Here is a 57671-nt window from a genome sequence, read left to right as displayed (position 1 = left end):
CCGAGCATTCGTCGAGGCATTTGTTGAGCCGGAGACCGTGGTCAACGAGATGTCGGTGGTTTTGGTGGATGAAAACGGTGATTTCACGCGGCGGAGGATTGGTGGACCGAAGGGGATCGACGCCGTCGCCAAACTCTTGGATGTGCCCGTTTATGACGTGGAGGAGACCGGCTATCCCCAACGCATGCGCGAGAAGATTGAGCGGGACCGATTGCTGAGGAAGCGGGAGGAGCAGCGCTTGCGCCGGGAGAAATTCGAGCGAGGGGAGCTGCCCGATTAGACGGTGACCACCCGCACACCGAGGTCACGGATGTCGGCGAGAATGTCGCGCGGGGCATCGTCGGTGGTGACCAGCACGTCCAAGTCGGCGACGTCGGCGAAGCGGAAGGTGGACACTCTTCCGAGTTTCCGCGGGGTCACCACCAAAATGCTTCTCGACGCCGCAGCCATCCCCGCCCGCTTGTTCTCAGAGTCGGGGTAGGTGACGGTGGCTAAGCCTCGTTCCAGGGATGTGGAGCAGCTTCCCAGCACGATGACGTCGGCCGAAAAATCGCGGATTGTTGAGAGGGCGGCGCTGCCGTGGAGGGCAAGGGTGTCGTTTTCGACCTCGCCCCCGGGGATGATGACGCGGGCCCCGGGGCGCTTGCCGATGGCTGCGGCCGAGTAGAGCGAAAGGCAGAGGGCGGTGATGGGGCGGCCGGACAGACGCCGAGCGACGGCTTGGCAGGTGGTGCCGTTGTCGATGATCACTGACTCCTCATCGTTGATCATGTCGGCCACGGCTATCGCGAGGGCTTGTTTCTCTTCTCGGTCCTCGGATTGGCGGAGGGAAAACGGTTGGGGTGCACCGCGGGTGGCCACTTTGGTTGCCCCGCCGTGCACCCTGTCAACTGCGCCGATGGCTTCCAGCTCCGCTAGGTCCCGGCGGATGGTGACCCCGGATGCACCGGTGAGGGACACCAGGGAGGCGACGGTGGTTACTCCCGGTCTATCGACGGCCCGAATGATCGCTTTGAGGCGTTGTTCCCGATCCATACCCCAACTGTACTGATCAAAGGGCTACAAAATGATCAGTGAAGGTGATCGAATGATCTTCTAGGGTGAGGCCCATGGAACTCATCAATCACCTTGTCACCAATCTCCTCCCTGCCTTCCAACGAGCCGGGCTGAAGGCCACCCGCCGATTCCTCGACGAGATGGGATATCCCGCTTAACGCTCCTGGGCGATCTCCTGCAGTAGGGCGAGGAAGGTCCGCACCGGCACACCGGTAGCGCGCTTGCCCGTGTATCCGTAGGCGCCGCCACTGTTAAAGGACGGCCCCGCGATGTCCACGTGAGCCCACTCGAGGCCCTCGGGGACGAACTTCGACAGGTACAGCGCCGCGAATTCCATCCCGCCGAAGCGAGAATTGTGCGAATTGCGGATGTCAGCGGCGGGGGACTTCAACTCGTCCTCCTGCTCTTCCAGGATCGGCATGGCCCACGCCGGCTCGCCGACGGCGCGACCCACGGCAGCGATGCGGTCACGCAGATCGTCGGAGCCCATGACGCCGGAGGTCCGGGTGCCCAAGGCAACGAGCTGTGCGCCGGTGAGGGTGGCTGTCTCGATGAGGTACTCGGGCTTGTCCTCACTGGCGCGGACGATGGCATCGGCCAGCACGAGGCGGCCCTCAGCGTCAGTATTAATGATCTCGGAGGTGATCCCGCCGTAGTGGGTGATCACGTCTCCGGGGCGCTGGGCCTCACCGTCGGGCATGTTTTCCGCCAGCGGCAACGTGGCGGTGATAGTGACGGGCAACCCCAGCTTGGCGGCGGCGATGATCGTCGCAGCGACGGCTGCCGAGCCGCCCATGTCGGAGATCATGTCCTCCATCTTCGCGCCGGGCTTGAGCGAGATGCCGCCGGTATCGAAAGTGATGCCCTTGCCCACCAGCGCCACTGACTTCTTCGCCTTCTTCGGAGACCAGGTCAAGCGAACCAGGCGTGGGCCGCGGGCCGAGCCTTGCCCGACGGCGAGGATGCCACCGAATCCCTGCTTCTTCAGCGCCTTCTCATCGAGGACCTCCACGTCCAGGCCTACCTCGGATGCCGCGGCAGAGAGGATCGCGGCATAAGACTCCGGGTACAGGTGAGAGGAGGGGGTGTTCACGAGATCCCGGGCAAAGGCAACGGCCTCAGCGGTGGTGACGGCGGTGTCGAATTCCGCAGAGTCCTTTTTAGGGTCGCCCAAGAACACCACGGTGCCCACGGGAGCAGACGATGCCTTTTCTTCCTCGCTGCGCACACCGCGGTAGTGGTACGCGCCCAGAATCAGGCCCTCGACGGCCGGTGCCAAGCCGAAAATGCCGAGGGTCGTGGCGACCGTACCCAGTCCCTTGAGCGAGCGGGCGGCGGTGCCAGCGGCGCGGCGTACGTCCTCGTCGGTGAGATCTTCCGGATCGCCCAGGCCCACGGCGATGACGCTGTCTGCTGCCACGCTCTTCGGAGCGGGAACCCGGGTGACTTCGCCGGAGCGACCTGTCGCTCCGACGACGGTGAGGGAGGTGAGGACGGTGCGCAGGGCGGCGTCGTCAAGCATGGTGGAAGCCGGGAGTTCTAAGCCGTCGTCCCCGCGAAGGACGGGGACGAGGATGGCGTCGGTGGACTTGGGGGCTTTCTTGGCCAGCTTGAGCTGCGGGGTGGTGCCGCGGGCGGGCAGGGCGAAAGTGGCATCAGCCATGAATCGAGTACCTCCTAGGGTGGTTAAGGTGTGGGTCCAGCTTATAGATCGGCCCCGTTTAGTGCGGGTGTAGCGTTGTCGCCATGACGTCTCTCAACTTCACCGTGGAACGCACGGACTCCCCGACGTCCGATCAGGCACTGCGGGAGATCCTGGCGAACCCACGGTTCGGCAAGAATTTCACCGACCACATGGTCACCATCGAGTGGGATGAGGACCAGGGCTGGCACGACGCGCGCGTCCGCCCCTACGCCCCCCTGCCCATGGACCCGGCAACCACCGTGTTCCATTACGGCCAGGCAATTTTTGAGGGAATTAAGGCCTACCGGCAGCCCGACGGCTCCGTCGCCGCCTTCCGTCCCACCGCCAACGCCGAGCGCATGCAGCGTTCCGCTGTCCGCATGGCCATGCCGGAGCTGCCGACCGAAGACTTCGTCGAGGCGTTGCGCCTGCTTGTCGACGTCGATGAGCGCTGGGTCCCCGCCGCCGGCGGCGAAGCCAGCCTCTACCTGCGCCCCTTCATGATCTCCACCGAAGTCTCCCTCGGCGTCAGCCCCGCCAACAAGTACACCTTCTTGGTCATCGCCTCGCCCGTCGGGGCCTACTTCACCGGCGGCGTCAAGCCCGTGTCCGTCTGGCTCTCCGAGGACTACGTCCGCGCCGCCCCCGGTGGCACCGGCGCCGCCAAGTTCGCCGGCAACTATGCTGCCTCGCTGCTCGCCCAGGCCCAAGCCGAAGAGAAGGGGTGCGACCAAGTGGTGTGGCTCGACGCCATCGAGCACAACTACATCGAAGAGATGGGCGGCATGAACCTCATGTTCGTCTACGGCTCAGGGGATCAGGCGCGCGTGGTCACCCCAGAACTGTCGGGCTCCCTGCTGCCCGGCATCACTCGCGACTCTTTGTTGCAGGTGGCCCGGGATCTCGGCCACGAGACGGAAGAACGGCGAATTTCTAAGACCGAATGGCGCGATGATGCCGAATCAGGTGCCATGAGCGAAACCCTGGCGTGCGGCACTGCGGCCGTGATCACCCCCGTCGGCCGGGTGCTCTCCGAACACGGCGAGTTCGAGATCAACCACAACGAGCCAGGCCCGATCACGATGGAGCTGCGCGAGCGCCTCACCGGCATCCAGCGCGGCCTCGTGCCCGACACCCACGGGTGGCTGCACACTCTCGTCCCGGCGAACTAAGCCAGCTCGGCCGCCATCTCCGCTGCGGCCTTGACCAGCGGAAGCGCACTCAGCGCCCCGGTGGCTTGGCCCGCGGTCATGTCGAGCGCCAACAGGGGAGTGAGGTCCATCGCCTGCAGGGCGATGAGGTGGGCGGGTTCGGGCGTGAGCTGCCCGGCCCACAGCCACCCACGCACTCCCGGGGCGAGCATTTCGGCGACGTAGGCGGCGGCGGACACCAGGGCGCCGTCGAGAAGCACGGGGGTGCGACGGGCCGCAGCCTGCGCAATGAACGCCACGAGAGCCACGAAATCCGGCGAAGAAATCATCCGCAGAGTCTCCAACGGAGTGGCCACCTGACCGCGGACCCGGAACATCGCATCGCGAATCGCGGCGACTTTGATCTTCCACATCTCATCGCTGACACCCACGCCCGGGCCGACGATCGCGACGGGCTCGGTGCGAGTCAACGCCCCCATGACGGCCGCCGCAACAGTCGTCGTCGCGACCCCTAAATCACCCGGAATAAGCAGGTCAGCCGCGGCATCGATCTCTTCGTCGGCGACCCGCCTACCAATTTCCAGGGCCCGCCCGAACTGCTCCGGCGACATCGCATCCTCGCGATCAATTGACCCAGACGATCGCGAAACCCGCTCTTCGCCCCATGCCTCGTGGTCCAACGACACATCGACCACGCGTATCGACGCCCCCGCCTCCCGCGCCAGGACATTCGCCAGACCATCGCCCACCTGCAAGGCCTGCGCACGCTTCACCGAAAGCTCAAGTGGCAAGGCGGAAACACCCAGCTTGGCGACGCCGTGATCCCCCGCGAACACCACCACCCGGCACCGCTGCAGCGGCGCGGCTGGCACCTGCCCCTGGCAGGCCGCCAACCACGCGGCCACCTCCGCCAAGCGGCCCATTCCCGCCGCTGGTTGCAGATTCCCGAGCGCCTGAACAACAGCCTGCCTGGCCTGCTCGTCGGGGGCGCTGACTGATTCAAACATCGCGTCATCCATCACGGTGAAGCCTCCATCACACGAGTAGACAGATCAAGGACTACTAAGGACTACGGCTGATCGCCGACCGACAAACGCGGCTTCGGCGTCCGCCACTTACGCGGCTGCGTCGCGCGGGAATAAGCGTAGAACCCGAGCCCCAAACCCGCAGCAGACGTGCCAGGGAACTTCGCCCGGACCGCACGATTAACCTTCGAACCCAACCAAATGCCCTCGATGAAGAAGAAGACCATCAGCACCATCGCGAACATGGACATGATGTTGGCAAACTGCGGCAACCACGTACCAACGAACAAGATCACCAACAAGCCAATTGCCACCGGCATGACGTAGTTGTTGAGGAAGCGGCGGGAATCAATCCAGTCACGCACAAAACGACGCTCCTCGCCCCGGTCGCGCGCCATGAGGTAACGCTCGTCGCCTCGATCCATAGCGGCCTGCATATCCCGCTGGTGTTTACGAGACTCCTCCCGCTCCTTCGCCTTGTATGCCTTCCACTCCTCCTTCGACATCGACTTCTTTAGCTCTTTTCGCTGAGCATTGCGCTGAGCAGGGGAACGAGGAGTCGAAGGATCGCGGATCACACCCCGCTCGATCTCCACCTCCCGCCGCTTGGGAGTCGGCCGCCCCTTCGGCGGTGTGTAGCCCTTAGGGCGCTGCTCCGACTCCGCAGAGGACTGCTCAGCGCTCGTCGGAGAGTTGACGTCAGTAGAAGAAGGATTCTCGGATTTTTGCCACGGGAGTTTCACGAATCCCAGGCTACAAGGCTCGGCCCACGAATCGGGAATATGGGTCCACAGATGAGCGTTGACGATAAGTAAGCGGACCGCCGTCCACACTTAGGATGCCCTGAAACCCAGGTGGCCCCTCCCCCGGGATCCAGGGTATGGTGGTCGGCTATACGCCGCACACCGGCAGCACAACAATCTCAAGGAGAACCCCATGACCGCCCCTACCTCCAGCACCGGCGTTATCCTCACCGACGCTGCGGCCGTCAAGGCCAAAGCCCTCCTGGATCAGGAAGGCCGTGACGACCTCGCCCTCCGCATCGCCGTCCAGCCCGGTGGCTGCGCCGGCCTTCGTTACCAGCTCTACTTCGACGACCGCACCCTCGATGGCGACAAGGCCGACGAGGTCGGTGGCGTCCGCCTCGTCGTAGACAAGATGTCCGTTCCCTACCTCACCGGTGCTCGCATCGATTTCGCTGACACCATCGAGTCCCAGGGCTTCACCATCGATAACCCCAATGCCGGCGGTTCCTGCGCCTGCGGCGATTCCTTCAACTGATGTTTTTATGACGGCAGATACTTAACGGCAGTGGCCGGTTCCCCCTTTTGGGTAGGGGGAGCCGGCCACTGTTGGTTTGAGGGTGGTTTTGAGGGGCGCCAGCGTGGTCGGGGGTCGTCGCGATGTCCTGGTCGCGACGTGAGCGGCGCGGTGGCGGTGAATCCCCAGGTCGCGTTGAGCTGATGGTGCTGGGGGAGGGCTTCCGGTCGCGAGGACGGCTGATTGCGACGTCCTGATTGCGACGTGAGCGGCGAGGCGGCGGTGAATCCCCAGGTCGCGTCGCGCCGATGGTGCTCGGGGAGGGCTTCCGGTCGCGAGGACGGCTGATCGCGACGTCCTGATCGCGACCTGAGCGGCGCTGTGGCGGTGAATCCCCAGGTCGCGTTGCGCTGATGGCGTCAAAATGCCCTAAAAGTCGCGAGGAGCCCGTCGCGATCACATCCGGACAGGCAGCTTAAGCCAGCGAAACCACCAAATTGATGGTCGTGGCCATGATGGCGGTGCCAAAGATGAAGGCGTAGAAGCTGTGGATAAGGATCGTCGTCCTGATCTTGGAGGTCGTGATCGACGTGTCCGAAACCTGGTACGTCATGCCTGTCGAGAACGCCATGTAGGCGAAGTCGAGGTAGCGGGGCGGATCGTCTTGGTTGAAGTCGATGCCCTTTGGTGGGTCGTTTTCGAAGTACTCTGCGGCGTAACGCAGGGTGAAGACGGTGTGAATGAGCAGCCAGCTGGCCACGATGACCGTCAGGGCTGTTCCTGCGCTGATGGCGCGTTGGAGGTCGGCAGCACGGGAGGTGTCAATGAGGAGGAGAATGACCGTGGCAAAGGAGAGGACCGTGGCCAGGTTGAGCAACAGGCGGCGTGCGCGGCTGGACGGGACTTCGCCTCCGGCGTGGGCGGCGGTTCCGGCCGCGTCGAGATGCGCGAATGAGCGCCACGCAGAGATATTGAATGCCACGGCTGCCGCGCCCCAGGCGTAGGCCGGGGCGCGCAACCAGTTCCCGGTGAACCCGGCGATGAGGAAAACTACCAGGCCAACGCCGAGCATGAGCCACGCTCGGCGGGTGGCCTGGGTGCGAGCGGTGGGGCCGTGATGAGGGGATCCAGAAGGCATGCGTCTCACTCTAGAGGGAGCACACTAGAGAGAAACAGGGTAGTCCTTCTCCTCGATCTGCGGATCGATGCGGTTCTCGACAAAGATGCCGTGCCAGATCATGAACGCCAGGACGGTCCACAGGCGGCGGGAATGATCAGAGACGCCGTCGCGGTGTTCCTTGAGCATTTCCAACACGGCGGGACGGTTGAAGATGTCGTCGGTCTGGGATTCGTTGATGGTGTCGAGCGCCCAGCCGAAGAGTTCGTCACCGGCGAGCCAGTGGCGCATCGGCACCGGGAATCCGAGTTTCTTGCGGTGCAGCACGTGCGGGGGAACGATCTGCTCCATGGCCTTGCGCAGCGCATACTTGGTCGTCCCGTTGGAGATTTTCAAGTCGTAAGGGATGGTTTGGGCCACCGCAAAGACTTCTTTGTCCAAGAAAGGAACGCGCAGTTCGAGGGAGTTGGCCATGTTGATTTTGTCGGCCTTGACCAGGATGTCCCCGCGCATCCACGTGAACAGGTCCAGGTGCTGCATCCGGGCGACGGGGTCCATGTCGCGGGATTGAGCGTAGATCGGAGCGGTGACTTCTTTGTGGTCCCACTCTTCTTTTGCCCACGGGATGACTCGTTGCAACTGTTCGAAGTTGAATGATCGAGCGTTGCCGTAATAGCGCTCTTCCATGGTTTGGGAGCCGCGCTCGAGCAGTGACTTTCCCTTCACCCCGTCAGGTAGCACGCGGGAGAGGTGTCGCAGTCCCTTGCGCAGTGGAGTGGGGATCTTTTCAAATGGCGCGAGCGAGAGAGGCTCTTTATAGATGGTGTAGCCACCGAAGAGCTCATCGGCGCCTTCGCCGGAAAGAACAACCTTGACGTGTTTGCGTGCTTCCTGTGCCACGAAGAACAGCGGTACCAGGGACGGGTCGGCTACCGGGTCGTCGAGGTACCACATGATCTTCGGGATGGCGTTGGCGTACTCCTCAGGTGAAACGACTTTCACGATGTGTTCGACGCCGATGGCTGCCGCCGATTCTGCCGCCACGTCCACCTCGGAGTAGCCCTCGCGCTCGAAGCCGGTGGTGAAGGTCAACAAGTTCGGGTTGTGGCGCTTCGCCAGCGTCGCAATGGCGGTTGAATCGATACCACCGGATAGGAAGGACCCGACCGTGACATCGGCGCGCATATGCTTCTCGACGCTATCTTCCAACACCCGCGCAATCCGGTCGAACAGGTCCTGTTCTCGTCCCTTCGGGACTTCCTGTACTGGGAAGGAGGGCTTAAAATACCGCTTATCGACGACCGCCCCTCCCGGGCGTAGCGTCACCGTGCAGCCGGACTCCACACGCCTAATCGCGGTGTGGAGAGATTCCGGCTCGGGCACATACTGCAGGTCGACGTAGTGCTCGATACCCCGCTGGTCAAGGCTGAGATCCAGACCCAACTCCGGGGCCATTTCGAGAATGGACTTCTTCTCCGAGGCGAAGACCGTGCCAGCGTCCGCAGTCGCGTAATACAGCGGCTTAATGCCGAATTGGTCCCGCGCGCAGAACATCACCTGCTCCTGGCTATCCCAGATGGTGAAGGCAAACATGCCGCGCAGATGCTCCACAACGTCCTCGCCCCAATGGTGGTAGCCCACAACGATGGTTTCTGAGTCACCATTGGTGTTGAACTGCCAGCCAGCGGCGCCGAGCTCCTCGTGCAGCTCAAGATAGTTGTAGATCTCGCCGTTAAAGATGAGGGCGTAACGCTCGGGAGACTCCGGTGGTCCCCAAACCAATGGCTGATGGGAGTGCTCCAAGTCCACGATGGACAAGCGGTTAAACCCGAACACGGCGTGCTCGTCATTCCACGTGCCCGCTTCATCGGGGCCGCGATGGCGCATACACGGCAACGCGCGAGTGACCGCCTCGACATAGTCAGGGGCGTTGCCGCGGCTAGTGAGCAAGCCTATAAAGCCACACATCTAAGAATTTCTCCTCTATATAGCGGGATGCATCCGGGGGAGCGGACCATGAGAAGTGGATGGCCCTACGATACGGCCGAAGGGGGAGTTAGCGCTAAATCACGGCGTTGTGGGCCTTCGGGCTCCGGGGGTGCAGGGCTGGGGAAACGAGCAAAGGGGTGAACTCGCACCCTAACGGAGGGATACTTTCGGATGATGGAGGCAACTAGTCAATGTGAGTTGGGTTACATGGCACTGCGTGCTTGTCCAGCACCTTTCGGAGGTTATCCCACATGGGCTGTAACATCCTGGGGGAATTATGTGGCGTTGGTGGGCAATTACCCTGCGCGGGGGAAGTGAAACCACTCGGATGAGGTCCGTGGATGAACTATCCTCCTGAGATAGGAATGCTTCACCAGTGTTCAAGGGATTTAGTGTGGACAGGAAGGCAGACACACGTGGAACAGCGTAAAAAACGCGGTCTCGCTCGCAAGGCGGGTCTCGGCGGTGTGATGGCTCTCGGCGGCATGATGCTTGCTGGTTGCGACGTCGCACCCCCAGAGGGCGTCGGCAAGATTCTAGGCATGGGCTGGCCGACGGGTATCACCCCGGAAGCTACCGCCATGTACAACTTCTGGGTGTGGGTCTGGGTTACCGCCTGGATTATCGGCATCATCATGTGGATTCTCATGCTGGTGGCCATCTTCAGCTGGGGTGCCAAGAAGGCGGAAAAGAAGGGCAAGGGCGAGTTCCCGAAGCAGCTTCAGTACAACATTCCGCTTGAGCTGGTGCTGACCATCATGCCGATCGTGATCGTCATGGTCCTGTTCTTCTTCACCATCCAGACCCAACACAAGGTTGTTGCCCTGGATAAGGACCCGCAGGTTACGGTCGACGTCACCGCATTCCAGTGGAACTGGAAGTTCGGCTACCAGAACGTGGCCGCTGAACTGAGCCCCACTGGTTCTGACTACGACGGTGCGGACGCCGAGCGTCAAGCATTGGCTGACCTGTCCAAGGTGGATGACCCGGAGACGGTGAAGAACCCGAACCCGATCCATGGCATGTCCAAGGGTGATCAGTCCTACCTCCACTTCAACAAGATCGAGACTCTTGGCACCACCGAAGAGGTTCCGGTCTTGGTCCTCCCGACCAACACTGCAATTGAGTTCCAACTCGCCTCCGGCGACGTTGCTCACTCTTTCTGGATCCCGGAGTTCCTGTTCAAGCGCGACGCTTACGCCCACCCGGAAGCCAACCAGCAGCAGCGAGCTTTCCAGATTGAAGCAATCGAAGAAGAAGGTGCCTTCGTCGGTCGCTGTGCCGAGATGTGTGGCACCTACCACTCGATGATGAACTTCGAGCTGCGTGCTGTCTCCCCGGAGGACTTCCGCGCCTACATGCAATACCGCATCGACAACCCCGATGCCCCGAATTCCGCGGCACTCGAGTCGATCGGACAGGCGCCTTACGCAGTCTCTACCCACCCGTTCAACTCGTCCCGTCAGACCTGGGACGGCGACAACGTCGTCGACAACAACGCCAACACCTAAGCGGGGAGAAAAGCAATGAATCCTAGCTCAAAACTGCTGTACGGAATCTCCGCGTTCCTCGGCCTCATGGCGTTGATCTACATCTTCGCCACGGTCAACGTTCAGGATGACGCGTACCTCTACGGCGCGGAGTGGGTCGGCATCGTCGCCCTCGTCCTGTCCTTCGGTCTCGCAATCATGCTCGCTGGCTACATCAATTTCACCGAGCGGCGCACCGATATTGTTCCTGAGGATTGGGAAGAGGCTGAGGTCGCTGACAAGGCCGGTATTCTCGGTTTCTTCTCTCCGAGCTCTATCTGGCCCGCAGCTATGGCCGGTTCCATCGCGGTCCTCGGACTCGGCATCGCCTTCTGGCACTTCTGGATGATTGGCCTCGGTGCAGTACTTCTCGTATGGTCCGGCACCATGTTGAATCTCCAGTACGGGCTGCCTAAGGAAAAGCACTAGTTTCCTTAGTGGTCTGAACGAACTCCACGCAATCCTGGCGGCGCCTCCCCTTGAGAAGGGGGAGGCGCCGTTTTGCTCGCTGTGGTTCAGGCTGGCGACCATCGTCCGGGAGGGGGTGCCTACTGCTTCGCCTACCGGGAAGCGAAGTGTCATCGGCACCACACCTCAGTCAGCCACGGATATCTGCATTTTGTGGTGCTCGAAGCGGGGGTTGGTGCAGTTCAGAGGGGGTCAACCGAAAGTTTGAAAGCAGGGGAAAGCGCGCCGCTTGCATGTGATTTAGATCTCTTTGGGTGATTGTGTGGTTCTCGAGACCGTGGGTGAATCATCGGGTATCGTTGCGCGAAACAAGTGTCCTTGGGGGGTCGAGGACACTAATGGGGGAGATGACCTGCACGAATGCCTCGTCGTTCAATGTGGTGGAAAAGTTCCCGGGGGTAAGGGGAAAAGTTCAGGAACTTGGGGTGCCTCCAAAACCGCAGGTCGCGTTCCTAAAGGCCCATTCTTGGCGGGGGGATATGAAGTGACTTCCCCCTCTCAACCCGTCATACTTACATACGTGACGAGCGCAGTTTCAAACCCAGGTATGGCAGCACCACAGCGTGTTCCGGCACTGAACCGACCCAACATGGTCAGTGTCGGCACCATTGTGTTCCTGTCGCAGGAATTGATGTTCTTCGCCGGACTGTTCGCGATGTACTTCACATCGCGTGCGAATGGCCTAGCAGGAGACTGGGAGTATCAGACTTCCCACCTCAACGTGACTTATGGATTCATCATTACGACGATCCTTGTGGTCTCCTCCTTCACCGCACAGTTGGGCGTCTTCGCAGCTGAAAGGGGTGACGTATACGGTCTTCGACGCTGGTTTGGCATCACCGTGGCATTGGCAGTGGCCTTCCTTGGCTTCCTGTCCTTCGAGTACTACGAGATGATCCATCACGGTGTGACTATTCAGTCCAGCGTCTTTGGTTCCGTTTTCTACATCATTACGGGCTTCCACGCAGCCCACGTGACGGCCGGTGTGATCGCGTTTGTCGTGATCCTCCTCCGTCTCCAAAAGTCCAAGTTCACGCCGGCACAGGCCACCGCGGCCATGGTCGTGTCGTACTACTGGCACTTCGTCGACGTTATTTGGATCGGCGTCTTCATCACTTTGTACCTAGTCCAGTAGGCCGTAGCCAGCCGAGCTACTCGGCCTACAGCCCTTCACTTTCCGTTCACGATTTTCAAAAGGGAAACTGATGGAAAATACTCCGAACAACGCCGCGGGCGACACTTCGTCGAACACCCCGGCTAAGAAGGTCCGCAGTCGGCGCAAGGCGCGTCGGCTCATCGCGGGCGCCTTCGCATTGACCCTCGGCCTCACCGGCGCGGGTCTTCTCGCAACGGCGCTGACTCCGGACGCACAGGTAGCCACCGCGCAGCGTGATGATCAGGCTCTGATCCAAGAGGGCAAGGACCTCTACAATCTGGCCTGCATCACCTGCCACGGTGCCAACCTCCAAGGCGTCCCGGATCGCGGACCGTCGCTCATCGGCACCGGCGAAGGTGCCGTTTACTTCCAGGTTCACTCCGGCCGTATGCCGATGATGTCGAATGACGCTCAGGCTGAGCGTAAGACTCCTCGCTACACCGAGCAGCAGACTCTCGCTATGGCCGCTTACGTGGCAGCCAATGGTGGCGGTCCGGAGCTCGTGTACAACGAGGACGGCACCATCGCTATGGAGGATCTCCGTGGTGCTAACTACAACGGCCAGATCGACGCCCAAGACATCGCCCGCGGTGGCGAGCTCTTCCGTCTGAACTGCGCCTCCTGCCACAACTTCACCGGTCGTGGTGGCGCACTCTCCTCCGGAAAGTACGCCCCGACCCTGGATCCTGCGAACGAGCAGGAAATCTACCAGGCCATGCTGACCGGGCCGCAGAACATGCCTAAGTTCTCTGATCGTCAGCTGTCTGCCGACGAGAAGAAGGACATCATCGCCTTCATCAAGGCTTCCAAGGAGACTCCGTCTCCCGGCGGATGGAGCCTCGGTGGCCTCGGCCCCGTCTCTGAAGGTATGGCTATGTGGTTCATTGGCATCACCCTAGTTGGTGCAGCCGCAATGTGGATTGGATCGCGCTCATGAGCAACGACAAGAAGAAGTACACCAAGCAGGAACTCAACGCTATGAGCAACGATGAGCTCGCCCGCCTGGGCACTGAGCTTGACGATGTCACCGTTGCGTACCGCAAGGCACGCTTCCCGGTTCCCAATGACCCCGCTGAGAAGCGGGCGTCTCGCAGCGTCGCAATCTGGTTGATCATCGCCATCGTGACGGCGATTGCCTTCCTGGGCGTCTACATCTTCTGGCCGTGGGAGTTTAAGAACTTGGGCGAAGAGGGACACCTCTTCCACACCTTCTACACACCGCTGCTGGGCCTTACCGCCGGTCTTTCCATCATCTCGCTGGGAATGGCTGTCGTCTTGTACGTGAAGAAGATTGTGCCCGAGGAGATCTCGGTCCAGCGTCGTCACGACGGCCCCTCGGAAGAGGTCGACCGTCGCACGATCACGGCATTGCTGAACGACTCCTGGGAGACTTCCACCCTCGGTCGTCGTAAGGCTCTCCAGGGGCTCTTCGGCGGCGCGGCGGTTCTTTTCGGTCTGGTTGTTGTAGCCCCGCTGGGCGGCATGATCAAGAACCCGTGGAAGAAGGGCGAGCTCGGCATCATGGGTGACGGCACGCTGTGGACCTCCGGATGGACCCTGCAGAACGAGGGCGTCAAGCTGTACCTCGCTCGCGACACGGGTGCTGTCGCCGAGGAGCACAAGGGGCAGGCCGGTACCCACTGGACCACCGCTGGTGTTTCCCGCTTGGTCCGAGTCCGTCCTGAGGATCTCGCCGCTGGCGGAATGGAGACCGTCTACCCGTTGACTGAGGAAGACTGCAACGATGGCGACCTCTACGATCCCACCCGCGATGTGTACGAGAACCAGATGCACTCCATCCATGGCCCTCGTAACTCTGTCATGCTTATTCGCCTTCGTTCTGCTGACGCGGAGCGCGCAATTGAGCGTGAGGGTCAGGAATCCTTCCACTACGGCGACTACTACGCCTACTCGAAGATCTGCACCCACATTGGTTGCCCGACCTCGCTCTACGAGGCTCAGACCAACCGAATCCTGTGCCCTTGCCACCAGTCGCAGTTCGACGCACTGCAGTACGGAAAGCCCGTCTTCGGTCCCGCCGCCCGTGCACTTCCGCAGCTGCCGATCACTGTGGATGAAGACGGTTACCTGGTAGCAAACGGTAACTTCATTGAGCCCGTCGGCCCGGCATTCTGGGAGCGTAAGTCATAATGAGCAAAAAACTTGCCCAAGCTGGCAACAATATCGATTCCCGCTACACCATCGCGGGCCTCATTCGCCCGCAGTTGAACAAGGTCTTCCCGACCCACTGGTCCTTCATGCTGGGAGAGATGGCGCTCTACAGCTTCATCATCCTGCTGCTGACCGGTGTGTACCTGGCACTGTTCTTCGACCCGTCGATTACCAAGGTGATTTACGACGGTGCGTACCTTCCGCTCAACGGCGTCGAAATGTCACGTGCCTACGCAACGGCCCTGGATATTTCCTTCGAAGTCCGCGGAGGCCTTTTCGTCCGGCAGATGCACCACTGGGCCGCACTGATGTTCATGATGGCCATGGTCGTGCACATGCTGCGCGTCTTCTTCACCGGTGCGTTCCGTCGCCCGCGTGAAGCCAACTGGATCATCGGTTGTACCCTCATCATCCTCGGCATGGCCGAAGGCTTCATGGGCTACTCCCTCCCGGATGACCTGCTCTCCGGCGTCGGCCTGCGCATCATGTCTGCCATCATTGTTGGTCTGCCGATCATCGGTACCTGGCTGCACTGGCTCATCTTCGGTGGCGACTTCCCGTCCGATCTGATGCTGGACCGTTTCTACATCGCGCACGTCCTCATCATTCCGGGCATTATCCTCGGTTTGATTGCGGCTCACCTGGCCCTGGTTTGGTACCAGAAGCACACTCAGTTCCCGGGCGCTGGCCGCACCGAGAACAACGTGGTTGGTATTCGCATCATGCCGCTGTTCGCCACCAAGGCAATCGGCTTCGGCCTCTTGACCGCCGGTGTGCTCGCGCTGATGTCCGGCCTCACCACGATCAATGCTATTTGGACGATCGGCCCCTACAATCCTTCGCAGGTCTCCGCAGGCTCCCAGCCTGACGTCTACATGCTGTGGACTGACGGTGTTGCCCGAGTCATGCCGGCGTGGGAGCTCTACCTTGGCAACTACACCATTCCCTCCGCCTTCTGGGTTGCCCTGGTCTGTGGTCTGATGGTCGTGGCTCTGTTCGCTTACCCGTGGATTGAGAAGAAGGCCACTGGCGACGATGCTCACCACAACTTGCTGCAGCGTCCGCGCGATGTTCCGGTTCGTACCGGCATCGGCGTTATGTCCATCGTGTTCTTCATGCTGGTTACCATCTCTGGTGGTAACGACCACGTGGCCCACTTCTTCCAGATCTCGCTGAATGCTATGACCTGGGTGGGACGCATCGGCATCATCATCTTGCCGCCGCTGGCCTACTACGTCACTCACCGCATCTGTGTTGGTCTGCAGCGCTCTGACCGCGAGGTCCTGGAGCACGGTATCGAAACCGGCGTCATCAAGCAGATGCCGAATGGTGCCTTCGTCGAGATCCACCAGCCGCTAGGCCCGGTCGACTCTCATGGGCACCCGGTGCCGTTGGCGTACGCAGGCGCACGAGTCCCGAAGCAGATGAACGAGCTCGGCTTCGCCGATGTCGTCAGCCGCGGCGGCGCGTTCAGCCCGGATCCGCAGGATGTCACCGATCGCCTCGACTCCATTCACCACGAGAATGAGGCAGAAGAGAAGGCCATGTTCGAGAAGCTGCAAGAGGCTAATCGTCAGGCTGATCGCGACAAGGGCCTGCTCGACTAGTAGGTTCTGAAAGACTGCGCTCACCAATTAGGAGCCCGGCACCCAATACCTGGGGGTGCCGGGCTCCTTCTTTATATATAGGAGAAGCGCTGTCGCGTTCGTCTAGTGCAGAAGGCTCAACACGAGGAAGGCATCTCGAACCGTTACATTTGTGACTCGCGGTGCGGATGGGACATTATCCTTAAGGGTGTGAGCGGGATCACAAAAAACGTTTGTCGCCGAAGCTGGGAGTCTCCGGAGAGCATTCTTGGAACGTTTTCTGACTCAAAAGGGGATGGCATCGTTGCAGGTAGTCGCAGATATCTCGTGTCCTTATTGGAGGTCATGTCCCAATCGTCTTGCCTGTCAGTCGGAGGTCGCCTCTGCCGCGACGGGTTGATAACGGCTTCATAACAACGCCTGATTGACGTGTGGGTTGGACAAGTTTCGTTGTTGTTTCGTAACCTGATTGAGACATTGAGGTGCTTCACCATGAAGCAGCCACATGATGTGAACTGAAAATACCAAGCCTAATCCGAACCGAGGGTATTCCACTAGGGGTGCCAGTGGGGAGGGGCCGGGGAACCACCAGCATTCATCTGGGGTGAATTCCCGCAAGAGCGGCGATTTGATCGCCGTGGAGTGGGGTAGGGAAGCTTCCGTCTCCCAACCCGACAGCTAACCCGGTAGGCGCACAGGAAGATTTGGAGAAATATCCATGGCAAAGCACCGCCGTATCAGCAAGACCGCTACCCGTCGCGCAGCGACTGCCTCCGCCGTCGTTATGGGTGCAACCCTTCTGGCCCCCGGCGCTGCTAACGCAGTCGAGGTCGCAGTCCCGAACACGGACATTCGTTTCAACGTTCAGGGCCTCGACGCGGTACCCGGCATTCAGTCCAACCCCGTTGCTCAGCAGTTCATCCCGAACCTGCAGGCCGAGGTTAACAACTTCACCTCCAACGTCCCCAACCCAATTGCTGCATCCTCGTCGAACTCTACGGGCGAGGCTATCGTCGCAGCTGCCCGCTCCAAGATTGGCGCTCCCTACAGCTGGGGTGCTGTGGGGCCGAACGCTTTCGACTGCTCCGGTCTGACCTCCTGGGCATACCAGCAGGTGGGCAAGTCGATCCCGCGCACCTCTCAGGCGCAGGCATCTGCTGGCCAGCAGGTTTCTCTTGATTCCTTGCAGCCCGGCGACGTCATCGCTTACTACGGCGGCGCATCGCACGTTGGCATCTACGCTGGCAACGGCATGATCATCGACGCACTCGGCTCCGGCACTCCGGTCGCTGAGCGTCCCCTGAACTACATGCCGATCCACTCGGCAGTGCGCTTCTAGGCTGCACTCTTCCGCGCCGCCCCGCACCAGTTGTGTTGGGCGGCGTTGGTGATTCCATCCTTGGTCCGGTTAGGCACTTTGGTCACACTCGTCGCTTAAGTCACGACTTTCTAGGCGGCTAGCAACTCTTCCTCAGGAGGGGCTTATAGTTGGAACGTCCTTTGTGTTTCACCCAGTTGTAGAGAGCGTTCCCTTGTCTTTTCGTCTGCACCTCAATCGTCGATACCGAACCATTGCTGCCAGCATTGTGGCAGCTGTGCTGTTGACCTCGAATGAGGCGATGGTGCGCGCTGATGATGTCGATACGCTCATCGCGGCGATGGACGAGATTTCTCATGAGGCAACCAGCCAGAGCGAAGAAGTCAAGCAACTCGAGGTTGATATCGAGGAAAGCCAGCAACACCTCGATTCGCTGCGGGTGGAGGCTGAAGGCGCACGCGAGCGGGCACAGGTTGCCCAGGAGGCTGAGCGGGCATTCCAGGGGCAGGTTAATGACATTGCGGGGGCGAAATACCGCGGTACCATGATTGACCCCATCACCAATGCCATAGCGGCCCGCAGCCCCCAAAACGCCATCGATCGCTCGGCGTATCTAGCGACGCTGACGCGGAACACGGAGAGGGCCGTCGAAAAGCTTTCCGACGCCACTGCGGAGGCAGGTAAGGCGCATACCGACGCCTCCCGTGCTTTGGCGGAGGCTGGGTTCCAGCAGTCACTGCTGGAGCAACAAAAGCGCACGCTCGAGGAGCAGCAGGATGAACTCAAAGCACGGGTGAAGGATATCGAGGAGAAGGTCAACGGGCTCAGTCCCGAAGACCGAGCTAGGTGGATGGCAAAGAATAACCCTCTCACCGGGTTGGACATCGCCTCCTTTGCCGGGAGTGGCGCGGTGTCGGCAGCATTGAGCAAGCTGGGTTCGCCATATGGCTGGGGTGCAAGCGGTCCGAACCAATTTGACTGCTCTGGCCTGATGTACTGGGCTTACCAGCAGCAGGGGAAGTCCATTCCGCGCACTTCTCAGGCACAGCTCGCCGGAGGTACTCCGGTTTCTCGGGCGGAGCTCCAGCCGGGAGACATCGTCGGATACTACCCGGGTGTGACCCACGTGGGGATGTATATCGGGAACGGGCAGCTCGTCCATGCCTCGGACTACGGCATTCCGGTTCAGGTGGTCTCGGTCGACTCCATGCCGTGGGCCGGCGCTGCGCGCTTCTAGCCCTATGGCGCGCACTCTTCTCGTCACCAACGACTTTCCCCCGACAGTCGGGGGCATCCAATCCTATGTACGGGACTTCGTTGCCACGCTTGACCCATCAGAGGTCATCGTGTTCGCCTCCACACAGGATGCTGCCCTGGCGGCTGAATACGACCGGCAGGCGGAGTACAAGGTTGTCCGGTGGCCTCGGAGGGTCATGCTGCCTACTCCGGCGACGTCGCGGCGCATGGCGGAGATCATCGCGCAGGAGAAAATTGACACTGTGTGGTTTGGGGCAGCGGCGCCTCTGGCGCTCATGGCCCACAATGCTCGCCGCGCGGGAGCCCGGAAGATCATTGCGTCTACTCACGGGCATGAAGTCGGATGGTCGATGATTCCGGGAGCTCGCCAGGTGCTGCGGAGGATCGGCAACACGGTGGATGTGGTCACCTTCATCTCTGAATACACATTGCGGCGATTTCGTTCGGCTTTCGGTCCGCACCCTGAATTTGTTCACTTGCCTTCGGGCGTCGACGTGGACCTGTTTACCCCGGCGACAGCTCAAGAACGCGTCGATACTCGGTCTGGGATGAATCTCGGGCCCGATCAACCGGTGGTGGCCTGCATTTCGCGCCTAGTGCCTCGCAAAGGTCAGGATCAGCTGATTCGGGCACTTCCCCAGCTGAGGCGAGAATTCCCGTCGGTACGATTGCTCATCATCGGTCGGGGTCGCGACGAACGCCGCTTGCGGCGCCTGGCCACGGCTAGCGGGGTAGACGACCTCGTGGTCTTCGCTGGCTCGTTGCCGTTCGACCAGATGCGAGCGGTCCTGTCCGCGGCGGATGTTTTTGCCATGCCGGCGCGCACTCGTGGGAAAGGCCTCGATGTCGAGGGCCTCGGTATCGTCTACCTGGAAGCCCAAGCCAGCGGAGTGCCGGTTGTGGCGGGCACCTCCGGTGGGGCACCGGAGACCGTGACGGAGGAGACCGGTGTCGTCGTCGACGGACGCGACCTTTCGGCTTTGACGGAGGCACTTCGTGGCCTCCTGGGGGACGTCGATCGCCGGAGGGCGATGGGGGCGGCGGGCCGCGCGAACGTCGAAAAGCACTGGACGTGGCAGATTATGGGCCAGAGGCTGCGGAGCCTGGTCTAACCAATGTGACTGGGTTCCACGGGCCTCGATATACTTTTCTGATTACACAATTACGCTCAAGACCAGCTTCCAGTTTGATGAAGGTGCCCTGATGACTTCCACTCCGCCCCGTGTAACGGTCGGCTTCGACATCGGCGGCACCAACATTCGAGCGGGAGTGGTGGATGAGCAGGGAAGAATTACTGACATCCGGGTTGCCGCCACACCGTCGACCGCCGTGGAATTGGAAGACACGATCGTGGAGATCGTGTCGGATCTAAGCGGGCACCATGACATTGCTGCGGTCGGATTGGCCGTGGCGGGATTCCTTGATCCGCAGTGCGAAGTCGTGAGATTCGCTCCCCACCTGCCATGGCGGGATGCTCCCGTACGGCGCATTCTCGCGGAGCGCCTTGGGCTACCCGTGCGGCTTGAGCACGACGCCAACTCTGCCGCCTGGGGCGAATACCGGTTCGGTGCGGCGCAAGGCGCTGGCATCTGGGTGTTCTTTGCTCTCGGTACGGGTATCGGCGCGGCATTGATGGTTAACGGCACTCTATTTCGCGGGGCTTTTGGTACCGCCCCCGAATTCGGCCATCTGACGGTTGTTCACGGCGGGCGTGAATGCTCCTGCGGGAAGCGCGGGTGCTTGGAACGCTACGCCTCGGGGACGGCCTTGGTCGACACTGCCTGGGATTTGGCTCCAACGGTTAAGGCTGAGGAAAGCCCCCTCTATCGGGCGATTCTTATGGATCGCGACAAGGTGAGTGGCCACATGGTCATGGAGGCCGCTCGCCTGGGTGATCCGCTGGGAGTGCGCACGGTAGAGAGCTTTGCCCGGTGGGTCGGTGAGGGGCTGGCGATCGTGCAGGACGTGCTCGATCCAGAGATGATCATCGTGGGTGGGGGAGTGTCGCGCGATGCGGACCTTTTCCTCGATGCGGCTTCAGCGAACATGGCGGACAAAATTGTCGGGGCGGGTCACCGACCGCTGCCAACCGTTTCGCGGGCAGAACTAGGTGCGGATGCAGGTATGATTGGCGTGGCTGATCTGGCCCGCCAGCAGGAAAAATTCTAACAACTAGGCGATTGTTCCGGGAGAAGATATGAGCAACAAGTGGTACTGGATGTTTCGAAATGTGTTGATCGGCCCGGTGCTGAAGGTCTGGAACCGAGTGGAGGTCACCGGCCTCGAGAACATCCCTGCCACGGGCCCGGTCGTCATTGCTTCTAATCACCAATCCGTGATGGACTCGTTCTACTTCCCGGCGGTGTGCCCCCGCGAGGTAACTTTCCCGGCCAAGTCGGAGTACTTCACTAACACCGGCGTCGTTGGCGCGATCCAGCGGTGGTTCTTTAAGGCCACGGCCCAGGTGCCGGTTGATCGTAAGGCCTCCAATGCTGGTGACGCGACGTTGGAGGCGGCCACGCGAATTTTGGATAAGGGCGAGATCTTTGCCATCTATCCGGAAGGGACGCGTTCGCCGGATGGCCGGATTTATAAGGGGCGCACGGGGATGGCCCGGATTGCGCTGGCCAACCACGTCGACATCGTTCCCGTCGCCATGATCGGTGCCCGCAACGCAAATCCCATCGGTACGTGGGTCCCGCGTCCGGCCAAGGTGCGGATGAAGGTCGGGGAGCCTATCGACGCCCGCGGCTATGTCACGTCCCTGGGCATCGACCCGGATTCGCGGGAAGCGAGCCGCCCCCTGACGGATCACATCATGGCGATTTTGTCTGACATGACGGGTGAACCCTATGTCGATGTGTATGCCTCGGAGGTGAAGGAATCCTTGGCAGCAGGCCATGGGTACCCCTATGGAGCCGAGCCTAACTTGCACTGACCCGCTTGTATCCTGCTAAATCCCCGGATAGAGTACTTGAGTGAATTGTTGAGTACAGGTCTATTGAATAGCATTATCAGCTTGGGGTGAAGGGTATGACATTGAGCGCCCAGCAACGCCTCGACTGGCCGGACATTGCCAAAGGGCTTTCCATTCTTGGCGTGGTTGTTTTGCACGTAAGTTTGGCGGTTCCAGGCGGCATGGACACGATGCTGGCACACGCCAATCGCCTCCTCGACCCGCTGCGCATGCCGTTGTTCTTCCTCGTCAGTGGTTTCTTCTCCGCCAAGGTTTTGCGGCTATCCTTCGCTGACCTCTTTCTCAAGCGTCTCTGGTTTTTCATCGTCCCATATGTTTTTTGGGGCCCTATTGAGCTGTGGTTGAAGTTCCGCGAGTACCACTTGTTTGACGGCTCACCGATGCCGGTGGCGGGAAAGTATGTTGAATACCTCGCAGAAGGCCGAACCATGTATTGGTTCCTGCTGACGCTCATTGTGTTTAATCTCATCCTGTGGGCAGTTCGAAAACTCAACCCAGGTTTAGTTTTTCTAGTGGCGCTAGTGCCGCTGGTGTTCCTACCCTTCCAATCAGAGCACCTGATGTTCGGCCGTCTGGTTTTGTATTTGCCGCCATTTCTCATTGGTGCCTACCTCCGGGACAGGATTGCCGCGTTTGCGGCTGAGGGGGCGTCGGTACGCAACGTCGTGGGCAGCTCTGCGCTCTACGTGGCGGCCTTCGTTGCATCCCTGTGGTTTTCCATCTATCACGCCAACAACGATGTTGATCTGCCGTGGTTCCTGCCAGGTGCGGAGTACCTCACTCTCAGCGAGGCCCGGGTCGTCGTCATTTCCCTGGTGCAGATGGCCATGATCCCCATGGCGCTGGTGGTGGCGGTGCTGCTGGCTAAGATCAAGGTCGTCGCCCGGGTGCTGAAGTTCCTGGGACACCACACCCTCGTTATCTATTTGGGTCATCCGATGGCGCTGACGGTGTTGTTCCACTACAACGTGCGAAACACTGACCTCGCTATTGCTCGGGACGCTCCGATGCTGTGGGAACATACCGCGTTCTGGATGGTGGTTGGCCTCATCATCTCGGCGATCGGTTCCTACACCATGTGGCTGATTTCGAACATCCCGGTCATCGGCTGGACGATCAAGCCCCCGGCCCTGGCTGGGCGCGTTAACAACGCGGCGACAAGGGCATCTCTCGCGGAACCGTTGGTTGAGGAGCCGGCCCATTCCGCGGGTCAAAAGCCCCGGCATTCCTAATTCGGGAACGCGAGGGTTAGAGTCTCTGTTGGAAACTGAGATATTGACGGTGAGGGGATCGAAATGAAGAGTCTCTGGCTGTGGAAGATCGTGGCGGTCACCGCACTCATCATTGCCTATTTGGTGGTGGCCGCACTTGAGCTCAAAGTGTCCATCATTGCGCCGGTCATCGTCGTCGCCATCGCGCTGATCTTGTTCCTTCCCTTCCGCCCGGCGCACAAGCAGCACCACGACGTCGAAAGATGACTATCGACGTCCGCGTGGTACAAACGCCCGCGGTTGCGTCACCGCCAGCACTGCGAGAACGCAACCCATCGCCACGTAGGAATTGCCCAGGGGCGCCCAACCCGGTCCAATGACCCCGATGGCCGCAATGCATCCCGCCATGAGTATCCAGCGGCCGCTGCGGTAGAGGCCAACTGCGGCGAAGAGGACCGCGAAAGGCACCAACCAGGTCCAATGGTGCGACCAGGACACAGGTGAACACAACAGCGCCGCTAGGGAAGCCAAGAGGACGACGCCCAACTCGCCGCCCGGTAGGCGGTGCACCCGCATCATGCCGCCAACGATGAGGAGGAGGGTAGCGGCGACCAGCCCCACCCAGAGCAGAGACCCTTCTGCGGTGTGCGGGACTCCGAGTCGGGTGAGGAGCCCTTGGATAGATTGGTTCTTGGCGTAACCCAGGTCCCCAATGCGGTCGGTGTGAAACAGCGTCGAGGTCCAATAGGTCCAGGAGTTGTGTGGGCTAATCACCGCGGCGAAGAGGCTGAACCCGAGGCCAGCGGCGATACTGGTCAGGGCCTCTTTCCATTGGCGGCGCACTAAGAATACGAGTCCGAAGACCGCCGGGGTGAGCTTGATGGCTGCGGCTAAGCCGACGAGGACTCCGCGGGGAACCGGGCCTCGTCGCCCGAGCAGATCACTGATGACTAGGGCCATGAGCACAACATTGATTTGCCCGAAGTCGATGGTGGAGCGGATCGGTTCCATGAGCAGGGCGAGAGGCAGGAGCCACAGCGCTAGGAGACGGCGATTGCGACCTGGATACTCGGGGAAGCAGTGGCGCAGCACGATGGTCAGACACCACCAGAGCGCCGCCACCGTCGCAGCGGTGAGGGCCAGGGCCGAAAAATCGAGGGACAGCCAGGTCAAGGGCACGAACAGTATCGCGGCCAGCGGCGGGTAAGTAAACGGCAGGGCCCCACTGTCAACCTCGTAGGAGCGGGTGTAGAGGTTGTCTCCCGCCAAGAAGGCGGCGGCGCCCGAGCGGTAGACATCGGTGTCCACGTGGTACATCCATGTCGGCCCGGGTCGTACCAGCAGGAAGAACAGAATGACAATGAGCGCGAGGATTGCACCCATGGTGGCGGCCCGGCGGGCGCGGGGTGATAGCGAAAGTCCAACCATGTGCGGGAGTACTAAGCGATCAACGCCGGGACGACTATTGGGACGACTATTCCGAGATAGCCCAAGATGATCACAAGTATCCAGGCCCGCAGGAGCACGCTCGGAATCATCGGCTGGGTGCCGGGCACGGATGAGGGAGCCTGAGGCAGCAGGACGTGCGGAATGAGGATCACAGTGATGAGCACAAGGGTGGCCACCAGCAGGTAAGAGTTGCCCGTTGCCTGCGACCACCAGGGCCAGAGGTATTCCATGTCACGCGGAACTTGAATACGCCAGTGTGCTCCCAGTAGTCCAACGAGGGTGACCACCACTGCGAGCAAGCCGGCGATCGAACGAGGCGTGCCGGGGGCCATGCGGTAGGCGTTGACTCCAAGCGTGACTGCGAGTGGGACCAACCACGTCCAGTGATGCGACCACGACACCGGGGAACACAGCAGGGACACGAAAGAGGTCACCAGGACGAGGGCGAGCGTCGGGTCAACTCCCCGTGTCGCCGCGTTGCGCTCGATCCGCACGAGGGCCACGATGATCGTGAACAAAGCGAGCGCAACAAGCGCCACCCACCACTGACGAGGTGCCTCCTGCCCAGCTTCAGCGAAGCGGGAAAGCATCCCCTGAATTGACTGGTTGGCAGCAAACTTCAGGTTGCCGATCCGGGTGGGATCCGACAGCGTGTGCAGCCAATACGTCACGGAGTTGTGCGGGCTAATGATCGCCGCAAGGGCCGTGAATCCGATCCCAGAGGCGGTGGTGACGGCAGCGTCTTTCCATTGCCGGCGCACCAAGAAGACGAGGCCGAAAACCGCGGGGGTAAGTTTGATCGCGGCAGCCAGCCCGATGAGAACACCGCGAGGTAGCCACTTTCGGCGGGTGAGAGTATCCGCCAGGACGAGGGCCATGAGGAAAACGTTGATTTGGCCGAAGTAGAGGGTCTCGCTCAGCGGTTCCAGGAGCAGGGCTAGCGGGAGGATGAAAAGAGCCAGGAGCCGAACGTCTGAGGTGGCGAAGGTGGGCAGACATTGGCGCAGCACAATGACGATGCACCACCACAACACGATGGCCGACGCCACCGTCATGGCCGCCGAGCCGATCGAGTATGGAATGAGGGCTAGGGGAGAAAAGAGGATCGCCGCGAGCGGGGGATAGGTGAAGGGAAGATCAATGCCCACGACCGAATACACCTGCGTATACAGGTTCTCCCCGTTAAGGAAGGCCTGACCACCAGCCCGGTAGACGTCGTAGTCAGTGTGGTAGAACCAACGGGGCCCGAAATCAATGACCCACCTCCCGGTGGCGCCGATGCTGAAGACCAACGCAACGATTGCGAGGATCGTGAAAGGACGCCCCCTTAGCCGCGGGGGAGCGAGGGCGGGGTCACCCCCCTGGTTGTTGTCACGCACACGAAGACTATAGCCCTTAGTTGCACTGGACCCCACGCCCAGGCGCAGCATGTGACGGGTTACTCTGAATCCGATCCCGCGATGCCCGCGGGGCAGCTTTAAAGAAGGGACCGTCGGTGCGTTACTTCTACGACACTGAGTTCATTGAAGATGGATGCACCATTGATCTCGTCTCCATCGGGATCGTCGCTGAGGACGGTCGCGAATTTTATGCAGTCTCCACCGAATTCAATTCGGCGCGAGCGAACTCCTGGGTCCGGGAGAATGTCCTCAACCAGCTTCCCAGTCCCTCCTCCGACGTGTGGCGCAATCGAGCCCAGATCCGGAGGGAAGTCCTCGAATTCCTCACCTCCGGGAAGGGTCGTCCTGAGTTGTGGGCGTGGGTCGGCGCGTATGATCACGTGGTATTGGCCCAGCTCTGGGGTGATATGACGGGCCTGCCGAGGGAACTACCGCGCTACACCCGCGAGCTGCGCCAGTACTGGGAATTCGCCGGAAGACCCACCCTGCCGGAGATCCCGAACGGCAACCACGACGCGCTTGTCGACGCCCGCCACAACCTCGCCAAGTACCGCGCCTGCGCCGCGGTCCTTCCCCTCAGCCGACACAACCAGGTCCTGCGGACGGCGACCAGCCTATAGGTCCTGGGCTTTCGCATGCTATGAATAGGGGGTGAGTTGGACTGTTGACATCCCCAAAGAAGCCCTCCCCGATTTGCCGCCATTGCCGGCTGGCCTGCAGGAGCGATTCCAGGACGTAGTGTCCCGGGACGCCCACCAGCAGCCAGGCTGGGACCGCGCCCAGGCGGAGAATGTTCGCAAAATTCTCGAGTCGGTGCCGCCAATCATCGTCGCGCCCGAGGTTTCCACTCTGAAGAAGCAGCTGGCGGATGTCGCCAATGGCAGAGCTTTCCTCCTGCAGGGCGGTGACTGCGCCGAGACCTTCGAGTCGAATACTGAGCCGCACATCCGCGCCAATGTGAAGACATTGCTGCAGATGGCCGTGGTGTTGACATATGGCGCATCAACCCCGGTGGTCAAGCTCGCCCGCATTGCCGGACAGTACGCCAAGCCGCGTTCGCAGGACCTCGACGAAAACGGTTTGCCGAATTACCGCGGCGACATCGTCAACGGGGTCGAGCCGACACCAGAGGCTCGCCGCCATGATCCAGCCCGCATGGTGCGCGCCTACGCCAACTCTTCTGCCGCAATGAACCTGGTGCGCGCCCTCGTTTCCTCCGGCACGGCAGACCTCAAGCGGGTCCACGAGTGGAACCGTGAGTTCGTCGCCAACTCTTCCGCCGGTGCCCGCTACCAGGCGCTCGCCGATGAGATCGAGCGGGGCTTAAGCTTCATGGATGCCTGTGGCGTCCACGATGATTCCCTCCGCACGTCGGATATCTACTGCTCGCATGAGGCCCTGCTCGTGGACTACGAGCGCGCGATGCTGCGCCTGCACGAAGATGAGGACGGGGAGACCCGCCTGTACGACTTGTCCGCCCATCAGCTGTGGATCGGCGAGCGCACCCGCGGCATCGATGACTTCCACGTCAATTTCGCTGCCCTGATTGCCAATCCCGTTGGCATCAAGATTGGCCCCAGCATCACCCCGGAGGAGGCCGTGGCCTACGCCGGAAAGCTTGATCCGAATCGCGAGCCGGGTCGTCTCACCATGGTCGCCCGCATGGGTTACGACAAGGTCCGCACCGTGCTGCCCGCCGTCATTCAAGCTGTCGAGGCCGCAGGTCACAAGGTCATCTGGCAGTCCGATCCGATGCACGGCAACACTTTCACTGCCTCCACTGGGTACAAGACCCGCCACTTCGACAAGGTCATCGACGAGGTTCAGGGCTTCTTCGAGGTTCACCGAGAGCTGGGGACCCACCCAGGCGGCATCCACATCGAGCTCACCGGTGAAAATGTCACCGAGTGTCTCGGTGGTGCTGAGGACATCACTGATCTGGATCTGCCCGGCCGCTACGAGTCCGCCTGCGACCCGCGCCTGAATACCCAGCAGTCACTGGAGCTGGCCTTCCTCGTCGCGGAGATGCTGCGCAACTAGTAGGTGACCCGGACTGTTGAGTCGACGCGGGCGTCATCCCCGGCGGCGGGGCGCTGACGGGACACGACGCGGGCGTCGTCACGCTCTGTGGCGTTGACCTTCAATCCAGAGGCGAGCAGTATCGCCCGGGCGTCGCGCACCGTTTGTCCCGTGACGTCGGGGACGGTGACGCGTCCGGGCAAGATGATGTCGATCGTCGCATCGTCGGGCTTGACCGTCGTTCCGGCCGCCGGGGACGTGCCAATCACGGCGGAGGGCGAGGAACGGACCTCGGAGTTGGTGCGGCGAGTGCCATCGACGCTGAAGCCCGCCTGCTCGAGGGCCGCAGTGGCGGCGTCGAGATCCATGCCCGAGACATCGGGGACGGAAAGCGCACTTGAAACGTGCAAGGTGACCTCGCCTCCCCGGTTAACGGTCACTCCAACGTCGGGGGTGACCCCGAGAACTTCATCCACCTTCGCGCCGGCGCGGTACTCGCGCTCGACCTTGGACACGGTGAGGTCGAGGGCTGCAAGCTTGGCTTCGGCTTCTGGCAGGCTCAGTCCCACCACGTCGGGTACCTGGACGGGCTCCGGCCCGCGAGACATGTGCACGGTCACCGTGGAGCCGATGGGGACGGCCTCCCCTGCAGCAGGGTCAGTTTTCGCGATGCGACCCTCGTCGACATCGCTGGAGTAGATGGGATCGCCCGTCGAGATCTTCAAGGTTCGCTCGGACGCCACCTGCTGGAATTCGAGGATGTCCATGCCCTGCGCAGCCGGAATAGTCGGACGGCCCTGGGAGACGAGCACGGTGACTTCGTTCCCACGCACCAACCGTTCGCCTTCGGAGGGCTCGGTGCCCGCGATGGAATCTGCCGGAATGTCGTCGCTGTAGACGATACGGGTGGCGGCGGCAAAACCAGCTTGCTCGACGGTGGAGACCGCCTGCATCCGATCCATGCCCAACACCTGGGGGATTTCGCCGTAGCGGCCGGAACCGAACCACCAGGCACCCAAAGCGACGGCGATGGTAATGATGACCACGACCGTCAGCCACACGATGAGCCCGACGCGGGAGCGGTTGCTCACCGGAGCAGGGGCATCGGGTTCGGTTTGGGCTGGAAGCTGAGGAGAATGATCAACGACCTCGGGAATGGCCGCAGGTCCTGCCACGGGAGCGATGGGAATGGCGGGAGGCTCGGTGGGCAAGACTCGCGGGGTATCCATCCGCGTTTCAGTTCCCAAAACTGCTGTTTCTTCGACGCGGGAATTGTCAATGATTCCCGTCGCGGGCCCCATGAGATCCGTGATGTCGGTAGGCACGGCCGCCGCGCGGTTGGCCGCCGAGTTGGTAGGCACGGGGACAGTGAACGCTGGCAGGGCGAGTTCGGAGGCGACATCATCCAGCGCGGCGAGGAACTCTCCAGCGTCGGCAAAGCGATCCGCAGGGTCGGGGGAGGTGGCGGTGGCGACGAGGGCGTCGATCAGCGGTGGTACTCCTGCGATCCGGGAGCTGGGGGCGGGCACGACCTCGTCGAGACGCTGGTAGGCGTGAGCCAGCGGCGATTCCCCCTCGAAGGGAGTGGTGCCGGTGAGCAGCTCGAAGAGAACAATGCCAGCCGAATACACGTCGGAGGCAGTGGTGATCTCGGAGCCGTCGACTTGCTCCGGGGACAGGTACGCGACGGTGCCCACGATCTGCGCGTTCGTAGCAGTGGCGGCGTTGACCGCCCGGACCAGGCCGAAGTCTGCGAGCTTAACCCGGTGATCAGCACTGATGAGGACGTTGTCGGGCTTGATGTCGCGGTGCACCAACCCAGCGGTATGGGCGACCGACAATCCCGTGAGGACCGAACGCATCACCGCCGCCGCGGCGTGCGGGGGCATCGGGCCGCGCTCGGCGATCAATTCCCGGAGGGTGCCGCCGGTGATCAGCTCCATGACCAAAAATAGGTGCTCGCCATCTGAGCCAAAGTCGTAAACGTTGACCAAATTGGGGTGCGTCAGCTGCGCCATGGCGCGAGCTTCGCGGCGGAAACGCTGGCGGAAAACGGGGTCAGACAGGTACTTTTCATCGAGCACCTTGGCGGCGACTGCCCGGCCGAGCCGGAGGTCAACGCAGCGATACACCGTCGACATACCGCCCCGCGCGATCGGATGATCGATACGGTAGCGGTCGTCGAAAACGTCTCCTACTGCCAGTTGAGCCATGTCAACAGTATGGAGTACCGAACGCTCCTCATGCCAACGCAGCGCAGGGATAGCAGTAGAGTGGGGGCCGTGAATTCGAATAATGACCTGGAAACTCTGCTCGCCGATGAGACTTTGCTGAGCCTGCCTGAGGTATCCGAAAAGCTCGGCGTGGTGATCACCCGAGTGCACGATCTGCTCAACGATAACAAGCTTGTCGCCTACGTTCGGGACGGCAAGCGCGTCGTCCCGGCTGCCCTGTTTGGCCCCGATGGCACGACGGGGAAGTTCGTTCCCGGTGTGATCACCCTCCTGACGGATGGCGGCTACACCGATGAAGAAATCCTGACCTACCTATTCACTCCGGACGAGACCCTGCCGGGGCGTCCCGTTGAGGCTCTTCACGGCCATCTCGCGCGTGAGGTGCTGCGTCGGGCACAGGCGATGGCTCTGTAGCGCGCAGTCGGCGCCCAATCGCCCCGTCGCGGTAAATGAAGTCGGTGAGCAGCCAGGCGAGGACGGTCATCGGTACCATCCACCAGGGGTTGAACAGCACGTGGTTGCCGCTGCCCGTAAACGCCACGGTGATGATGATCGACGCCCCGGTACCCAGCCGCAGTACCCACCCTGGGGGCCGGAACGTCCCCAACAGGGAGATGACGGAGGCGTAGTACCACGGCAGCGTCACCGAGTTGAAGACGAAGGCCACTTGGTAGGCGGCCGCGGTGCCCATGATGTTGCGGCGGGCATTTTGCCGAAACAGCCACCACACGATGACCAGCCCGGCGAGCATGACCAACATCGATGCCGGGCGAAGCACGGCGAGCAAAGTGTTGTACTCGATGTCCTCATCGATCACCTGCAGGTACGGGGTGAGCAGGCTGGCCATCAGCGAAGGGAAGGCCAGCGGGTTAATCACCTTGGAGTTGCCGGAAATCTCCGAGAGCCAGCCCCATGACGACCCGGAGGCCCACGTCACCGCCGCGACTACCGCGAGGGTTTCCATGACGGCCACGGCGCCCGTGGCGACGAAGATGAGGAATCGGCGCACCATCGAGGCTTTCTCGACGGCGAAATGGTTGAGCATGAGCCACACAACGAAAGGCAGGGCGATCGCCGCCGTAGCCTTGAGCGACACCGCCACCGCGATGAGCGCGATGCCGATTACAAAGCGGTGGTTCAGGCAGGCGAGCAGACCGATGCTGACGAGACCCACCATGACAGTTTCATTGTGCATCCCGCCGATCATGTGGAGGATCATCACCGGATTGGCCACGCCCAGCCACAGAGCCAGGGCCGGGTCGCCGCCGAGGCGCCGGGCAATCTTGGGAATGGCCCAGGCAATGCCCGCGAAACCGACCACGGAGACCACCTTGTAGACGATAACCCCGGCGGTTACGTTGTCGCCTACCAATCGCGTGATGCCCTCCCCGAGCCACAGGTGCAAAGGCCCATAGGGTGTCGTGGTGTTGCGCCAGTCATGGGAGACTTCCAGCAGGTAGGGGCCCGGGTTGACCGCCGCACCTTGGGTGTAAGGATCGAAGCCGTCGCGCAGCATCGCCCCCTGCATGAGGTAGGAATAGACGTCACGAGACATCAACGGTGCCGCGAGGAGTAACGGCACGATCCACATCCACAACGCTCTGCGCACCGTTCCGGTTCGCTTATCGACGTCCCCGTCTGCGCCGTAAGGCCGTCCTTCACGGTTGATCACCGTGCGATAGCCCAGCAGCACCCATGCCGCCAGCAGACTAAGCAACCCGACCCACAGGGTCGCATTGGAGATGGCCTGCCCATGCCCGAAAGCAAAAAAGTTCAACCCCAACGCATCGAGGACTCCGCCACGGTTTCGGGTCGCCCCACCACCAAAAGAGGCGATGGCGAGGACGACGGTGCCAAAGGCCCCGAGGGGGATCGCGCCGGGCAGTTTAGAGACAGTCAGGCGCATGTCAGCTCCGCCGGGCAGTGGCTCGGATAGCCAGGCTACGTAGGGTGTCAGTGACCTCAGGGGACGTGCCTACCGCGTCCAAGTACGCCAAACCGGAGGCCGTGAGGGCGTCGATACGCTCCTCAATCGCTTCGACGGCACCGGTGGAGGAGATGATCTCCGCCAACCGCTGGAGTTCCGCGGGGTCTGAGGTAGTGCCGATCTTGGCACGAAGTTCTGCGGCAGCCACTGGGTCTCGTTCATCGGCCCGCTGCAAGGCCGTGGCAAGCAACACCGTGCGCTTGCCTTCCCGCAGGTCGTCGCCAGCCGGCTTACCCGTGATGGCCGGATCGCCGTAGACGCCGAGGTAGTCATCCCGGAGCTGGAAAGCGATCCCGATGTCTCGGCCATAGCCGCGGAAAGCTTCAATGGTGGATTCGTCCGCACCAGCAACCGCTGCGCCCAGGTGGAGGGGGCGTTCGATGGTGTACGCGGCAGTCTTGTACCGGTTGACGGCGTCGGCCTCCGCGATACTTTCACTCCCGGATGCCTCCAGGTAGATATCGAGGAGCTGGCCGCCAATGACCTCGGTGCGCATCGCCCGCCACGGTTCCCGGGCCCGAGCAAGGGCAGCTACCGACAGTCCCGAATCCTGCAGCATGTCTTCCGCCCACACTAAAGCCAAATCTCCGACCAGGATGGCGACGGATTCGCCAAAGTGCGCGGAATCCTTCACCCAGGCGGCGGCGTCGTGGCGAGCTTCGACTGCGCGATGCACGGTCGGCTGGCCGCGCCGGGTGTCAGAGGAATCGATGATGTCATCGTGGATGAGCGCGCAGGCCTGAATAAACTCCAACGATGCGGCAGCCCTGAGCATGGCCGCGGGATCTTCGGCGTGGCTGTCCAGCCCGCCTGCTCCCACAAAGCCCGCCCAGGCATATAGGGGCCTAATGCGCTTGCCCCCGCCCAGGACGAATGCCTCCACATGAGAAACAGCCTCCGTAACGGGCCGCCCAATGGTGGCGATGGTCTTGCGGCGCGAACGAAGGAACTCCTCAAGGATGTCCTGGGTGGCGCCAGGAATCTGATCGAGCGTGAGCGATCGGGGATCGGGGAAGTTCAACGCGGCGGGCCCTTCAAAGAAGTGAATATGATGCTCCCACGATACCCAGTCCCAAGCCCGGGTAGTCCGCGGCAAGGGGTGTTAGGGGATTTGAGAATCAGCCGCGGGCTTTTCCACCATCCCGGGCAGGGGGAGCGGAGCAGCGAGAACCGCAAAGGGCCGGGCGTCGCCTTCAAAGGTGAAGTAGCGCAGAACGTCATGGAAACCCATCGAACGATAAAGCCTAAAAGCATGGTTGTCTTCGTTGTCCACTTCTGGAGTGGACAGGAGGGCGTGGCGGCCCGGCGCGTTCCACAACAGCTGTGAGAGAAGAAGGCGACCGAGGCCGCGTCCCTGGCTATCCGGGTCGACGTGGATCTCAGCGACCTCAAAATAGTCGCGCATGAGAAGGACTTGCTCAGTGCTGGGGCCACCGGCCTCGCGCAGTCCCCGCCGCACTTGACGGTCCCACCACAAATCTTGCGATCCCAAATAGCCATAAGCGACGCCCAGAGCACGATCCCCATCAAAGGCAGCGAGGGCGGTGAACCCGGGCTGGATGATTTCTCGTCGCCACGAATCCGTGCGGCGGTGAAAAATCGAATCGTCGTAGCCCATCGCCTTGATGTAGATCTCAACGAGTTGCGGGGCCAGCACGGAGAACTCTGGCCCGCTCAGGCGGCGTATTTCTGCAGTCACATGTCCACTGAACCACGAACTGCCGTGGACTGAGGTGAACGCCACGACCCTTGCTTAGTGGATGGCCGCTAGGCCTTGTGGAGTTCGAAAAGCTGTTCTATAATCTAGTTAACGTGTTCGGTACAGCCTCTATGGTGAGGCCAAGAGAAAAACGATAGGAAAGGAGTTGGTCCCGATGGCACCTATCGTCTCTGCAACCACCAGGTTCACCCGCACTGGTCGAGGAACCCGTCGGGCAGACTTCCTCAGCAAGGCCAGCGCCTTGCTGTCGCAGTCGGTGGCCTATCGCGAGGAGGGGAACTGGGAGCAGGCGCTCGAATCCGCCTACCAGGCCGCTCTGCGCACTGCGGGTGCGTGGATCTCCGAGTCCTCGGTAGCTGGGCGCCGTCGCCGTCCCACCAGCGCGTGGGACCAGCTTCGCCTTGTTGGCGGCGGGGGAGAGGAGTGGGCGGATACCTTCAGTCAATATTCTCGTCTGCGCTCCCGGGTGGTCTCTGGGCTCGAGCGAGACTTGGACCATGACACCGTAGATCACATCATTGCCCTGGCGTCCGAGTTCCTGGCCATGGTGGAAGGTGATGCGAGCGGCTTCCCCGCTGCCGCCTAGCTGGGGCGGGGCGATAGTTTTGTAGGCATTGGCACTCTTGGGAACAATCCCGTTAGGCTGGACGTTAGCCCTATATAGAGCTCCACCCACGAAGTATGAGAACCCAGCCAATCCGGGAGGAACCAGTGTCTCTTTCAGAGCAGGAACAGCGAGCGTTGCGTGAAATTGAGCAATCGCTTCTCGCTGAAGACCCTAAGTTTGGGGCGTCCGTGTCTGGTGACAGCCTATTTGGCGGTGGCAACGGCGGATTGACTCTGCGTGGAGTCGCTATCGCAGTGGTCGGGCTCCTCATGCTCATCGGCGGGGTTGCCCTCGCCGCCCAGAGTCTTTGGTTCATCGCCCTGAGCGTCGTTGGCTTCCTAGTCATGTTTGGCGCCGGAGTCTGGATGCTGCGGGGGAACGGATCCAGCACCCGGAAGGAATCATCCCCGAAGCGTGCGAAGAAAGCTGCCGCGGCTAATAGTTCTTCGCTAGGTAACAAGATGGAAGAGAATTTCCGCCGCCGCTTCGAAGATCAGTAGCCACTGGTTGCATAGCCCGTCTCACCGTTGTGGTGAGGCGGGCTTTGTTGATTCAGCGGTGCCGAAACTCGACGGCGTGGGTAGGTAAGGCGTGTCACGGGCGGCCAGCGGCGTTGCTTGGCCCCACTTTGCCCCACTCTTTTGATCGACCGTCAAGGCAGTCGTAACTGCGAAGCTTTCCGAGCGGCATTTCTTAGAGTTTTCCCAGGAAGGGATCAACGGGAGTGTCGATTTGACTCCACTGGGGTGAAAGGAGGCAAATTGGCAAATGGGGCCATTGGTGCTGATGTGACACATGAGGCGAATGGATCTTGCCTCGATGGGTACGTGCCCCACTAGATTTTTGTCCATTTAACGTGCAGAAATAAGCTCTCTTTCGGCGTGGCTGGAGTAAATTGGTGTTGGTTGTGGGGCAAAGTGGGGTATTGTGGGGCGCAGCGGTGGAGAAGAGGTGCCCCTAGGGGCACATCGGATCCATGGCGAGAACCCATCCGATCGGCGACATTGAGACAAGGAAGGTGGCCCCGGGATGTTTCTCGGTACCTACACTCCGAAGCTCGATGACAAAGGTCGACTGACGCTGCCGGCCAAGTTCCGTGAGGATCTTGCTGGTGGGTTGATGATCACGAAGGGGCAAGACCACAGCCTTGCGGTCTATCCCCGGGAAGAGTTCGCGGCACGTGCCCGAAAGGCCGCTGCCGTGTCCCGCACTAACCCGGAGGCTCGCGCCTTCATCCGTAACCTGGCTGCCAGCGCGGATGAACAGCGACCCGATGGAAATGGGCGCATCACGTTGTCAGCGGGGCATCGGGAGTACGCAAACCTCTCAAAGGAATGCGTGGTCATTGGCTCGGTGGACTTTCTCGAAATCTGGGATGCCGAATCCTGGGCCGCGTATCAGAAGGAAACGGAGGCCGCTTTCTCGGCGGCTGACACAGATGACGTCCTCGGCGGACTGCTCTGACCTGTTGACAGGGTCGGGCGGAGCGCGTGTACGGACTCTGCCCGAGGTGATGCTCTGGTGTACTTCCCCGACATCAGATGAACACATCGGGCAGGGCCCTATACGCACCCCGCGCGGTCCGCGACGTCGGGCACACATCGGGACACGATGAGCACTCGAAGGGGGCGGACAACCGTGGCAGATCACTTCAGCGACATGGACTTTGATATCGCGGCTAACCACGGTCACGTCCCCGTCTTGCGCGACCGCGTGACCGAACTTCTGGCCCCGGCCGTCGAAGCGATGGGCGACAAGGCTGTCCTTGTCGACGGAACCCTCGGCGCTGGCGGGCACACCGAGCATTTCCTGCGGACATTTCCTCATGTCAAAGTCGTTGGTGTGGACCGGGATCCGGTTTCTTTGGGCGAGGCCCGGGAAAGGCTCGCGCCCTTCGGTTCGCGTTTCGTCGGCGTCCAGGTCCGATTCGATGGTATTGGAGAGGCGATTGCCAGCGAGCAGGATGCAGGCGGAGTGTTCGACACCGCCCGTCAAAATGGCATCGCTGGGGCTCTGTTCGACCTGGGAGTCTCATCGATGCAGCTCGACCAGCCGGAGCGAGGATTCGCCTACCGGGTGGATGCTCCCTTGGATATGCGAATGGATCCCACTCAGGGGATCACAGCCGCCGATGTTCTCAATACCTACTCCCACGGCGATTTAGCGCGCATCCTCAAAAACTATGGGGATGAACGTTTCGCCGGGAAGATCGCGTCGGCGGTGCTCAAGGAGCGGGACAAGGAACCGTTCGTCAGCTCAGAGCGTCTCGTGGAGTTGCTGTACGCCACTATTCCGGCGGCGACCAGGCGCACCGGCGGGCACCCCGCCAAGCGCACCTTCCAGGCCTTGCGCATTGAAGTGAACAAGGAACTTGAGGCGTTGGAAAACGTCATCCCGATCATCACTGAGGCACTAGCCGTGGGAGGACGGGCGGTGTTCATGAGCTATCAATCGCTGGAAGACCGCATCGTCAAACTGGCCTTCACTGAACTAACTGCATCCAAAACCCCGCCCGGCCTGCCGATGGATTTGCCGGGCACCGCCCCCCGTTTCGCCACCGTGACCCGCGGGGCGGAGAAAGCCACTGAAGCCGAGATCGAGGAGAACCAGCGGGCCGCACCCGTTAGAGTGCGCGCCCTGGAAAAGCTCCCTGACCCCGAGGAGAAGCGATCGTGAGCAGCACCGACAGGTACGACCGCCGGAAGGATCGATACACTATGGGCGCCAGCCGTGACTTCAGTACGGGAAACGCCTCCACGGCGGTCCTCGAACGCGACATCCGTGACCAGCGGGTGAGGGGATATGCTCAACCAGGCGGACAGCCGGTTGCTCCGACCTACCAACCCGGTCGGGACCCGCGGGCGCCGCTGCCGCAGCGTCGTCGTCCGTATCAGACTCGCCTGGGTTCCCAGCAGGTTGTGTCGGTTCGCGGTCGACGGGTGGTGTCTTCGAAGCAGACGACGTTGCTGGCCAAGTTGTCAGTGTTGGCGATCATCCTCTTCGTCGGGGGAGTAGCGGCGGCGATGGCTTTGTCGGGCATGTCTACTCAACAGACGTTTCAGATGCAGCAGCTTGTCTCTCAGGAAAAGCAGCTGAATAACCAAATTGAGACCCTCAACCGCGACTTGGCTAACGCCAGTTCCTCCGCCGAGCTGGCTCGCCGGGCAGGGGAGTTGGGCATGGCTGTCCCCACGCAACCGGGAATTCTGGCTGTGGCAGAAAATGGCGACATCGTTGAGCAGCGCCCGGCAGATCCAGCTACCCGGCCTATTATGAACATCAATGGAGCACCGGTTCGCCCAGGCCAGGCATCGACAGATCCGCAGGCTATCAGCGAATTGGGTAACAACCTCCAGGCTGTGCCGCAGGGGCATCAGCTTGCTAGCACCCCCAATGGTGCTGCCTCGGCTGGAGCTACTCGTTCCGAACCGGGCGTGGCACCGTACATGCCAAATGTTCCGGCCACGGTAACTGACAACAACTAAGCAGGTGAAGACGGGTAGTGAAACCACCGAACGCTGGAGGCGGAAGGCGTGACGCGGGGCGAGGCGACTCGTCCCGTCGTTCGTCGTCTCGCGCGTATGCCGGCGCACGTCCGGCAGCGGGGCGTCGAGAAGCAACTTCTCGGCCTCAGTCGGAGGCCGCCAGTCCTCGTCCCGGAAGGGTCGAGCCCCTGCGTGGACGAAAGCTGACTGAACGGCGCGTCACCATCGTCATGTCGCTATTCGTGGTGATGTCGCTACTACTCGTCGGGCGACTCGCCTGGGTGCAAGGAGTATGGGGCCCGGAACTCGCTGCTCAGGCGCAGGAACAGCGAGCGCGAGTATATGTTGATCCGGCGCGTCGGGGAGAAATTTCGGACCGTGACGGCAACAAACTCGCCTACACCATGCAGGCCCGAAGCCTCACTGTTTCGCCGAAGCTGTTGCGCAATGAGCTGCGGGAACAGCAGGACCTGCAGATGCGTATCGACGGGGAGAATGTCGGAAAAACTGAGGAGCAGATCAACGAAGAGCTGAACAAGCGCGTTGACGACATTCTCGAGCGCATGTCGCGAGAAATCCCCGCCATGATTAAGCGGACCGGTGCCTCCGGTGACGAGTTGAAGGAAAAGGAGATCCTCAACAAGCTGAAGGCCGATACCACCTACGAGGTCTTGGTCCGCAATGTTGATCCCGATGTGGCAGCGGAGATCGCCGCGACCTATCATGGCGTCGCCGCTGATCACCAAGACATTCGCCAGTACCCGAACGGGGCGATCGGAGAAAACATTATCGGCAAAGTGTCGATGGACGGGCAGGGACAGTTCGGTTTCGAAGCCTCCGGCGACGCTAACCTCTCGGGCATCAATGGGCGCTCCACCGAAGACGTGTCGACTGATGGCCAGGTCATTCCCGGCACGCTGCGCGACGTGGTCCCGGCTGTCAATGGCTCCAGCGTGGAGTTGACCCTCGACCTTGACTTGCAGACCTACGTCCAGCAGTTGTTAGAGCAGGCCAAGGCCAATTCCATGGCTAAGTCAGCGGAGGCGGTCGTGCTCGACGTGGCCACCGGCCATGTGCTGGCGATGGCGAATACGGACACCATCGATCCCAACGGTGATATTGGCAAGCAGCTGGAGCAGGGTAAAGACTTCGAGAACCAGACCATCTCCTACCCGTTCGAGCCGGGCTCGGTGGCCAAAGCCATTACGGCAGCCGCCACACTCGAAGAGGGCCTCACCACTCCCGACGAGGTTCACCAGGTGCCAGGCTCGATTCACATGGCCGGCGTCACCGTCAAGGACGCCTGGGAGCACGGGGTCGTTCCATACACCACCACTGGCATCTTCGGTAAGTCCTCGAACGTTGGCACGCTGATGCTCGCTGACCGTCTCGGCGAGGAACGCTATGCCGACTATCTTCAGCGATTTGGTGTCGGCCAGCCGACCGGCGTGGAACTGCCCAATGAGTCGGCCGGTCTCCTTCCCCCGCTGGAGCAATGGTCGGGTGGTACCTTCGCCAACCTGCCCATTGGGCAGGGCATGTCACTGACCACGCTGCAGATGGCTGGCATCTACCAAACGCTGGCCAATGGCGGCGAGCGCATCCAGCCCCGCATTATTGACAGCATTACCGGACCTGACGGCGAGACCCAAGACCTGCCGGAGCCGCAGCGCGTTCAGGTGGTGAGCCCCGAGACGGCCAAAACTACCGTCGATATGTTCCAGGCAGTGACCCAGTCCGATCCGACCGGTGTTCAATCGGGTACCGGCGTTGGCGGTGCCATTCCGGGATACCAAACATCTGGCAAGACCGGTACCGCTCAGAAGGTTAACCCAGAGACCGGCGCCTATTCTTCGAGCGCCTACTGGATCACCTTTGCAGGTATCGCACCCGCGGATGATCCTCGTTTCGTCGTGGCCATTATGGTGGATGAGCCGGGACGCGGCGTGGAGCCTGGGGGAGCGGGCGGACAATCAGCCGCCCCCATCTTCCGGGACATCGCCTCGTGGTTGCTCAATCGCGACAATATTCCCACGTCCCCGCCGAAAGAGGACCTTCTCATCCTTCAGGCCCCTTAGCCCGACCTACACCAAGGAGGAAAAACCATGGCACCGCAGGCACCCACCCTGTCTCACCTGCTCAACCTGGCGAATCAAGCCTCATCCACCGTGGAGGCAATGCTGGTGAATACGGGTGATAGTGACCCCGCCATCACCTCCATCAGCCTCGATTCCGCCGCGGTGGAACCCTCTGGCGCCCTGTTCGCCGCGTTGCCCGGTACCCGGCGCCACGGTGCCGAATTTGCGGACCACACTCTGGCAACCGCGATCCTCACCGATGACCCGGGCCGGGAACTTCTCCTCGAGGCCGGTGAGAGTCGGCCGATCCTCGTCGTCGATGACGTGCGTGAGGTCCTGGGCGCCCTCGCTGCGGAGGTCTACGGCCACCCCTCCCGCGATCTCACGATCATCGGAGTGACGGGTACCTCGGGCAAGACCACCACCAGCTATTTGCTGGAGGTGGGGCTCATCGCTGCGGGCCACAAGGTGGGTCTCATCGGCACGACCGGAACGCGTATCGACGGCGTGCCCGTCCCCACGAAGCTCACCACCCCGGAGGCCCCCACGCTGCAGGCGCTGTTCGCCCGCATGCGCCGCGAAGGGGTCACCCATGTGGTGATGGAAGTGTCCTCTCACGCCCTATCCTTAGGGCGGGTGGACGGAACGCAGTTCGACGTGGCGGGCTTTACTAACCTCTCCCAGGATCACCTGGACTTCCATCCCACGATGGAGGACTACTTTGCCACCAAGGCAAAATTCTTCGACCCCGGCTCCCCGCTGGCCGCGCGCCACTCCGTCGTCTGTATTGATGATCACTGGGGCAAGCGCATGGCCGAGCTTGCTGCCGACCCGATGACCGTGAGCACCAGCGGCGAGGTGGCCGACGTTCAGGCCCGTCAGGTTGAGCTCGCCCCTAGTGGGGCTCAGACCATCGAGCTCACCCTCCCGCAGTGCGACCCGATCACCTTCGAACTGCCTCTGCCCGGTGACTTCAACATCGCCAACGCCGCTCTGGCTACCGCCTGTGCGCTGGCCGCAGGCGTAGACCCTGAGAGGTTCACCGCGGGCCTTAATACCGTCGCCGTCCCCGGCCGTATGGAACGCATCGATGCCGGGCAAGATTTCCTCGCCGTCGTCGACTACGCCCACAAGCCGGCCGCTGTCGCCGCGGTGCTGGACACTCTGCGGGGTCAGATCACCGGACGACTCGGAGTAGTTGTCGGCGCCGGTGGGGACCGCGATCCTTCCAAACGGCCCATCATGGGGGCTGAGGCGGCGCGCCGCGCTGACCTGGTAATCATCACCGATGACAATCCCCGCAGCGAGGAACCCGCCACGATCCGCGCCGCCGTGCTTGCGGGCGCCCAGGGGGCCGGTGCGACCTCCGAGATCCGGGAGATCGGTGATCGCGCCCGAGCCATCGACGCCCTCATTCAGTGGGCGCAGCCGGGCGACGGGGTCGTCGTCGCCGGTAAAGGCCACGAGGTCGGCCAGCTGATCGCCGGGGTCGACCACCATTTTGATGATCGGGAAGAGGTCCGCCGCGCCCTCGAGGAGAGGCTCCAATGATCGATTTTTCCCTCGCAGAGATCGCCGAGATCGTCGGCGGCGAGCTGCACGATGTTTCCGACCCGCAGGCGCGGGTCACCGGATTCGTTGAGTTCGATTCCCGCAAGGTCACCCCGGGTGGGCTTTTCCTCGCCCTGCCCGGCGCCCGCGTCGACGGGCACGACTACGCCGAGACCGCGATCGCGGCCGGCGCGGTGGCGGTGCTGGCGGCGCGCCCGGTGGGGGTACCGGCGATCGTCGTCACGCCTCGGGGCCGGACTGAGTCCAACGCGGATGTCTACGCCAATGATGTCGACGGCTCCGCCGCGGCAGTAGTGGGTGCCTTGTCGGCGCTGGCACGCGCGGTGGTCACCCGGCTCGAAGATGAGCACGAGCTTATCGTCGTGGGTATCACCGGCTCCGCAGGCAAGACCTCGACGAAGGACCTCGTGGCTTCCGTGCTGCGCGGTGCGGGCGAGACTGTCGCCCCACCTGGCTCCTTTAACAACGAGATCGGCCACCCGTATACCGCCTTCCGATGTGATGCCGACACTCGTTTTCTCGTCGCGGAGATGTCCGCGCGGGGGATCGGCCAAATCCGGCACTTGGCGGATATTGCCCCGCCCCTGGTGGGCGCCGTCCTCAATGTTGGTTCCGCGCATCTCGGGGAGTTCGGCTCGCGGGAGAATATCGCGCAGGCCAAGGGTGAACTCGTCGAGGCGCTGCCCGTGAACGGCACCGCCATCCTCAACGCCGACGATCCTTTTGTCGCGGCGATGGCCGACCGCACCGAGGCGCAGGTGGTGTTCTACTCCGCCGCGGAGCCCCCGGCCCCGGGCGCCGACCTCTGGGCGGAGGACATCGAGCTCGATGATGTCGCCCGCCCCAGCTTTACCCTGCGCACCGCCGAGGGATCCATCCGCATCAAACTCAAGGTGTTTGGAGAGCACCAAGTCTCCAACGCCTTGGCCGCTGCCGCCGTCGGCCTGGCCGTGGGGCTGAGCCTGGAGCAGATCGCCGCCGGGCTGAGCCACCACAAGAATGCCTCCGCTCACCGGATGGATGTGCAGACCCGCGACGACGGCGTCACAGTCATCAATGATTCCTACAACGCCAACCCGGACTCCATGAAGGCCGGAATCGCTGCGTTGGCATACACCGCCGCGGCCCGACCCCACGCCCGTGCCGTTGCGGTGCTGGGCGAGATGGGCGAGTTGGGCCCCGATGCGGAGCAGTCCCACCGTGAGTTAGGTGAGGAGCTGGACCGGTATCGCATCAGTCACCTCATTGCGGTTGGGTCGAGCGCGAACAGTCGCGCCATGGCCACCGAGGCTGAGAACCGGGGTATAACTACGTCAGTTGCTAAGACCATTGATGAGGCCATTACGCTTGTCGATGCCGTGTTGCGGACCCGTCCGAGCGACTACAGCGGACCTGGGGGAACTAACCCCGGGGATGTTGTCCTCGTGAAGGCGTCAAATTCCCAGGGTTTGTGGCGCGTCGCCGAGGGGCTGCTCCACAGCAGTGCCAGCACTGAGAAAACATTGAGACAGATAAGTAGGGACAAGTAGCCGTGACACAGATCATCATTGCAGGAGTCCTCAGCTTCTTGATCGCAATTTTCCTTACCCCGGTGCTCATCCGCCGGTTCTCCGCCGAGGGCCTGGGGCAGGAAATCCGCGAGGATGGTCCCAAGTCTCACCTGCGCAAGCGCGGCACTCCGACAATGGGTGGCATCGCCATCCTTGCGGGCATTGCCATTTCCTACCTGGTGGTCGGTTTCTACGGAATGATCACCAAAACCGGTGGATTCACTGTCTCTGGCCTGCTCATCTTGGGCCTCACCCTCGGGTTAGGTGGTTTGGGCTTCGCCGACGACTTCATCAAGCTTTATCGCGCCCGCAACTTGGGTCTGAACAAGACCGCCAAGCTCGTTGGCCAGCTTGTACTCGCCATCGGATTCGGCCTGCTCATCCTGCAATTCCCCGACGATCAGGGTCTGACGCCGGGGTCGACGCACCTGTCCTTCTTCCGCGACATCAACACCTTCGATATTGCCCTGGGCGGCGGGATCCTCGGCACGATCGTCTTCCTCGTCTTCATCTACATCCTCATCGCAGCGTGGTCCAATGCCGTCAACCTCACGGATGGTCTGGATGGCCTCGCGGCCGGGTCCACGGCGTTTGTCATGGGCGCCTACTCGCTGATTACCTTCTGGCAGTTCCGTAACTCTTGCTCTGTCTCCGTGGAGCCGGGCTGCTACTCGGTCCGCGACCCGCTCGATTTGGCCATCCTCGCCGCCGCTGGTCTCGGCGCGAGCCTCGGTTTCTTGTGGTGGAACGCCGCCCCCGCCAAGATCTTCATGGGCGATACCGGTTCCCTGGCCCTCGGTGGACTCGTCGCGGGCCTGTCCGTCGCCTCGCGCACGGAATTGCTCATGATCATCGTCGGCGCGCTCTTCGTCATGGAGGCCGCTTCGGTGGTGATCCAGATCGTTGTCTTCCGCACCACTGGGCGTCGTTTCTTCCGCATGGCGCCGTTCCACCATCACTTCGAAAACGGCGGCTGGGCCGAAACCACCGTCGTCATCCGCTTCTGGCTCATCGCCGCGATGGCTGTGATGCTGGGAGTGTCCCTCTTCTACGCTGAGTGGCTGGCAGCCACAGGAGTGAGCTTGCGATGATCCCCGCCGAACTGACCGATGGTCGCGTCCTCGTTGCTGGAGCCGGAGTCTCCGGCCGGGGTTGCGCGCGGTTGCTCGCAGATCTCGGGGTGGACACCGTCGTCGCCGACGACAATACGGAGGCGTTAGCGCTTATCGACGTCCCCGGGATCAGCGTCGCCGACGCCCGTCGGCGTCTATCGGAGTTCTCGCTGGTGGTCACCTCTCCGGGGTGGCGGCCCACCTCGCCACTGCTTATCGACGCCGCCACGGCAGGCATCGAAGTCATCGGCGATGTCGAGCTGGCGTACCGTCTCGACCGGGCAGGGGTGTTCGGTGCTCCGCGTACCTGGCTCGTGGTCACCGGTACCAATGGGAAAACCACCACCACCGCGATGCTGGCGGCGATGATGGACCAAGCGGCGGCCCGCACGGGCCGCCGGGCGGCGGCCGTCGGGAACATTGGGGTGTCGGTGGCTGACGCGATCGTCGATAAGCACAGGATCGACGTGCTCGTCGCCGAACTGTCCAGCTTCCAACTCCATTGGTCGCGGCAGTTCACCCCGGATGCCGGAGTGTTGCTCAACTTGGCCGAAGACCACATTGACTGGCACGGCAGCTTCGAGGGTTACGCCAACGACAAGGCGCGGGCGCTGGCCGGACCTATCGCCGTGGCTGGGATCGATGACCCCCGCGTTAGCTACCTCACCGGTGGCATCAGCGGGCTCATCGGGTTCACCCTGGGTGAGCCGGCCGCCGGGCAGTTTGGCGTGATCGACGGCTACCTCGTCGACAACACCGGAGCCGAACCCGTCAACCTGGCTCCCGTCGAAGGTATAGAACCCGCCGGACCGGCGGGGATTCTCGATGCCCTCGCCGCCGCCGCCCTGGCCCGCAGCCAGGGGGTCACCCCTTCGGAAATTGCCGCCGCCCTGGCCGAGTTCCGGGTGGCCGGGCACCGCGGCCAGGTCGTAGCTACTGGGGCAGGGGTGCGATGGATCGACAATTCCAAAGCCACCAACCCGCACGCCGCCGATGCCGCCCTCGGCGGATTGGACAACGTTATCTGGATTGCGGGCGGGCAGCTCAAAGGTGCCGACGTCACTGATCTTGTGCTCACCCACCGGGGCCGCCTCAAGGCCGCCGGATTACTGGGCATTGATGCCGAGCACATTGCTGCTGCACTCGCGGCCCACGCACCACAGGTCGAAGTTTTTACTAGCCGCTCCACCGACCCCGTCGTGGCCATGGATGACCTCGTCGACTGGGCCGCGGCCCGGGCCACCCCGGGTGACACGGTGCTCCTCGCTCCGGCGGCGGCGTCCCTGGACATGTACACCGGCATGGGCCACCGCGGCGACCTCTTCGCCGCGGCTGCCAACCGGTACGCTCACGCAGCCCCGAAGGAGACCTCATGAGTACTCCCACCAAGCCCCGGCCTGCTTCCTCCAGCGGTGGAGGCCGACTCGGACAGGCGTGGGCCGCCATGCAGCGCTGGCTCGACGCACATCCGGGCGCCGATTACCTCATCCTTCGTTCCGTCATCTTCCTACTCACCGGCATCGGCGTGGTCATGGTTATGTCCTCGTCGATGACGTGGTCAGTTATCGAGGGCTCCACCGTGTGGGGTCAGTCGATCAAGCAGGGCGTGATGGTTGTCCTCGGACTCGTGGCCTTCTGGATGGCGCTGCGGGTGCGCCCGCGGACGGTGCGGCGCCTCGCGCCATGGCTCATCGTCATCGCCGTGGTCTTGCTCATCGCCGTGCTCATTCCCGGAATCGGTACCGGCCGCGAATCGGTTGGCTCCCAGTCGTGGATCATCCTCGGGCCCGTCACGCTGCAGCCCTCTGAATTTGCCAAGGTCGCCGTGGCGGTCTGGGGTGCGCAGCTGCTGTCGGAGCCTCCGGCGACCCGAGCCTTCCACAACTATCGTTTCCAATTTTTCGCGGGCGTCGCGGCAGCCATGACGATCCTCATTGCCCTGCAGGGTGACCTGGGCATGGCCGTGTCCTTCAGCATCGTGTGGGTCTTCCTCATCTTCTTCGCTGGGGTGGACTACCGCTGGATCGCCGCCGCCGGAGTCGCAGCCCTCGCTGGGCTCATCGCGATCTTCCTCTCTGGAGGATTCCGTTCCCACCGCTTCCACGTCTACTTTGACGCCCTCTTCGGACGTTTCGAGGACACCCGCGGCACCGCCTTCCAGTCTTATCAGGGCTTCTTGTCCCTCGCGGACGGCTCTGCCACCGGCGTGGGGCTGGGGCAATCCCGCGCCAAGTGGTTCTACCTGCCGGAAGCTAAAAACGACTTCATCTTCGCCGTCATCGGTGAGGAGCTGGGGTGGTTTGGCGGCGCGCTCGTCATCATCCTGTTCGCCCTTCTCGGAGTCTTCGGACTGCGGGCTGCGGTCCGAGCGCAGGATCGCTTCCAGTCACTCATGGCCGCCACCCTCACCGCCGGAGTCGTCTCCCAGGCGTTCATCAACATCGGCTACGTGGTCGGCCTCTTGCCCGTCACGGGTATCCAGCTGCCGATGATCTCCGCCGGTGGTACCTCGGCCATCATCACACTGGGTTCCATGGGGCTCCTCGCCTCGGTGGCGAGGCACGAGCCGGAGGCGGTCTCCGCGATGCAGTCCTACGGCCGCCCGCTGTTCGACCGCGCTCTGTTCCTCCCAGAACCGACCGTCTTGAGTGGCGCTGATGGGTCGACGGCCCGCTCCCGCCGGGCCGCCAGCCGCCCGTCGCCGGAGCAGCGCGAGAGGTTCGGTAACCCCGTGACTGGTAGCGTCAAGGGGAGAAATCCCGCCCCGCCGCGTCGTTCAACGGGGTCACAGGCTTCCGAGCGCGATATCCGCAGCTCCCACCACGACAGGAGACGCTAAGAAATGTCCGCAGGCAACCAGGGCCTCACCATTGTCGTCGCCGGGGGCGGCACGGCCGGGCACATCGAGCCCGCGCTGGCCGTCGCCGAGGCACTCGTGGAAAAACATGGTGCACGAGTCAGTGCCATTGGCACCCGCCGCGGCCTCGAGGCCGATCTCGTCCCCGCCCGAGGCTTCGAGCTGGACTTCATTGATCCCGTTCCAGTGCCCCGCCGCCCCAATCTCGACTTGGCCAAGCTGCCGTGGCGTCTGGTGACGGCCGTGCGCCAGGCACGCAAAGTCCTGAAGGACCGGAATGCAGACGCCCTCGTCGGATTCGGTGGCTACGTCTCCGCTCCGGCGTACCTGGCGGCGCGCTCGCTGCGCATTCCCTTCTTCGTGCATGAGGCCAACGCGCGGGCAGGCATGGCGAACAAGCTGGGCCAGCGCCTCGGTGGCACCGGCTTCAATGCCTTCGCGGGGTCCGGCATGCCGGGCCGAATCGTTGGCATTCCCGTTCGTGCGGAACTGCGCACGGGGGATACCGCTGTAGCCGCCGAGCGCGCCCGCGAGCAGTGGGGGCTCGACCCTGCCAAGAAGACCCTGTTGGTCACGGGTGGTTCGCAGGGCGCGGTAAACATCAACAAGGCGGTGGCCGGAGCAGTGGACACGTTGACTGCGGCGGCCGGTTTCCAGGTGCTGCATGCCTACGGGCGGCGAAACACCGCTCCCGCTGAGTTCGACAACTACGTCGCCGTTCCCTACATCGATGACATGGCCGCCGCGTACGCTGTGGCCGACCTCATCGTGTGCCGCTCCGGGGCCATGACGGTCGCGGAGGTCACCGCCTCCGGGCTGCCCGCCATCTACGTTCCGCTGCCACATGGCAATGGCGAGCAGGCACTCAATGCCCTCGACGTCGTCGCCGCCGGGGCCGCCCGGATGATCGATGATGCAGACTTAAACTCCGACCGACTAGTCAGCGAAGTCACCGAGATCCTCGGTGATGATGCCAAGCTGGCAGCCATGCGGGCAGAGGCTCGCGGCCATGCCGCGGGTGATGCCGCGGGACTGCTGGCCGATTCAGTCGTCGAGGGCGTGCGCAGCGCGGGCTCAGATAAGCACAACGACTAGTCAGAACTTCCAACCACGTAGCTCCCTTCAGGAGGCCCCTCATGACCGACGGCACCGTCGACCTCTCCCGTGTCCATCTCGTCGGAATTGGTGGGGCCGGCATGTCCGGGGTCGCCCGCATTCTGCTCTCCCGCGGCTCTACCGTCACCGGTTCGGATGTCAAAGGTTCGCGCCCGGTTCGCGCGCTGACCTCCATGGGGGCGTACATTGCCGTCGGGCATGCTGCGGAAAACCTCATGCTTGCTGGCCAACTGCCCACCGTGGTCGTTGTCTCCTTCGCGGCTATTCCGCAGGACAACCCCGAGCTGGTCGCCGCCCAGGAGCATGGCATCCCGGTGATTCGACGTTCTGATCTGCTGGGCGAGCTCATGGATGGCTACCGCCAGGTCCTCATCGCCGGCACCCACGGTAAAACGTCCACCACGTCGATGGCCGTCGCGGCGCTGCAGGCGGCGGGACTCGACCCGAGCTTTGCCATTGGCGGCCAGCTCAATCGTTCGGGCACCAACGCCCATCACGGTACTGGCGATGCCTTCGTCGCCGAGGCCGATGAGTCCGATGCTTCGCTGTTGCGCTATCGCCCCGATGTCGCCGTGGTGACCAACATTGAGCCCGATCACCTCGATTACTTCGGTACTGCCAAGGCCTACTATCAGGTCTTTGATGATTTCGTGGATCGCATGACGCCGACCGGAACCCTCGTCGTTTGCCTGGATGATATCCACGCCGCCGCCCTCGGCGAGCGCAGCCTGGACAAGGGCATCCAGGTTCTCGGCTACGGCACGACCGAGGCTGCCGCCCTGCACCCCGACATCCCGCTCGGCGCGGAGATTGTGTCCACCAGCTTCCAAGAAGCTGGCACGGTCGCGCACTTGCGTATCGACGACCGCGAGATCACCGTCACCTTGCAAATTCCGGGTCAGCACATGGTGCTCAACGGCGCCGGCGCGCTGCTTGCAGGTCTGCTCGTCGGGGGAGACCTCGACGAGTTGGCTGAGGGGCTGAGCGATTTCAATGGGGTGCGCCGACGCTTCGAGTACCGAGGAACCGTTAGCGCTGGTGAGTTCGCCGGCGTGCGGGTGTACGACGACTACGCTCACCACCCGACCGAGGTCACCGCCGTGCTGCAGGCGGCCCGCCAAAAAGTCGAGGCAGAAAGCGAGGGCGCCCGCGTAGTCGTGGTCTTCCAGCCGCACTTGTACTCTCGGACGATTGAGTTCTCGGAGGAGTTCGCTGCGGCGCTTTCGCTGGCGGATTCCGTCATCGTGTTGGAGATCTTCGGGGCTCGGGAAAAGCCCGTGGAGGGCGTGACCTCCCGCATCATTACCGATTCCATTACCTGCGATGTCGCCTATGAGCCGGACTTCTCCGACACCGTGGACACCCTCCGATCCCGCGTACGCCCGGGTGACCTCGTGCTCACGATGGGCGCGGGCAACGTCACGCTGTTGGCCGGCGAAATCCTCTCCCAGCTGGAAGAGCCCGCCCACCCATGACGCGCAAGAGGATCCTCGCCGCCATCGCCGCCGTCGTGCTGGTAGTGGTCGTTGCCATTGGTGCCGTGTGGGCCTTCCCGGTGTTCACCGTTAAAGGCTACGAGGTGACGGGCAACGTGCACACCTCCCAGGAAGACATCGTTTCGGTTACTGGAGTCGGCCAGGGCCAGAATCTAGCGCGGATCGACGCGGGAGCGGCCGCCGCCAAAGTGGTCACCCTACCGTGGGTGAAATCCGCCACCGTGAGCCAGCAGTGGCCCTCGACTTTGGGCGTGGAAGTAGTCGAACGCCAGGCGGTGCTGTATTCCGTTGAGGGCGACGGCGACCACCTCATCGACGAGGCCGGCCTGCCCTTTGTGATCGATGTTCCCCCGGAAGAGGCCGTCGAGGTCACCGGAGCCGAACGCCAGGAGCCGGAGGTGTTGAAGTCCGTGGCTTCCGTGGTGGCGCAGCTGCCCGAGCCGGTGCGCTTGGCCGTGGCGCGGGTGGATGTTCCCGCCCGCCATGATTTGACCTTCTACTTGCATGATGGCCGCACCGTGTATTGGGGTTCTACGGAAAGTGCCCACGATAAGGCGTTGGCGATGGAGGATGTCCTCGGCCGCGAGGGTCAGGCTTGGAATGTATCCAACCCTTCGTTAGTGACGGTGCGCTAAAACCGCACGTCAGCAACCCTAAAGTAGAGGTTGAGGGTACCGACACGCCGCCGAAATGAGCGGGATAATTTCCTTGCCGTCGCTCATGATGGAAATACAACTCGTTCCATGTACACCCTCACCTTAGAAAGGCGAGACCAGATCCCATGACCTCACCTAATAACTACCTCGCCGTCATCAAGGTCGTAGGCGTCGGCGGCGGCGGCGTCAACGCCGTTAACCGCATGATCGAAGAGGGCCTCAAGGGTGTCGAGTTCGTCGCGATCAACACCGATTCCCAGGCACTGCTTTTCTCCGATGCCGACACCAAGCTCGACATTGGCCGCGAGGCCACCCGTGGTTTGGGCGCCGGGGCGAACCCGGAAGTGGGCCGCACCTCTGCCGAGGATCACAAGAACGAGATCGAGGAAACCCTCAAGGGTGCCGACATGGTCTTCGTCACCGCCGGTGAGGGCGGCGGCACCGGAACCGGCGCGGCCCCCGTGGTCGCTGGCGTGGCCAAGAAGCTGGGCGCCTTGACTGTTGGTGTCGTGACCAAGCCCTTCAAGTTTGAGGGCCCGGCGCGTAACCGCAAGGCAGAAGAAGGAATCGAGGAGCTGCGCGCAGTCTGCGACACCCTCATCGTCATCCCGAATGATCGCCTTCTGCAGCTCGGTGACGCCACCTTGTCCATGATGGATGCCTTCCGCGCCGCGGACGAGGTTCTCCACAACGGCGTGCAGGGCATCACCAACCTCATCGTCACTCCCGGCGTGATCAACGTCGACTTCGCCGATGTCCGCTCCGTTATGTCTGACGCCGGCTCCGCGCTCATGGGCGTGGGTTCCGCGCGTGGCGATGACCGCGTTATGAACGCCACCCTTCAGGCCATCAACTCCCCGCTGCTTGAATCCACCATGGAAGGCGCGAAGGGACTGCTGCTCTCCGTCGCCGGCGCTTCCGACTTGGGCCTCATGGAGGTCAACGAAGCGATGACGACCGTCCAGGAGCAGTCGGACGAAGACGCCAACATCATCTTCGGCACCATCATCGACGACAACCTCGGCGATGAGGTTCGCGTCACCATCGTGGCCACCGGCTTCGACGCCAATCGCAACAGCCCGCCCGCCGCCGTTACCCGCGACGAGGCAGCCGAGTCCGTCACCCCGGCACCCTCCACGGAGGAGCGCGGGCGCCTGTTCGGCGGCGCCGAGCGCGAGCGCAGCGCAGAGACCGTCGACGATGGCCGCCACCACTACCGCAACGAGCCCAGCAACGGGGGCCTGTTCACCTCCCGCGACTCCCGCGGTACGAGCTCCCCGGATGATGATCTGGATGTGCCCGACTTCTTGCGTTAAACCACTGCGCTAACCTCTAGGGCATGTCCCAGAGCTACTCGCGCAGCAACGAGGTTCACCGCCCCGTCCGCATGGTCTTTACTACCCGTGCTGGCGGGGCGTCGTCGTCCCCTTATGATTCCTTCAACTTAGGCGACCACGTCGGTGACGACCCGGCCCATGTCGCCGCTAACCGTGACCGGCTGGCCTCGGTCCTCGGCTTGGACCCGAGGAACCTCGTGTGGATGGAGCAAATTCACTCCCCACACGTCACCGTCGTGGAGGGTCCGGTCTCAGCACCGGTGGAGGCGAGCGATGCGATCGTGACCACCACAAGGGGTTTGGCCCTCGCGGTTTTGGTGGCCGATTGTGTTCCCGTCCTCCTGGCCGACCACGTCAACGGCGTGGTCGCGGCCGCTCATGCCGGGCGCCTAGGCGCTCGCAACGGCATTGTGGCGCGCACTGTCGAGACGATGCTTTCCCTCGGCGCAACGCCGGGAACCATCCAGGTGCTGCTGGGCCCGGCGGCTTCGGGGCGCAACTATGAGGTGCCCGCGGCGATGGCCGCGGACGTCGAAAAGCACTTGCCGGGATCGCTGAGCCGCACGGCGAAGGGGACCACCGGGCTGGACATCCGCGCCGGGTTGGTGCGGCAGCTGATGGGGCTCGGGGTGACCGCCATCGAGGCTGATCCACGCTGCACCATCGAAGACGAAGACTTTTTCTCCCACCGCCGAGAGGACATCACCGGGCGCCAGGCCGGATTGGTGTGGTTGCCATGACCGGGGACGCGCGCACCGAAGAACTCCGCGTCAACCTCTCCGCCCTGACAAAGCGTATCGACGCCGCCGTGGCCGCCGCCGGTCGTACGCCCGGCGATGTCCGTCTCCTCCCGGTCACCAAGTTTCACCCGGCCGAGGATGTCGCCCGGCTGGCCACGTTGGGCGTGACCGACGTGGGTGAAAACCGGGAACAAGAAGCCCGGGAGAAGGCGGCGGCCGTGCCGCAGGTGCGCTTCCACATGATCGGGCAGATTCAAACGAAGAAGGCCAATGCGGTCGCGCGGTGGGCCGCAGGCGTGCAATCGCTCGATTCGGTCCGCCTAGCCGAGGCGCTCGACCGGGGCATGGCCTTGGCGCTGGAACGCGGCGATCGCAGCAGTGCGCTCCTGCCGTGCCACCTGCAGCTTTCCGCCGATGGGGATACCGCTCGCGGGGGAGTAGGGGAGAAAGACCTCGCGGAGCTCGCCGCTGCGGTCGAAGCGGCAGGTCACCTGCATCTCACTGGCCTCATGGTCGTCCCGCCGCTCGGGTCCTCCGCGGCGGAAGTTTTCTCCTGGGCACGGAAGTTGTGCGATGACTTGGCTCAGCGATACGGACGTCCGATGGATTTGTCCGCGGGCATGTCAGCCGACCTGGAGGAGGCGATTATAGCGGGGACAAATATGGTGCGTGTCGGAACCGGAGTGCTGGGAAAGCGGCCAGTAGCGTAACTGTTAGTTGCATCGCAATTACACACCTTCAAGCCCTGCCAGCTGCATTAATGGGTTGCTGACCCCGGGAGGATACCCCACATGTCGATCATCAAAAACGCGAAGGAATTCTTCGGCCTGACTCCGTACGACATGGAGCACGAAGATGCCTACTACGACGACGAGCCGCGCTACCGCTCCAGCGGTTCTTCCGCTTACGCTCCGGCCCCGGCGTATGAGCGTGACTCCTACTCGCGTGAGTACGCCCCTTCCCGCGTGGAGCGCCCCTACACGGCCGCACGCGCCGCAGTCGAGTTCGTTGAACTGTCTTCCTACGGCCAGGCTGCCACCATTGGAGAGCCCTTCCGCGACGGCGATGCCGTGGTCTTCGACCTGACCCGCATGGAAAACGGCGAGAACAAGCGAGTCGTCGACTTCGCCGCTGGTCTTTGCTACGCCGCCCGCGGCCGCATGGTCAACGTGACCAAGCACCTCGACTCGCATCGCACCGTCTTCGCCATCATTCCGGAGACCGCGGACATCTCCACCTCTGAGCTCGAGCGCGCCGCCGGTCTGCGCTAGGTTTTCTGCGCTAGGAACCTGCTTTAGCTGGCAAGCTCAGGCCCCTTCACCAGCACCTCGTTCGTCCCCGCGTGGGGCGGCGGGGTGCTGTTTGATTTGCAAAGGAAGAGACGGTTATCAGGCTCTGAAGATGTAACAAGGCTATTCACAGGCGGATCTATTAGAATTCGTTGGCGTGACTCTAATTGGAACCATCCTTTATCTTCTGTTGAGGCTCTACTCGCTCGTTCTCGTTGCCAGAATCGTCATCGAAATGATCCGTTCGTTCTCGCGTGAGTTTCAGCCGCCGCAATGGTTCTACTACGTCGCCGAGCCGATTTTCGTGGTTACTGATCCTCCGGTGAAGGCATTGCGCAGGATTATTCCGCCGCTGCGGCTGGGCGGAGTCGCCCTCGACATGTCGGTGATTGTGCTGTTCTTCGTACTCATGATCCTGCAGATGGTCGTTCTGGCCGTCTTTTAATTCCCCTCATTGCAGGGGAGGAATAGCCAAGACTGTCAACGTCCGGTAAAGATTTATAGTGTCTGTCGGGCCGTGGACCACCTAGGGGGACTACACTCGAACTGGACCGCAAAGTATCATTATTGGAATAAGCATCGTGTGGGTCCCCCGCACGGCCCTACGGGGCTTCATAAAACTCGAAGGGAACGCCAATGCCGCTGACACCAGCTGACGTGCACAATGTCGCTTTCAGTAAGCCGCCGATCGGCAAGCGTGGTTACAACGAGGACGAGGTAGATCAGTTCCTCGACCTCGTAGAGGACACTCTCGCCCAGCTTCAGGACGAGAACGACGACCTGCGCGCACGCGTCGAGGAGCTCAGCTCCAACGGCGGACGTGCCCCCGTTGCCGCCGCAGCTCCGTCCGCCTCCTCGGTGGATGAAGGCGCTATGCGCAAGGACATTGAGGCGAAGCTCCGTAACGAGTACGAAGCAAAGCTCAACGATGCTCGCCGCGCCACCGAAAAGGCCCAGGCTGATGCCAAGGCCGCGAAGGATGCCGCCGCTAAGGCTCGCTCCGAGGCAGACGCAGCGAAGAAGCAGGGATCTAGTGCTCCCGTCGCCGCCGCGGCTCCGGTAGCTGCCGCTGCCGCCGCTGGTGGGGCCGTGGGCGCCGATACTCACATGCAGGCCGCTAAGGTTCTGGGCCTGGCGCAGGAGATGGCTGATCGCCTCACCTCCGACGCGCAGCAGGAGTCCAAGGCCATGCTCGATGAGGCCCGGGCCGCCGCCGAGAAGCAGCTCACCGACGCGGACAACCAGTCCCGTTACCAGCTGGCGGATGCCGCCAAGAAGGCCGAAGCTCAGCTTGCTGGCGCCAACAGCCAGGCCACTGCCCTCATCGCCGACGCGGAGAAGAAGGCCGAGGAGACCACCTCCCAGGCCAACGCCCGCGCCGAGGCTCAGATCCGCCAGGCGGAAGAGAAGGCCAACGCCCTTCAGGCCGACGCCGAGCGCAAGCACACCGAGATCATGGCCACCGTCAAGCAGCAGCAGTCGGTGCTGGAAACCCGGATCTCGGAACTGCGTACCTACGAGCGCGAATACCGCACTCGCCTCAAGACCCTGTTGCAGTCCCAGCTTGAGGAGCTCGAATCCCGTGGTTCCTCCGCCCCGACCGGCGGCGGAAACAACGGCAACAACTAGGCTCCACCTAGCTCGGTAGTTCGCTCAGTGCTCCCCACCCGGGTCCTCTTCGGAGGACTCAGGCGGGGAGCATCTGCATGTGACGGGAAAGGGTGTATAGTGTCCACGTATCGCCACCGAGAGGTGGCTCAACGCTAAACGTAGACGCATTGATCCGGCTATCACCGGGGAGCATCCGGAAGAACGGCCCCGCGACACGGGGCTTAGTAGAACCGGACGGGTGGGACCGTGATTGACCTTCACCACGAAACGAAGTGGGGCAGCTGAGATTGTGTTCGGTTGTCCAAGCAGGGTGGTACCGCGCGATTACATCGCGTCCCTGGGCCCTTTGAGTAGTTTTTCGTGAGTGAAGGAAGAGTGACTAGCGCAATGAGCGAAGCCAACGGCGCCGACAACAAGTCCGGCAAAACCGGTGTGGGCGGGGTATACCCTCGCGTAGACATGACCGGGGGCTCCACCCGTTTCCCGGAGATGGAAGAAAACGTCCTCAGCTACTGGCAGGACGATGAGACCTTCCAAGCTTCCCTAGCCAACCGTCAGGGCTCGCCCGAGTACATCTTCTACGATGGCCCGCCCTTCGCCAATGGCCTTCCGCATTACGGTCACCTGCTCACCGGCTACGTCAAGGACATCATCCCGCGTTACCGCACCATGGCGGGCAACCACGTCCCGCGCGTGTTCGGCTGGGACTGCCACGGCCTGCCCGCGGAGTTGGAGGCGGAAAAGCAGCTCGGAATCACGAACAAGAGCCAGATCGAAGAGATGGGTCTGGCAAAGTTCAACGACTACTGCGCTACCTCGGTGCTGGAATACACCAATGAGTGGGAAGAGTACGTCACCCGTCAGGCTCGCTGGGTCGATTTCGACAATGGCTACAAGACGATGGACCCCGACTTCATGGAGTCCGTCATGTGGGCGTTTAAGGAGCTGTATGACAAGGGCCTGATCTACCAGGGTTTCCGGGTCTTGCCGTACTCCTGGGCAGAGCACACCTCGCTGTCCAACCACGAGACCCGGCTCGATGATTCCTACAAGATGCGCCAGGATCCGACCCTCACGGTCACTTTCCCGGTGACCGGCGCGGTCGAGGGCACGGCTGCTGCATCGACGCTTGCCGCACATCCCGAGCTTGGTAACGCCGCCGCTCTCGCCTGGACCACCACGCCGTGGACCCTGCCGTCCAACCTGGCCCTCGCCGTCCACCCGGAGGTGGAGTACTCGCTCGTGCGCGTGGGGGCAGATGGCCTGGCTGAGTTCGCTGGCCAGACCTTCCTCCTGGCCACCAATCTCGTCGGTGCCTACGCCAAGGAATTCGGCGAGGACCGCGAGGTCGTCTCCACCTTCCTCGGTGCCGAGCTGGAGGGCCTGAAGTACCAGCCGATCTTCCCCTATTTCGAAGATCAGCCCAATGCTTTCCAATTCCTCAACGCGGACTACGTCACAACTGAAGACGGCACCGGCATCGTCCACCAGGCCCCCGCCTTCGGTGAGGACGATATGGCGACCTGTAAGAAGTACGGAATCGACGTGGTCATTCCCGTCGACATGGATGGCGAGTTCACCTCCCTCGTCCCCGAGTACGAGGGCCAGCTCGTCTTCGATGCCAACAAGGACATCATCCGCGACCTCAAGGCCGCGGGTCGCGTGGTGCGCCACCAGACCATCGAGCACTCCTACCCGCACTCTTGGCGTTCCGGCCAGCCATTGATCTATATGGCGCTGCCGTCGTGGTTCGTCGCCGTGACCAAGTTCCGCGACCGCATGGTCGAGCTCAACCACAATGAGATCGAGTGGATGCCGGAGCACATGCGCGATGGCCAGTTCGGCAAGTGGTTGGAAGGTGCCCGCGATTGGAACATCTCTCGTTCCCGGTACTGGGGTTCCCCGATCCCCGTGTGGGTCTCTGACGATGACGCCTACCCGCGCGTCGATGTTTACGGTTCCCTCGCGGAGCTGGAGGCAGATTTCGGTGTACGTCCGAAGTCGCTGCACCGCCCCGACATCGATGAGCTCGTGCGCCCCAACCCGGATGACCCGACGGGCAAGTCCATGATGCGCCGCGTGCCTGAGGTCCTGGATTGCTGGTTCGAGTCCGGCTCGATGCCCTTCGCCCAGAAGCACTACCCCTTCGAGAACAAGGAGTGGTTCGAGACCCATTCCCCGGCCGACTTCATCGTCGAGTACTCCGGTCAGACCCGCGGGTGGTTCTACACCCTGCACGTGCTCTCCACGGCGCTGTTTGATCGCCCCGCCTTTACCAAGGTGGTTGCCCACGGCATCGTGTTGGGCAATGACGGGCTGAAGATGTCCAAGTCCAAGGGCAACTACCCGAGCGTGAACGAGGTGTTCAATCGCGACGGCTCGGACGCCATGCGGTGGTTC

General features: G+C 62.3%; 52 protein-coding genes and 1 riboswitch (2 of these 53 running past the window's edge). Of the genes, 40 read left to right on the top strand and 12 right to left on the bottom strand.

What is annotated here, in order from left to right:
* Nucleotides 1–280, top strand: partial view of an oxidoreductase gene (locus CATRI_RS08915; RefSeq protein WP_290216754.1) — the 3' portion only. The gene continues 113 nt to the left of window position 1, outside the view; only the last 280 of its 393 coding nucleotides appear in the window; its start codon lies beyond the left edge, outside the window; its stop codon occupies nucleotides 278–280.
* Here the strand turns inward: CATRI_RS08915 and CATRI_RS08910 are convergent.
* Nucleotides 277–1035, bottom strand: a complete 759-nt coding sequence (locus CATRI_RS08910) for a DeoR/GlpR family DNA-binding transcription regulator (protein ID WP_290216752.1) — start codon at nucleotides 1033–1035, stop codon at nucleotides 277–279. The genes CATRI_RS08915 and CATRI_RS08910 overlap by 4 nt on opposite strands.
* 175 nt (nucleotides 1036–1210) lie before the next feature.
* Nucleotides 1211–2719 (bottom strand): leucyl aminopeptidase, encoded by a 1509-nt coding sequence (locus tag CATRI_RS08905; RefSeq protein WP_290216749.1) that lies wholly within the window; start codon nucleotides 2717–2719, stop codon nucleotides 1211–1213.
* 83 nt (nucleotides 2720–2802) lie between these two features.
* On the opposite strand from CATRI_RS08905, the gene CATRI_RS08900 reads away from it, so the two are divergent.
* The gene (locus tag CATRI_RS08900; RefSeq protein ID WP_290216747.1) at nucleotides 2803–3912 is read left to right on the top strand and encodes a branched-chain amino acid aminotransferase; all 1110 of its coding nucleotides are present in this window, start codon (nucleotides 2803–2805) and stop codon (nucleotides 3910–3912) included.
* On the opposite strand, the gene CATRI_RS08895 is transcribed toward CATRI_RS08900, so the two are convergent.
* Complete coding sequence (locus tag CATRI_RS08895; RefSeq protein ID WP_290216744.1) at nucleotides 3909–4898, bottom strand: nicotinate-nucleotide--dimethylbenzimidazole phosphoribosyltransferase; 990 nt, start codon at nucleotides 4896–4898, stop codon at nucleotides 3909–3911. The two genes, CATRI_RS08900 and CATRI_RS08895, sit on opposite strands and share 4 nt — an antisense overlap.
* A 62-nt stretch (nucleotides 4899–4960) precedes the next feature.
* Nucleotides 4961–5659: a DUF3043 domain-containing protein gene (locus CATRI_RS08890; protein WP_290216743.1), complete on the bottom strand. Its 699-nt coding sequence runs from the start codon at nucleotides 5657–5659 to the stop codon at nucleotides 4961–4963.
* Nucleotides 5660–5852: 193 nt separating this feature from the next.
* Between CATRI_RS08890 and CATRI_RS08885 the strand changes: the two genes are divergently transcribed.
* The gene (locus tag CATRI_RS08885; protein WP_290216741.1) at nucleotides 5853–6197 is read left to right on the top strand and encodes a HesB/IscA family protein; all 345 of its coding nucleotides are present in this window, start codon (nucleotides 5853–5855) and stop codon (nucleotides 6195–6197) included.
* 454 nt (nucleotides 6198–6651) lie between these two features.
* On the opposite strand, the gene CATRI_RS08880 is transcribed toward CATRI_RS08885, so the two are convergent.
* Both CATRI_RS08880 and asnB read right to left on the bottom strand, forming a co-directional pair.
* Nucleotides 6652–7314, bottom strand: coding sequence for a DUF1345 domain-containing protein (locus CATRI_RS08880; RefSeq protein ID WP_290216739.1), 663 nt, complete (start codon nucleotides 7312–7314; stop codon nucleotides 6652–6654).
* A 24-nt stretch (nucleotides 7315–7338) separates the two neighbouring features.
* Nucleotides 7339–9261 (bottom strand): asparagine synthase (glutamine-hydrolyzing), encoded by a 1923-nt coding sequence (gene asnB, locus CATRI_RS08875; RefSeq protein ID WP_290216736.1) that lies wholly within the window; start codon nucleotides 9259–9261, stop codon nucleotides 7339–7341.
* 437 nt (nucleotides 9262–9698) lie between these two features.
* Between asnB and ctaC the strand changes: the two genes are divergently transcribed.
* From ctaC to CATRI_RS08810, 13 genes are all read left to right on the top strand, one after another.
* A complete protein-coding gene (gene ctaC / locus CATRI_RS08870) occupies nucleotides 9699–10793 on the top strand; it encodes an aa3-type cytochrome oxidase subunit II (protein ID WP_290216733.1) in 1095 nt (364 codons plus the stop codon).
* A 15-nt stretch (nucleotides 10794–10808) separates the two neighbouring features.
* Nucleotides 10809–11240, top strand: a complete 432-nt coding sequence (ctaF, locus tag CATRI_RS08865; protein ID WP_290216732.1) for an aa3-type cytochrome oxidase subunit IV — start codon at nucleotides 10809–10811, stop codon at nucleotides 11238–11240.
* Between the two features lie 559 nt (nucleotides 11241–11799).
* Nucleotides 11800–12414, top strand: a complete 615-nt coding sequence (ctaE, locus tag CATRI_RS08860) for an aa3-type cytochrome oxidase subunit III (protein WP_290216730.1) — start codon at nucleotides 11800–11802, stop codon at nucleotides 12412–12414.
* Nucleotides 12415–12484: 70 nt separating this feature from the next.
* The gene (qcrC, locus tag CATRI_RS08855) at nucleotides 12485–13372 is read left to right on the top strand and encodes a cytochrome bc1 complex diheme cytochrome c subunit (protein ID WP_290216728.1); all 888 of its coding nucleotides are present in this window, start codon (nucleotides 12485–12487) and stop codon (nucleotides 13370–13372) included.
* Nucleotides 13369–14586, top strand: coding sequence for a cytochrome bc1 complex Rieske iron-sulfur subunit (gene qcrA, locus CATRI_RS08850; protein ID WP_290216726.1), 1218 nt, complete (start codon nucleotides 13369–13371; stop codon nucleotides 14584–14586). Before qcrC ends, qcrA begins: the two co-directional genes overlap by 4 nt.
* Nucleotides 14586–16214, top strand: coding sequence for a cytochrome bc1 complex cytochrome b subunit (gene qcrB, locus CATRI_RS08845; protein ID WP_290216724.1), 1629 nt, complete (start codon nucleotides 14586–14588; stop codon nucleotides 16212–16214). Before qcrA ends, qcrB begins: the two co-directional genes overlap by 1 nt.
* A gap of 496 nt (nucleotides 16215–16710) precedes the next feature.
* Nucleotides 16711–16900, top strand: a riboswitch (cyclic di-AMP (ydaO/yuaA leader).
* A gap of 11 nt (nucleotides 16901–16911) precedes the next feature.
* Nucleotides 16912–17532, top strand: coding sequence for an NlpC/P60 family protein (locus CATRI_RS08840; protein WP_290216722.1), 621 nt, complete (start codon nucleotides 16912–16914; stop codon nucleotides 17530–17532).
* Between the two features lie 193 nt (nucleotides 17533–17725).
* Nucleotides 17726–18748: a C40 family peptidase gene (locus CATRI_RS08835; RefSeq protein ID WP_290216721.1), complete on the top strand. Its 1023-nt coding sequence runs from the start codon at nucleotides 17726–17728 to the stop codon at nucleotides 18746–18748.
* A gap of 4 nt (nucleotides 18749–18752) precedes the next feature.
* The gene (locus CATRI_RS08830) at nucleotides 18753–19880 is read left to right on the top strand and encodes a glycosyltransferase family 4 protein (protein ID WP_290216719.1); all 1128 of its coding nucleotides are present in this window, start codon (nucleotides 18753–18755) and stop codon (nucleotides 19878–19880) included.
* Between the two features lie 91 nt (nucleotides 19881–19971).
* Entirely contained in the window at nucleotides 19972–20937 is a 966-nt protein-coding gene (locus CATRI_RS08825; protein WP_290216717.1) for an ROK family glucokinase, read from the top strand.
* Between the two features lie 28 nt (nucleotides 20938–20965).
* On the top strand, nucleotides 20966–21706 hold the full coding sequence (locus tag CATRI_RS08820; protein ID WP_290216715.1) for a lysophospholipid acyltransferase family protein: 741 nt from the start codon (nucleotides 20966–20968) through the stop codon (nucleotides 21704–21706).
* 95 nt (nucleotides 21707–21801) lie between these two features.
* The gene (locus CATRI_RS08815) at nucleotides 21802–22977 is read left to right on the top strand and encodes an acyltransferase family protein (protein ID WP_290216713.1); all 1176 of its coding nucleotides are present in this window, start codon (nucleotides 21802–21804) and stop codon (nucleotides 22975–22977) included.
* Nucleotides 22978–23040: 63 nt separating this feature from the next.
* Nucleotides 23041–23223, top strand: a complete 183-nt coding sequence (locus tag CATRI_RS08810; RefSeq protein ID WP_290216711.1) for a hypothetical protein — start codon at nucleotides 23041–23043, stop codon at nucleotides 23221–23223.
* Here the strand turns inward: CATRI_RS08810 and CATRI_RS08805 are convergent, their stop codons facing one another.
* Nucleotides 23224–24384 (bottom strand): glycosyltransferase 87 family protein, encoded by a 1161-nt coding sequence (locus tag CATRI_RS08805; RefSeq protein ID WP_290216709.1) that lies wholly within the window; start codon nucleotides 24382–24384, stop codon nucleotides 23224–23226.
* 11 nt (nucleotides 24385–24395) lie between these two features.
* Nucleotides 24396–25784, bottom strand: a complete 1389-nt coding sequence (locus CATRI_RS08800; protein WP_290216707.1) for a glycosyltransferase 87 family protein — start codon at nucleotides 25782–25784, stop codon at nucleotides 24396–24398.
* Between the two features lie 116 nt (nucleotides 25785–25900).
* On the opposite strand from CATRI_RS08800, the gene CATRI_RS08795 reads away from it, so the two are divergent.
* The gene (locus CATRI_RS08795) at nucleotides 25901–26425 is read left to right on the top strand and encodes a polyadenylate-specific 3'-exoribonuclease AS (protein WP_290216706.1); all 525 of its coding nucleotides are present in this window, start codon (nucleotides 25901–25903) and stop codon (nucleotides 26423–26425) included.
* Between the two features lie 31 nt (nucleotides 26426–26456).
* Nucleotides 26457–27845 carry a class II 3-deoxy-7-phosphoheptulonate synthase gene (locus CATRI_RS08790; protein ID WP_290216703.1) on the top strand — a complete coding sequence of 463 codons (1389 nt, stop codon included), beginning with the start codon at nucleotides 26457–26459 and terminating at the stop codon, nucleotides 27843–27845.
* Here the strand turns inward: CATRI_RS08790 and pknB are convergent.
* Nucleotides 27842–30037 carry a Stk1 family PASTA domain-containing Ser/Thr kinase gene (gene pknB / locus CATRI_RS08785; RefSeq protein WP_290216701.1) on the bottom strand — a complete coding sequence of 732 codons (2196 nt, stop codon included), beginning with the start codon at nucleotides 30035–30037 and terminating at the stop codon, nucleotides 27842–27844. The genes CATRI_RS08790 and pknB overlap by 4 nt on opposite strands.
* A gap of 30 nt (nucleotides 30038–30067) precedes the next feature.
* On the opposite strand from pknB, the gene CATRI_RS08780 reads away from it, so the two are divergent.
* Nucleotides 30068–30472, top strand: coding sequence for an Rv2175c family DNA-binding protein (locus tag CATRI_RS08780; RefSeq protein WP_290221078.1), 405 nt, complete (start codon nucleotides 30068–30070; stop codon nucleotides 30470–30472).
* On the opposite strand, the gene CATRI_RS08775 is transcribed toward CATRI_RS08780, so the two are convergent.
* From CATRI_RS08775 to CATRI_RS08765, 3 genes are all read right to left on the bottom strand, one after another.
* Nucleotides 30375–31964 carry an alpha-(1->6)-mannopyranosyltransferase A gene (locus CATRI_RS08775; protein ID WP_290216699.1) on the bottom strand — a complete coding sequence of 530 codons (1590 nt, stop codon included), beginning with the start codon at nucleotides 31962–31964 and terminating at the stop codon, nucleotides 30375–30377. The two genes, CATRI_RS08780 and CATRI_RS08775, sit on opposite strands and share 98 nt — an antisense overlap.
* 1 nt (nucleotide 31965) lies before the next feature.
* On the bottom strand, nucleotides 31966–33066 hold the full coding sequence (locus tag CATRI_RS08770) for a polyprenyl synthetase family protein (protein ID WP_290221075.1): 1101 nt from the start codon (nucleotides 33064–33066) through the stop codon (nucleotides 31966–31968).
* Between the two features lie 81 nt (nucleotides 33067–33147).
* Entirely contained in the window at nucleotides 33148–33744 is a 597-nt protein-coding gene (locus tag CATRI_RS08765; RefSeq protein ID WP_290216697.1) for a GNAT family N-acetyltransferase, read from the bottom strand.
* Between the two features lie 175 nt (nucleotides 33745–33919).
* Between CATRI_RS08765 and CATRI_RS08760 the strand changes: the two genes are divergently transcribed.
* The 21 genes from CATRI_RS08760 to ileS all read left to right on the top strand — a co-directional run.
* Nucleotides 33920–34351 (top strand): SAV_6107 family HEPN domain-containing protein, encoded by a 432-nt coding sequence (locus tag CATRI_RS08760; RefSeq protein WP_290216695.1) that lies wholly within the window; start codon nucleotides 33920–33922, stop codon nucleotides 34349–34351.
* 125 nt (nucleotides 34352–34476) lie between these two features.
* Complete coding sequence (locus CATRI_RS08755; RefSeq protein WP_290216692.1) at nucleotides 34477–34872, top strand: DUF3040 domain-containing protein; 396 nt, start codon at nucleotides 34477–34479, stop codon at nucleotides 34870–34872.
* Nucleotides 34873–35401: 529 nt separating this feature from the next.
* Nucleotides 35402–35836 carry a division/cell wall cluster transcriptional repressor MraZ gene (gene mraZ, locus CATRI_RS08750; protein ID WP_047253439.1) on the top strand — a complete coding sequence of 145 codons (435 nt, stop codon included), beginning with the start codon at nucleotides 35402–35404 and terminating at the stop codon, nucleotides 35834–35836.
* A gap of 195 nt (nucleotides 35837–36031) precedes the next feature.
* Nucleotides 36032–37048, top strand: coding sequence for a 16S rRNA (cytosine(1402)-N(4))-methyltransferase RsmH (rsmH, locus tag CATRI_RS08745; RefSeq protein WP_290221072.1), 1017 nt, complete (start codon nucleotides 36032–36034; stop codon nucleotides 37046–37048).
* Nucleotides 37045–37857, top strand: a complete 813-nt coding sequence (gene ftsL, locus CATRI_RS08740) for a cell division protein FtsL (RefSeq protein WP_290216690.1) — start codon at nucleotides 37045–37047, stop codon at nucleotides 37855–37857. Before rsmH ends, ftsL begins: the two co-directional genes overlap by 4 nt.
* A gap of 230 nt (nucleotides 37858–38087) precedes the next feature.
* Complete coding sequence (locus CATRI_RS08735) at nucleotides 38088–39935, top strand: peptidoglycan D,D-transpeptidase FtsI family protein (RefSeq protein WP_290216688.1); 1848 nt, start codon at nucleotides 38088–38090, stop codon at nucleotides 39933–39935.
* 27 nt (nucleotides 39936–39962) lie between these two features.
* Entirely contained in the window at nucleotides 39963–41486 is a 1524-nt protein-coding gene (locus CATRI_RS08730; protein WP_290216686.1) for a UDP-N-acetylmuramoyl-L-alanyl-D-glutamate--2,6-diaminopimelate ligase, read from the top strand.
* Entirely contained in the window at nucleotides 41483–43036 is a 1554-nt protein-coding gene (locus CATRI_RS08725) for a UDP-N-acetylmuramoyl-tripeptide--D-alanyl-D-alanine ligase (RefSeq protein ID WP_290216684.1), read from the top strand. Before CATRI_RS08730 ends, CATRI_RS08725 begins: the two co-directional genes overlap by 4 nt.
* A 2-nt stretch (nucleotides 43037–43038) precedes the next feature.
* Nucleotides 43039–44148 carry a phospho-N-acetylmuramoyl-pentapeptide-transferase gene (mraY, locus tag CATRI_RS08720; protein WP_290216682.1) on the top strand — a complete coding sequence of 370 codons (1110 nt, stop codon included), beginning with the start codon at nucleotides 43039–43041 and terminating at the stop codon, nucleotides 44146–44148.
* Entirely contained in the window at nucleotides 44115–45545 is a 1431-nt protein-coding gene (murD, locus tag CATRI_RS08715) for a UDP-N-acetylmuramoyl-L-alanine--D-glutamate ligase (protein WP_435384156.1), read from the top strand. Before mraY ends, murD begins: the two co-directional genes overlap by 34 nt.
* On the top strand, nucleotides 45542–47008 hold the full coding sequence (locus CATRI_RS08710) for an FtsW/RodA/SpoVE family cell cycle protein (RefSeq protein WP_435384155.1): 1467 nt from the start codon (nucleotides 45542–45544) through the stop codon (nucleotides 47006–47008). The genes murD and CATRI_RS08710 overlap by 4 nt, the downstream gene beginning before the upstream one ends.
* 3 nt (nucleotides 47009–47011) lie before the next feature.
* Nucleotides 47012–48121, top strand: a complete 1110-nt coding sequence (murG, locus tag CATRI_RS08705) for an undecaprenyldiphospho-muramoylpentapeptide beta-N-acetylglucosaminyltransferase (protein ID WP_290216678.1) — start codon at nucleotides 47012–47014, stop codon at nucleotides 48119–48121.
* A 41-nt stretch (nucleotides 48122–48162) separates the two neighbouring features.
* Nucleotides 48163–49617, top strand: coding sequence for a UDP-N-acetylmuramate--L-alanine ligase (gene murC, locus CATRI_RS08700; protein ID WP_290216676.1), 1455 nt, complete (start codon nucleotides 48163–48165; stop codon nucleotides 49615–49617).
* Nucleotides 49614–50273 (top strand): cell division protein FtsQ/DivIB, encoded by a 660-nt coding sequence (locus CATRI_RS08695; RefSeq protein WP_290216675.1) that lies wholly within the window; start codon nucleotides 49614–49616, stop codon nucleotides 50271–50273. The genes murC and CATRI_RS08695 overlap by 4 nt, the downstream gene beginning before the upstream one ends.
* Nucleotides 50274–50419: 146 nt before the next feature.
* Nucleotides 50420–51610: a cell division protein FtsZ gene (gene ftsZ, locus CATRI_RS08690; RefSeq protein WP_290216673.1), complete on the top strand. Its 1191-nt coding sequence runs from the start codon at nucleotides 50420–50422 to the stop codon at nucleotides 51608–51610.
* Nucleotides 51611–51633: 23 nt separating this feature from the next.
* On the top strand, nucleotides 51634–52371 hold the full coding sequence (pgeF, locus tag CATRI_RS08685; protein ID WP_290216671.1) for a peptidoglycan editing factor PgeF: 738 nt from the start codon (nucleotides 51634–51636) through the stop codon (nucleotides 52369–52371).
* Nucleotides 52368–53081, top strand: coding sequence for a YggS family pyridoxal phosphate-dependent enzyme (locus tag CATRI_RS08680; RefSeq protein ID WP_290216669.1), 714 nt, complete (start codon nucleotides 52368–52370; stop codon nucleotides 53079–53081). The genes pgeF and CATRI_RS08680 overlap by 4 nt, the downstream gene beginning before the upstream one ends.
* Before the next feature lie 81 nt (nucleotides 53082–53162).
* Nucleotides 53163–53642 carry a cell division protein SepF gene (locus tag CATRI_RS08675; protein WP_290216668.1) on the top strand — a complete coding sequence of 160 codons (480 nt, stop codon included), beginning with the start codon at nucleotides 53163–53165 and terminating at the stop codon, nucleotides 53640–53642.
* A 175-nt stretch (nucleotides 53643–53817) separates the two neighbouring features.
* The gene (locus CATRI_RS08670) at nucleotides 53818–54105 is read left to right on the top strand and encodes a YggT family protein (protein WP_290216666.1); all 288 of its coding nucleotides are present in this window, start codon (nucleotides 53818–53820) and stop codon (nucleotides 54103–54105) included.
* A 191-nt stretch (nucleotides 54106–54296) separates the two neighbouring features.
* Entirely contained in the window at nucleotides 54297–55289 is a 993-nt protein-coding gene (locus CATRI_RS08665) for a DivIVA domain-containing protein (protein WP_290216664.1), read from the top strand.
* A 369-nt stretch (nucleotides 55290–55658) separates the two neighbouring features.
* Nucleotides 55659–57671, top strand: partial view of an isoleucine--tRNA ligase gene (gene ileS / locus CATRI_RS08660; protein WP_290216662.1) — the 5' portion only. Its footprint extends 1215 nt past the window's final position; only the first 2013 of its 3228 coding nucleotides appear in the window; its start codon is at nucleotides 55659–55661; its stop codon lies off the right edge, out of view.

It is taken from the genome of Corynebacterium atrinae (assembly GCF_030408455.1).
GTDB classification, from domain to species: Bacteria; Actinomycetota; Actinomycetes; order Mycobacteriales; family Mycobacteriaceae; genus Corynebacterium; species Corynebacterium atrinae.
The sequence above is the reverse complement of the archived record's forward strand: the minus strand, read 5'-3'. Positions and strand labels throughout refer to the sequence as shown.

Coding starts and splice junctions, on each gene's coding strand:
- CATRI_RS08910 (WP_290216752.1), bottom strand. CDS start 1,035: ATGGATCGGGAACAACGCCTCAAAGCGATCATTCGGGCCGTCGATAGA.
- CATRI_RS08905 (WP_290216749.1), bottom strand. CDS start 2,719: ATGGCTGATGCCACTTTCGCCCTGCCCGCCCGCGGCACCACCCCGCAG.
- CATRI_RS08900 (WP_290216747.1), top strand. CDS start 2,803: ATGACGTCTCTCAACTTCACCGTGGAACGCACGGACTCCCCGACGTCC.
- CATRI_RS08895 (WP_290216744.1), bottom strand. CDS start 4,898: ATGTTTGAATCAGTCAGCGCCCCCGACGAGCAGGCCAGGCAGGCTGTT.
- CATRI_RS08885 (WP_290216741.1), top strand. CDS start 5,853: ATGACCGCCCCTACCTCCAGCACCGGCGTTATCCTCACCGACGCTGCG.
- CATRI_RS08880 (WP_290216739.1), bottom strand. CDS start 7,314: ATGCCTTCTGGATCCCCTCATCACGGCCCCACCGCTCGCACCCAGGCC.
- asnB (WP_290216736.1), bottom strand. CDS start 9,261: ATGTGTGGCTTTATAGGCTTGCTCACTAGCCGCGGCAACGCCCCTGAC.
- ctaF (WP_290216732.1), top strand. CDS start 10,809: ATGAATCCTAGCTCAAAACTGCTGTACGGAATCTCCGCGTTCCTCGGC.
- qcrC (WP_290216728.1), top strand. CDS start 12,485: ATGGAAAATACTCCGAACAACGCCGCGGGCGACACTTCGTCGAACACC.
- qcrA (WP_290216726.1), top strand. CDS start 13,369: ATGAGCAACGACAAGAAGAAGTACACCAAGCAGGAACTCAACGCTATG.
- qcrB (WP_290216724.1), top strand. CDS start 14,586: ATGAGCAAAAAACTTGCCCAAGCTGGCAACAATATCGATTCCCGCTAC.
- CATRI_RS08840 (WP_290216722.1), top strand. CDS start 16,912: ATGGCAAAGCACCGCCGTATCAGCAAGACCGCTACCCGTCGCGCAGCG.
- CATRI_RS08830 (WP_290216719.1), top strand. CDS start 18,753: ATGGCGCGCACTCTTCTCGTCACCAACGACTTTCCCCCGACAGTCGGG.
- CATRI_RS08825 (WP_290216717.1), top strand. CDS start 19,972: ATGACTTCCACTCCGCCCCGTGTAACGGTCGGCTTCGACATCGGCGGC.
- CATRI_RS08820 (WP_290216715.1), top strand. CDS start 20,966: ATGAGCAACAAGTGGTACTGGATGTTTCGAAATGTGTTGATCGGCCCG.
- CATRI_RS08815 (WP_290216713.1), top strand. CDS start 21,802: ATGACATTGAGCGCCCAGCAACGCCTCGACTGGCCGGACATTGCCAAA.
- CATRI_RS08810 (WP_290216711.1), top strand. CDS start 23,041: ATGAAGAGTCTCTGGCTGTGGAAGATCGTGGCGGTCACCGCACTCATC.
- CATRI_RS08805 (WP_290216709.1), bottom strand. CDS start 24,384: ATGGTTGGACTTTCGCTATCACCCCGCGCCCGCCGGGCCGCCACCATG.
- pknB (WP_290216701.1), bottom strand. CDS start 30,037: ATGGCTCAACTGGCAGTAGGAGACGTTTTCGACGACCGCTACCGTATC.
- CATRI_RS08780 (WP_290221078.1), top strand. CDS start 30,068: ATGCCAACGCAGCGCAGGGATAGCAGTAGAGTGGGGGCCGTGAATTCG.
- CATRI_RS08775 (WP_290216699.1), bottom strand. CDS start 31,964: ATGCGCCTGACTGTCTCTAAACTGCCCGGCGCGATCCCCCTCGGGGCC.
- CATRI_RS08760 (WP_290216695.1), top strand. CDS start 33,920: ATGGCACCTATCGTCTCTGCAACCACCAGGTTCACCCGCACTGGTCGA.
- mraZ (WP_047253439.1), top strand. CDS start 35,402: ATGTTTCTCGGTACCTACACTCCGAAGCTCGATGACAAAGGTCGACTG.
- rsmH (WP_290221072.1), top strand. CDS start 36,032: ATGGACTTTGATATCGCGGCTAACCACGGTCACGTCCCCGTCTTGCGC.
- CATRI_RS08735 (WP_290216688.1), top strand. CDS start 38,088: ATGTCGCTATTCGTGGTGATGTCGCTACTACTCGTCGGGCGACTCGCC.
- CATRI_RS08730 (WP_290216686.1), top strand. CDS start 39,963: ATGGCACCGCAGGCACCCACCCTGTCTCACCTGCTCAACCTGGCGAAT.
- CATRI_RS08725 (WP_290216684.1), top strand. CDS start 41,483: ATGATCGATTTTTCCCTCGCAGAGATCGCCGAGATCGTCGGCGGCGAG.
- CATRI_RS08710 (WP_435384155.1), top strand. CDS start 45,542: ATGAGTACTCCCACCAAGCCCCGGCCTGCTTCCTCCAGCGGTGGAGGC.
- murG (WP_290216678.1), top strand. CDS start 47,012: ATGTCCGCAGGCAACCAGGGCCTCACCATTGTCGTCGCCGGGGGCGGC.
- murC (WP_290216676.1), top strand. CDS start 48,163: ATGACCGACGGCACCGTCGACCTCTCCCGTGTCCATCTCGTCGGAATT.
- CATRI_RS08695 (WP_290216675.1), top strand. CDS start 49,614: ATGACGCGCAAGAGGATCCTCGCCGCCATCGCCGCCGTCGTGCTGGTA.
- ftsZ (WP_290216673.1), top strand. CDS start 50,420: ATGACCTCACCTAATAACTACCTCGCCGTCATCAAGGTCGTAGGCGTC.
- pgeF (WP_290216671.1), top strand. CDS start 51,634: ATGTCCCAGAGCTACTCGCGCAGCAACGAGGTTCACCGCCCCGTCCGC.
- CATRI_RS08680 (WP_290216669.1), top strand. CDS start 52,368: ATGACCGGGGACGCGCGCACCGAAGAACTCCGCGTCAACCTCTCCGCC.
- CATRI_RS08675 (WP_290216668.1), top strand. CDS start 53,163: ATGTCGATCATCAAAAACGCGAAGGAATTCTTCGGCCTGACTCCGTAC.
- CATRI_RS08665 (WP_290216664.1), top strand. CDS start 54,297: ATGCCGCTGACACCAGCTGACGTGCACAATGTCGCTTTCAGTAAGCCG.